At 70.3% G+C, this 45,715-nt stretch carries 39 protein-coding genes and 1 tRNA gene; 7 read left to right on the forward strand and 33 right to left on the reverse strand.

What is annotated here, in order from left to right; all coding sequences use genetic code 11:
* Nucleotides 1-203 precede the first annotated feature (203 nt).
* From ABD366_RS14705 to ABD366_RS14730, 6 genes are all read right to left on the reverse strand, one after another.
* Nucleotides 204-1,025, reverse strand: a complete 822-nt coding sequence (locus tag ABD366_RS14705; RefSeq protein WP_324771536.1) for a shikimate dehydrogenase — start codon at nucleotides 1,023-1,025, stop codon at nucleotides 204-206.
* A complete protein-coding gene (mltG, locus tag ABD366_RS14710; protein ID WP_324771535.1) occupies nucleotides 1,025-2,794 on the reverse strand; it encodes an endolytic transglycosylase MltG in 1,770 nt (589 codons plus the stop codon). The genes ABD366_RS14705 and mltG overlap by 1 nt, the downstream gene beginning before the upstream one ends.
* A gap of 133 nt (nucleotides 2,795-2,927) precedes the next feature.
* A complete protein-coding gene (gene ruvX, locus ABD366_RS14715; RefSeq protein WP_324771534.1) occupies nucleotides 2,928-3,392 on the reverse strand; it encodes a Holliday junction resolvase RuvX in 465 nt (154 codons plus the stop codon).
* Entirely contained in the window at nucleotides 3,392-6,064 is a 2,673-nt protein-coding gene (gene alaS, locus ABD366_RS14720; RefSeq protein WP_324771533.1) for an alanine--tRNA ligase, read from the reverse strand. The genes ruvX and alaS overlap by 1 nt, the downstream gene beginning before the upstream one ends.
* Nucleotides 6,064-6,435, reverse strand: coding sequence for a DUF6167 family protein (locus ABD366_RS14725; RefSeq protein ID WP_324771532.1), 372 nt, complete (start codon nucleotides 6,433-6,435; stop codon nucleotides 6,064-6,066). Before ABD366_RS14725 ends, alaS begins: the two co-directional genes overlap by 1 nt.
* Before the next feature lie 7 nt (nucleotides 6,436-6,442).
* Nucleotides 6,443-6,889: a DUF948 domain-containing protein gene (locus ABD366_RS14730; RefSeq protein WP_324771531.1), complete on the reverse strand. Its 447-nt coding sequence runs from the start codon at nucleotides 6,887-6,889 to the stop codon at nucleotides 6,443-6,445.
* A gap of 199 nt (nucleotides 6,890-7,088) precedes the next feature.
* Here ABD366_RS14730 and ABD366_RS14735 point away from each other — a divergent pair, with 199 nt between their 5' ends.
* Nucleotides 7,089-9,299 carry an ATP-binding protein gene (locus tag ABD366_RS14735; RefSeq protein ID WP_324771530.1) on the forward strand — a complete coding sequence of 737 codons (2,211 nt, stop codon included), beginning with the start codon at nucleotides 7,089-7,091 and terminating at the stop codon, nucleotides 9,297-9,299.
* A gap of 30 nt (nucleotides 9,300-9,329) precedes the next feature.
* Here ABD366_RS14735 and rpsD read toward each other — a convergent pair whose 3' ends face one another.
* From rpsD to ABD366_RS14760, 5 genes are all read right to left on the reverse strand, one after another.
* The gene (rpsD, locus tag ABD366_RS14740; protein ID WP_324771529.1) at nucleotides 9,330-9,944 is read right to left on the reverse strand and encodes a 30S ribosomal protein S4; all 615 of its coding nucleotides are present in this window, start codon (nucleotides 9,942-9,944) and stop codon (nucleotides 9,330-9,332) included.
* A 392-nt stretch (nucleotides 9,945-10,336) separates the two neighbouring features.
* Nucleotides 10,337-11,695 (reverse strand): replication-associated recombination protein A, encoded by a 1,359-nt coding sequence (locus tag ABD366_RS14745; protein ID WP_324771528.1) that lies wholly within the window; start codon nucleotides 11,693-11,695, stop codon nucleotides 10,337-10,339.
* A 69-nt stretch (nucleotides 11,696-11,764) separates the two neighbouring features.
* A complete protein-coding gene (locus ABD366_RS14750) occupies nucleotides 11,765-12,415 on the reverse strand; it encodes a vitamin K epoxide reductase family protein (protein ID WP_324771527.1) in 651 nt (216 codons plus the stop codon).
* 156 nt (nucleotides 12,416-12,571) lie between these two features.
* Nucleotides 12,572-13,834, reverse strand: a complete 1,263-nt coding sequence (gene hisS / locus ABD366_RS14755; RefSeq protein WP_324771526.1) for a histidine--tRNA ligase — start codon at nucleotides 13,832-13,834, stop codon at nucleotides 12,572-12,574.
* A 12-nt stretch (nucleotides 13,835-13,846) separates the two neighbouring features.
* Complete coding sequence (locus tag ABD366_RS14760; protein ID WP_324771525.1) at nucleotides 13,847-14,557, reverse strand: MBL fold metallo-hydrolase; 711 nt, start codon at nucleotides 14,555-14,557, stop codon at nucleotides 13,847-13,849.
* A 165-nt stretch (nucleotides 14,558-14,722) separates the two neighbouring features.
* Here ABD366_RS14760 and ABD366_RS14765 point away from each other — a divergent pair, with 165 nt between their 5' ends.
* Together ABD366_RS14765 and ABD366_RS14770 are read left to right on the forward strand one after the other, a co-directional pair.
* Nucleotides 14,723-15,577, forward strand: a complete 855-nt coding sequence (locus tag ABD366_RS14765) for a peptidylprolyl isomerase (RefSeq protein WP_324771524.1) — start codon at nucleotides 14,723-14,725, stop codon at nucleotides 15,575-15,577.
* A 136-nt stretch (nucleotides 15,578-15,713) separates the two neighbouring features.
* Nucleotides 15,714-16,946, forward strand: a complete 1,233-nt coding sequence (locus ABD366_RS14770; protein ID WP_324771523.1) for a DUF349 domain-containing protein — start codon at nucleotides 15,714-15,716, stop codon at nucleotides 16,944-16,946.
* Nucleotides 16,947-17,013: 67 nt separating this feature from the next.
* Here ABD366_RS14770 and ABD366_RS14775 read toward each other — a convergent pair whose 3' ends face one another.
* The 15 genes from ABD366_RS14775 to pgsA all read right to left on the reverse strand — a co-directional run bounded on the left by ABD366_RS14775 (nucleotide 17,014) and on the right by pgsA (nucleotide 32,714).
* Nucleotides 17,014-19,536, reverse strand: a complete 2,523-nt coding sequence (locus ABD366_RS14775) for a RelA/SpoT family protein (protein ID WP_324771522.1) — start codon at nucleotides 19,534-19,536, stop codon at nucleotides 17,014-17,016.
* Between the two features lie 169 nt (nucleotides 19,537-19,705).
* On the reverse strand, nucleotides 19,706-20,245 hold the full coding sequence (locus tag ABD366_RS14780) for an adenine phosphoribosyltransferase (RefSeq protein WP_324771521.1): 540 nt from the start codon (nucleotides 20,243-20,245) through the stop codon (nucleotides 19,706-19,708).
* 154 nt (nucleotides 20,246-20,399) lie between these two features.
* A complete protein-coding gene (secF, locus tag ABD366_RS14785; RefSeq protein ID WP_324771520.1) occupies nucleotides 20,400-21,515 on the reverse strand; it encodes a protein translocase subunit SecF in 1,116 nt (371 codons plus the stop codon).
* Nucleotide 21,516: 1 nt separating this feature from the next.
* Nucleotides 21,517-23,292 (reverse strand): protein translocase subunit SecD, encoded by a 1,776-nt coding sequence (gene secD, locus ABD366_RS14790; RefSeq protein ID WP_324771519.1) that lies wholly within the window; start codon nucleotides 23,290-23,292, stop codon nucleotides 21,517-21,519.
* 151 nt (nucleotides 23,293-23,443) lie between these two features.
* Entirely contained in the window at nucleotides 23,444-23,965 is a 522-nt protein-coding gene (gene yajC, locus ABD366_RS14795) for a preprotein translocase subunit YajC (RefSeq protein WP_324771518.1), read from the reverse strand.
* 166 nt (nucleotides 23,966-24,131) lie between these two features.
* Nucleotides 24,132-25,205 (reverse strand): Holliday junction branch migration DNA helicase RuvB, encoded by a 1,074-nt coding sequence (gene ruvB / locus ABD366_RS14800; protein WP_324771517.1) that lies wholly within the window; start codon nucleotides 25,203-25,205, stop codon nucleotides 24,132-24,134.
* A gap of 49 nt (nucleotides 25,206-25,254) precedes the next feature.
* Complete coding sequence (gene ruvA / locus ABD366_RS14805) at nucleotides 25,255-25,866, reverse strand: Holliday junction branch migration protein RuvA (RefSeq protein WP_324771516.1); 612 nt, start codon at nucleotides 25,864-25,866, stop codon at nucleotides 25,255-25,257.
* Nucleotides 25,863-26,411, reverse strand: a complete 549-nt coding sequence (ruvC, locus tag ABD366_RS14810; RefSeq protein WP_324771515.1) for a crossover junction endodeoxyribonuclease RuvC — start codon at nucleotides 26,409-26,411, stop codon at nucleotides 25,863-25,865. The genes ruvA and ruvC overlap by 4 nt, the downstream gene beginning before the upstream one ends.
* Before the next feature lie 124 nt (nucleotides 26,412-26,535).
* On the reverse strand, nucleotides 26,536-27,288 hold the full coding sequence (locus ABD366_RS14815; RefSeq protein ID WP_324771514.1) for a YebC/PmpR family DNA-binding transcriptional regulator: 753 nt from the start codon (nucleotides 27,286-27,288) through the stop codon (nucleotides 26,536-26,538).
* A 47-nt stretch (nucleotides 27,289-27,335) separates the two neighbouring features.
* Nucleotides 27,336-27,944, reverse strand: coding sequence for a pyridoxal 5'-phosphate synthase glutaminase subunit PdxT (gene pdxT / locus ABD366_RS14820; RefSeq protein WP_324771513.1), 609 nt, complete (start codon nucleotides 27,942-27,944; stop codon nucleotides 27,336-27,338).
* Nucleotides 27,945-27,949: 5 nt separating this feature from the next.
* Nucleotides 27,950-28,798 carry a pyridoxal 5'-phosphate synthase lyase subunit PdxS gene (pdxS, locus tag ABD366_RS14825; protein ID WP_324771537.1) on the reverse strand — a complete coding sequence of 283 codons (849 nt, stop codon included), beginning with the start codon at nucleotides 28,796-28,798 and terminating at the stop codon, nucleotides 27,950-27,952.
* Nucleotides 28,799-29,037: 239 nt separating this feature from the next.
* The gene (locus ABD366_RS14830; RefSeq protein ID WP_324771512.1) at nucleotides 29,038-29,583 is read right to left on the reverse strand and encodes a LemA family protein; all 546 of its coding nucleotides are present in this window, start codon (nucleotides 29,581-29,583) and stop codon (nucleotides 29,038-29,040) included.
* A gap of 376 nt (nucleotides 29,584-29,959) precedes the next feature.
* Nucleotides 29,960-31,144 (reverse strand): glycosyltransferase family 4 protein, encoded by a 1,185-nt coding sequence (locus ABD366_RS14835; protein WP_324771511.1) that lies wholly within the window; start codon nucleotides 31,142-31,144, stop codon nucleotides 29,960-29,962.
* Nucleotides 31,141-32,055, reverse strand: coding sequence for a phosphatidylinositol mannoside acyltransferase (locus tag ABD366_RS14840; protein WP_324771510.1), 915 nt, complete (start codon nucleotides 32,053-32,055; stop codon nucleotides 31,141-31,143). Before ABD366_RS14840 ends, ABD366_RS14835 begins: the two co-directional genes overlap by 4 nt.
* A complete protein-coding gene (gene pgsA / locus ABD366_RS14845) occupies nucleotides 32,052-32,714 on the reverse strand; it encodes a phosphatidylinositol phosphate synthase (protein ID WP_324771509.1) in 663 nt (220 codons plus the stop codon). Before pgsA ends, ABD366_RS14840 begins: the two co-directional genes overlap by 4 nt.
* A gap of 258 nt (nucleotides 32,715-32,972) precedes the next feature.
* On the opposite strand from pgsA, the gene ABD366_RS14850 reads away from it, so the two are divergent.
* Both ABD366_RS14850 and ABD366_RS14855 read left to right on the forward strand, forming a co-directional pair.
* Nucleotides 32,973-35,189 carry an elongation factor G-like protein EF-G2 gene (locus ABD366_RS14850; RefSeq protein ID WP_324771508.1) on the forward strand — a complete coding sequence of 739 codons (2,217 nt, stop codon included), beginning with the start codon at nucleotides 32,973-32,975 and terminating at the stop codon, nucleotides 35,187-35,189.
* A gap of 172 nt (nucleotides 35,190-35,361) precedes the next feature.
* Nucleotides 35,362-37,110 carry a hypothetical protein gene (locus ABD366_RS14855; RefSeq protein WP_324771507.1) on the forward strand — a complete coding sequence of 583 codons (1,749 nt, stop codon included), beginning with the start codon at nucleotides 35,362-35,364 and terminating at the stop codon, nucleotides 37,108-37,110.
* An 80-nt stretch (nucleotides 37,111-37,190) separates the two neighbouring features.
* Here ABD366_RS14855 and ABD366_RS14860 read toward each other — a convergent pair whose 3' ends face one another.
* On the reverse strand, nucleotides 37,191-37,754 hold the full coding sequence (locus ABD366_RS14860) for an HIT family protein (protein WP_324771506.1): 564 nt from the start codon (nucleotides 37,752-37,754) through the stop codon (nucleotides 37,191-37,193).
* Between the two features lie 67 nt (nucleotides 37,755-37,821).
* On the opposite strand from ABD366_RS14860, the gene ABD366_RS14865 reads away from it, so the two are divergent.
* Nucleotides 37,822-38,505, forward strand: coding sequence for a potassium channel family protein (locus ABD366_RS14865; protein WP_324771505.1), 684 nt, complete (start codon nucleotides 37,822-37,824; stop codon nucleotides 38,503-38,505).
* A 32-nt stretch (nucleotides 38,506-38,537) separates the two neighbouring features.
* Here the strand turns inward: ABD366_RS14865 and thrS are convergent, their stop codons facing one another.
* The 3 genes from thrS to ABD366_RS14880 form a co-directional block, all read right to left on the reverse strand.
* Nucleotides 38,538-40,514: a threonine--tRNA ligase gene (gene thrS, locus ABD366_RS14870; RefSeq protein WP_324771504.1), complete on the reverse strand. Its 1,977-nt coding sequence runs from the start codon at nucleotides 40,512-40,514 to the stop codon at nucleotides 38,538-38,540.
* A gap of 122 nt (nucleotides 40,515-40,636) precedes the next feature.
* Complete coding sequence (locus ABD366_RS14875; RefSeq protein ID WP_324771503.1) at nucleotides 40,637-41,854, reverse strand: hypothetical protein; 1,218 nt, start codon at nucleotides 41,852-41,854, stop codon at nucleotides 40,637-40,639.
* A 50-nt stretch (nucleotides 41,855-41,904) separates the two neighbouring features.
* The gene (locus ABD366_RS14880) at nucleotides 41,905-42,471 is read right to left on the reverse strand and encodes a DUF4365 domain-containing protein (RefSeq protein ID WP_324771502.1); all 567 of its coding nucleotides are present in this window, start codon (nucleotides 42,469-42,471) and stop codon (nucleotides 41,905-41,907) included.
* A gap of 213 nt (nucleotides 42,472-42,684) precedes the next feature.
* Between ABD366_RS14880 and ABD366_RS14885 the strand changes: the two genes are divergently transcribed.
* Entirely contained in the window at nucleotides 42,685-43,410 is a 726-nt protein-coding gene (locus ABD366_RS14885) for a 3'-5' exonuclease (protein WP_324771501.1), read from the forward strand.
* Nucleotides 43,411-43,485: 75 nt separating this feature from the next.
* Here ABD366_RS14885 and ABD366_RS14890 read toward each other — a convergent pair.
* The 3 genes from ABD366_RS14890 to ABD366_RS14900 all read right to left on the reverse strand — a co-directional run.
* Nucleotides 43,486-43,557 (reverse strand) — tRNA-Val (locus ABD366_RS14890).
* 39 nt (nucleotides 43,558-43,596) lie between these two features.
* Nucleotides 43,597-44,052, reverse strand: a complete 456-nt coding sequence (locus ABD366_RS14895; protein ID WP_324771500.1) for an SRPBCC family protein — start codon at nucleotides 44,050-44,052, stop codon at nucleotides 43,597-43,599.
* Nucleotides 44,053-44,104: 52 nt separating this feature from the next.
* The coding region (locus tag ABD366_RS14900) for an exo-rhamnogalacturonan lyase family protein (RefSeq protein WP_486388816.1) at nucleotides 44,105-45,715 on the reverse strand (1,611 nt) is incomplete at its 5' end.

The following is a 45,715-nucleotide window of genomic DNA, read 5'->3' on the forward strand; positions in this document are numbered from 1 at the left end:
TCGCGACAAGTGCGGGTCCGTGCGACTCCCCCGCGGTCAGCCAGCGCAACCTGCTCAACGGTGCTCCTCATGCTCGCGCTCTGCGTTGTGGCTCAACGGGCGGGCAACGGGTGCGCAGCCCGGCCCACCGTGTGCCCCCGATCCTCCCATGCCCCGACGCCGCGCTGTCGCCCTGTCCGCCCTCCGGACGAGGCGGCCGGGGGTCAGCCGAGCGCGCGCAGTGCCGCTTCGCGCATCGCGGCGAGCACCGGCCGCTCCTCGCCCGTGAACTGCTCGAACTGGGAGACGGCCTGATGCACGAGCAGGTCGAGACCGCTCAGCACCGGGCCTCCCCGCCGCTGCCAGGCCGCCGCGAGCGCCGTCGGCCAGGGGTCGTACACGACGTCGAACAAGGTCCCCACGCGCTCGGGCACCTCGCCGGTCAGATGGTCCGTGCCGCCCTTGGGTGTCGTGGAGATCACCAGCGGAGCGTCGAAGGCCCGCGCCGCGTCCGCCCAGTCGGCCGTGCGCACCGCGACGCCGAGCCGCTCGCCCCAGCCGCGCATCTCCTCGGCCCGCCGCTCGCTGCGTACGTAGGCGACGACCTCGCCGGAGCAGATGCGGGAGAGCGCGGCCAGCGCCGACGAGGCGGTGGCGCCCGCGCCGAGGATCGCGGCGGACCCGACCTTCTCGACGCCGCGCTCGTGCAGCGCGGCCACGAGCCCCGGGATGTCGGTGTTGTCACCGGTCCGGCGCCCGTCGGCGTGGAACACCACGGTGTTCACGGCCTCCACGGACGCCGCGGTGTCGGTGATCCCGTCCAGGAGCGGGATCACCGCACGCTTGAGGGGCATGGTCAGCGACAGGCCCCGCCACTCGGGGCCGAGCCCGTCGAGGAACCCTTCCAGGCCCGCCTCGTCGACGTCGAACCGGTCGTACGTCCAGTCGTGAAGACCCAGCGCCTCGTATGCCGCGGTGTGCAGTTGCGGGGAGAGGGAGTGGGCGATGGGCGACCCGAGTACGGCCGCCCTGTACTGCGCTGCCATCAGTTGTTCCTCGACGCGTTCCACTCGTCGACCAGCTTCTGGTGTTCCGCGTTGGTCTTGGTGAACTTACTGGTCTTGCCGTCCATCGAGATGAAGTAGTACCAACCGTCCTCGGTCGGATGGAGGGCGCCCTGGAGCGCCTCCTCGCCGGGGTTCCCGATCGGCCCCGGCGGCAGGCCCTTGTAGAAGTACGTGTTGTAGCGGTTGTCGTACTTGCGCAGCTCCGAGAGCCCGAGGTCGATCTTGCTCTGGTTCTTCACGTAGTTGTACGTGGAGTCGAACTCGAGCATGCCGTTGGTCTCCGCGTTGCCCGGCTTGAGGCGGTTGTAGACGACCTCGGCCATCTTGCGGAAGTCGTCGTGGCTGGTGCCCTCGGCCTGCGCGAGGCTGGCGACGGTGAGCAGCTCCCACGGCCCGTCGAGTCCGAGACTGTCGGCCTGCTTCTCGAGGCCGAGCGCCGCGTACTTGTCGTTGGCCCGGGAGACCATGTCCTTCAGGACCTCCTCGGGCTTCATGCCCTTGGCGGCCGCGTAGCTCGACGGGTAGAGGAAACCTTCGAGCGGGTCCTTCACGTTGGCGTGGTTCGTCGCCCAGTCGGGCAGCCCGAAACTCTTGTAGTCCTTCTTCGCGACCGCGGCCGTCGTGCCCTTGTCGACCTGGAGCTTGCTGTCGATGAGCTTGTAGATCTGGGCGTTGCGCGTGCCCTCGGGAATGGTCAGGTTGCCCTGGCTCTTCGGGCTCAGCATGAGATCGACGGCGCTCGCCGCCGACATCTCCTTCTGCAGGATGTACGCGCCGGCCTGGAGCGATTTGCCCTTGGGGTTCGCCGACTGCGCGGCGACGAACGCGTCCACGCTCTGGACGACGCCCGCCTCTTTGAGCGCCTGCCCGATGGCATAACCGCCCGCACCCTTGGGGATGACGACACTGACCGTCTCCCCGTTGCCCGAGCCCGAGTAGTCGGGCGCCGCGCCGAACCGGTCCTGGTAGAACTGGTAGCCGAAGTAGCCGACGCCACCGACACCGGCGGCGAAGACCACGCTCAGGACGAGGCAGGCGCAGCCGCTGCGGCGTTTCTTCGGCTGCTTGCCGCCGCCGCGTCCGCGCCGGGCGCCCCGGCTCTCCTGCTCATCGTCGTCGTCCTCGTCGTCACCGCCGCTGAAGAACGCGTGCTCGCCCTGGTCGGGGCCCGCGTCCCATTCGGTCTGCTCCGGCTCGGGCGCGCGGCGGCGGCCCGGCGGCTCGGGCGGCGGGTAGGCGCCGGGGGTGTTGTAGTAGTCCGGCTGTTCGCCGTTGAAGGCCGCGGGCTGCCCGGTGTTGTAGGGGTCCATCGGGTCGGCGCCGTACGGGACCTGGCCGCCGTGCGAGCCGTTGGTGTCCCAGCCGCCCTGGTCCTGCTGTCCGCCGTACGACTGTTGCCCGTAGCCCGGGTCCTGACCGTAGTTCGGGTCGTGACCGTGATTCTGGCCCTGACCGTAGTTCGGGTCTTGGCCGTAGTTCTGGTCCTGGCTGTAGCCCGGGTCCTGACCGTAGCCCGGGTTCTGGCCGTATGCCGGGTCCTGGCCGTACCCGGACTGGTGCCCCGTCCCCCAGTCACCTTCGTAGGCCTGCTGGGGGTGGTGCGGGTGCTGCTGCTGCGGGTCGTACTGCCCCTGGCCGCCGTAGGCAGGCTGGCCGTGCCCGGCCTGCTGCCCCCACCCCTGGTCCCCGTACAACGGGTCCTCGGGATGCCACGGTTCGGAGCCTTGGCCCCGGCCATACTCAGTCATCGATCCCCTACAAGCCGCGAGGCGGGGCGGGAGCCCGTGTCCGGTAGGTCAGGAGGGCAACCGTTCCGCCTCTTTCTGCTGTGCGGCAGCTGTTCGAACGCTGCCGGTCGCGCGGAACGTTACCGTATCGCGATCAGACAACCACTTCGACGCCCTCGCCCGGCGCACTTCCTGACGCCCGTTCGGACTCCAGTGCCTGCTGGAGGATGATGACCGCGGCGGCCTGGTCGATGACAGAACGGCCCTTTTTGGACTTTACGCCCGAGGCGCGCAGGCCCTGACTGGCCGTCACTGTGGTCATCCTCTCGTCCAGCAGTCGCACCGGGATCGGCGCGATACCCCGCGCCAGTTCCGTCGCGAAGCCGCGGACCTTGACCGCCGCCGGGCCCTCGCCCCCCTTGAGGGAACGAGGGAGCCCGACGACGACCTCGATCGGCTCGTACTCCTCGACGATCTGCCGCAACCGCCGGTGGGCGGCCGGGACGTCGCGTCCCGGCACCGTCTCGACGGGTGTCGCGAGGATCCCGTCGGGGTCGCAGGACGCGACGCCGATCCGGGCGTCCCCCACGTCGATCGCCAGCCGGCGGCCACGGCGCATCAGTTGGCCGTCTCCGCGACGAGGCGCTCGACGGCGTCGATGGCGTCGCCGATCGCCGCCGCGTTCTGGCCACCGCCCTGGGCGACGTCCGGCTTGCCGCCGCCACCGCCGCCGAGGGTCTTGGCGGCGGTGCGGACCAGGTCACCGGCCTTGAGACCGCGGTCGCGGGCCGCGTCGTTCGTGGCGATGACCGTCAGCGGCTTGCCGTTGACCGTGGTGAAGAGGGCCACGACCGCGGCGCGGCCGCCCTGGATGCGGCCCCGAACATCGAGGACCAGCTTGCGCAGGTCGTCGGCGGACGTGCCGTCCGGGACCTGGCCGGTGACGAGGGCGACACCGCGGACGTCCTTGGCGGAGTCGGCGAGCCCGCCGGCGGCCTGGAGGACCTTCTCCGCGCGGAACTTCTCGATCTCCTTCTCGGCGTCCTTCAGCTTGCCGAGCATCGCGGAGATCTTCTCGGGCAGCTCGTCGGCGCGGCCCTTGACCAGCTCCTGGAGCTGGGCGACGACCGTGTGCTCCTTGGCGAGGAAGTTGTACGCGTCGACGCCGACCAGGGCCTCGATACGGCGCACGCCCGAGCCGATCGACGATTCGCCGAGCAGCTTGACCAGGCCGAGCTGGGCGGTGTTGTGCACGTGCGTGCCGCCGCACAGCTCCTTGGAGAAGTCGCCGATGGTGACGACGCGGACGCGCTCGCCGTACTTCTCGCCGAACTCGGCGATGGCGCCCTGCTTCTTGGCGTCGTCGATCGACATGACCTCGGCCTGCACGTCGAGCTCGCGGGTGAGGACCTCGTTGATCTTCTGTTCGACGTCCGTCATCACGGCCGTGGGCACGGCGGACGGCGAACCGAAGTCGAAGCGGAAGCGGCCCGGCTGGTTCTCCGAACCGGCCTGGGCGGCCGTCGGGCCGAGCGCGTCGCGCAGCGCCTGGTGCGTGAGGTGCGTCGCGGAGTGGGCGCGGGCGATGGCCCGGCGCCGGGTCACGTCGATGACGGCCTGCGCCGGGGCGCCGACGGTGACCTCGCCGACCTGGACGACGCCCTTGTGGACATACACACCGGGGACCGGCTTCTGGCAGTCGCGGACCTCGATGACCGCGCCGCTGTCCAGCTTGATCCGGCCGGTGTCGCCGATCTGGCCACCGCCCTCGGCGTAGAAGGGGGTGCGGTCGAGGACGACCTCGACCTCGTCGCCCTCGGTGGCGGCGGGCGACGAGACGCCGTTCACCAGCAGGCCGACGATGGTGGACTCGCCGACGGTCGAGGAGTAGCCGATGAAGTCGGTGGCGCCGGCGGCGTCCGCGATCTCGCGGTAGGCGCCCATGTCGGCGTGACCGGTCTTCTTGGCCTGCGCGTCGGCCTTGGCGCGCTCCCGCTGCTCCTTCATCAGGCGCCGGAAGCCGTCCTCGTCCACGGAGAGGCCCTGCTCGGCGGCCATCTCCAGGGTGAGGTCGATCGGGAAGCCCCAGGTGTCGTGGAGCAGGAACGCCTGGTCGCCGCCGAGGACCGTCCTGCCGGCGGCCTTCGTCTCGGTGACCGCGGTGTCGAGGATGTTCGTGCCGCCCTTGAGGGCCTTGAGGAACGCGGCCTCCTCGGCGAGGGCGACGGTCTCGATGCGCTTGCGGTCGGTGACCAGCTCCGGGTACTGCAGACCCATCGTGTCGATGACGACGCCGATCAGGTCGTTCACGACCGGACCGGTGGCGCCGAGGATGCGCATGTTGCGGATCGCGCGGCGCATGATGCGGCGAAGGACGTACCCGCGGCCCTCGTTGCCCGGAGTCACACCGTCGCCGATGAGCATGGCGGAGGTGCGGATGTGGTCGGCGACGACGCGCAGCGAGACGTCCGTGTCGTGCTTGGCGCCGTAGCGGACACCGGTCAGCTCGGTGGCCTTGTCCATGACCACGCGCAGGGTGTCCGTCTCGTACATGTTCTGTACGCCCTGGAGGATCATGGCGAGACGCTCGAGGCCGAGACCCGTGTCGATGTTCTTCGACGGCAGGTCGCCGAGGATCTCGAAGTCCTCCTTGCCGATGCCCTGGCCGCGCTCGTACTGCATGAAGACCAGGTTCCAGATCTCCACGTAGCGCTCGTCGTTGACGATCGGGCCGCCCTCTTCGCCGAACTCGGGGCCGCGGTCGTAGTTGATCTCGGAGCAGGGGCCGCAGGGTCCGGGGACGCCCATGGACCAGAAGTTGTCCTTCTTGCCCAGGCGCTGGATGCGCTCCTTCGGCACGCCGACGACCTCGTGCCAGATGCGCTCGGCCTCGTCGTCGTCGAGGTAGACGGTGATCCAGAGCTTCTCCGGCTCCAGGCCGTAACCACCCTTGTCCTGGGGCGTGGTGAGCAGCTCCCAGGCGTACTTGATGGCGCCTTCCTTGAAGTAGTCGCCGAAGGAGAAGTTGCCGCACATCTGGAAGAACGTGCCGTGCCGGGTCGTCTTGCCGACCTCTTCGATGTCCGGCGTACGCACGCACTTCTGCACGCTGGTGGCGCGCGGGGCGGGCGGCTTGACCTCACCCAGGAAGTACGGCTTGAAGGGGACCATGCCTGCCGGGACGAGCAGCAGAGTCGGGTCGTCCGCGATGAGCGACGCCGAGGGCACGACCTTGTGGCCACGCTCCTCGAAGAAGCTCAGCCAGCGGCGACGGATTTCTGCCGACTCCATCAGTGGTCCTCATTCCGATTGTTCTGCGGATCCCTCGAGCCAGCCCTGTCGGCTGTGTACTGCGTGCTCTCGAGGTATTTGGGGGGTGTCTTGGCGTGGTTGTCGATGACCGCGAAACGGCGCGCGGGCAGTTCGGGATCGACCGGGCCGGTCAGGCCCAGCGCGTCACCGAGCTCGGCCTCGCGGTCGGCCATGTTGTCGCGGACGTCGAGAGCGAAGTCCTTGAGCCGGTGGCCCGCCTCGACCGCCTTGTTGGCGGCCTGGACGGCGAGGCTCTCGGGCGTCAGCTGCTTGAGCTTGCGGTTGACCTTGGTGGTGGCCCACACGCCGGCGGCGGCGCCCGCGGTGAACCAGAACGTACGGCGGAACATCGCTGGGTCAGTCCCTCTTATTCCGGTTGGCCCGCTTGGCCCGGCGTGCTTCAGGGGCCGGGCGCCCCACGATCACGGTGCGGCGGGTCTGCTTGGCGGGCGCGTCCTTGGTGCGGCCGCCGATGGCCCGGCGTACGCCGTAACCGAACGCGGCCACCTTGACCAGCGGGCCCCCGAAGGTGGAGGCCACGGTGGAGGAGAGGGCCGACGCGTTCGACGTGACTTCCTGGACGTCGGAGGCGATGGCGTCGACCCGGTCGATCTGCGTCTGGGCGGAGCGCACCGCGGCCGAGGCGTCGGCCAGCAGCGGAACGGTCTGTTCGGTCACGTCCGCGACCAGCTTCGTGGTCGCCCTGAGCGTCTGGGCCAGCCTCGCGAGCGCCACCGCGAGGAAGGAGACCAGGATCGCCCAGAAGACAGCCACCAGGATCCCGGCCACCTCTCCACCGGACACTTGGCACCGCTCCCTAGCTTCTTGCCGTCTGTTGTCGCTCTGCCGACCTGCCGGCCGGCCGCTGCCGATCATCGAAAAGTCGTCCCCCGAGCCTATCGCGCCCCGCCCCGCTCTCTGTACCGCATTCCGGGGCCGGACGGGGCCGTTTCGACCGGAGCGATTGTACGGACTGCGTACGGATGGGTACGCTCCGTACTTCATGCGACGCTCTCCGCACCCCGCCGGCCCTCCGGCCGGGCCTCCACGCCCCGGTAACCTTCCGCACGAAATGAACCGTTTCATCGGCCGCGCGGCCGAACTCGGCGCTTTGCGAAGGACGCTGGAAACCGCGCGCCTCGTGACGGTCACCGGCGCCGGCGGAGTCGGCAAGTCCCGGTTCGCCGCGCATGTCGCGGCCCGGTCGCCCGAGGGGCTGCGCCGGGACGGGGTGTGGCGGGTGGAGCTGGCCCCGATCCGCCGTCCCGAGCTCGTCGAGTACACGGTCGTCGAGGCGCTCGGCCTGACCGACCACACGACGCGGCCGCCCCGCCAGATCCTGGTCGACCATCTCGCCGAGCGGCAACTGGTGCTCGTCCTCGACGGGTTCGAGCACCTCGTGGACGCGTGCGCCTCGCTCGTACGGGACCTGCTGCGGGCCGCTCCGGGGCTGCGGGTGGTCGCCGTGGGCCGCAGGCCGCTGGCGCTCGAGGGCGAGCATCTGTTCCCGCTGGCCCCGCTGACGGACGAGGACGCGGTGGAGCTGTTCGCGGACCGGGCGACGGCGCTGCTGCCCGGCTTCACTCTGGACGGCGGCCACGCGGTGGACGTCCTGGAGGTGTGCCGGCGCCTGGACTGTCTGCCGCTGGCGGTCGAGCTGGCGGCGGGGCGGCTGCCGGCCCTGTCGCCGACGCAGCTGATGGAGCGCCTCGACGACCGGTTCCGGCTCCTCACGGGTGGCTGCCGGGACGCGCTGCCGCGCCACCAGACGCTGCGGACGGCGATCGGCTGGAGCCACGAGCTGTGCACGGCGCAGGAGCGGCTGCTGTGGGCGCGGCTCTCCGTGTTCGCCGGGCAGTTCGACCTGGAGGCGGCCGAGTACATCTGCGGCGGCGAGGGTCTGCCGTCCGAAGCTGTCCTGGACGTACTGCACGACCTGCTCACACAGTCCGTGGTGATCCGGGAGGAGTCGGTGGCGGGGGTGCGCTACCGGATGCTGGACACGGTGCGCGCGTACGGCGCCGAGTGGCTGGAGCAGATCGGGGACGGCCGCCGGATGCGGCGCCGGCACCGCGACTGGTACATGGGACTCGCGACCTGGTGCGAGCTGGACTGGTTCTCGCCGCGGCAGGGCGAGGTGGCGGCGCGCATCGACGCGGAACTGCCCAACCTGCGGGCGGCGCTCGAGTTCTGCCTCACCGAGCCGGGCGAGACGCACCTGGGCCAGTATCTGGCGGGCACGCTGTGGTTCTACTGGGCGGGCTGCGGGCGGCTCACGGAGGGCCGGCACTGGCTGGACCGCAGTATCGACCTGGACGATCCCGTCGACGGGGACGAGGCCTTCGAGTACGGCGCCTCCCGTCTCAAGGCCCTGTGGGTGCTCGGTTACGTGGCGATCCTCCAGGGCGACACCGTGCCCGCCCTGGCGGCGTTGCAGGAGTGCCACGACGAGGCGGAGCGCGGCGGCGACGCGACGGCGCTCGCGTACGCGGTGCACCGCACCGGCTGCCTGGCGCTGGTGACGGACGACATGCCGCGCGCCGAGCAGCTGCTGCGGGCGGCGCTGACCAGCTACCGCGAGATCGGCGAGCTCAACAGCAACGTGCTGATGGGCCAGGTCGAGCTGGCGATGGCGGTGGCGTTCCAGGGGGACCTGCCGGAGGCCGTGGCGCTGTGCGAGGACGTACGGCAGGTGTGCGAGGACCACGGAGAGCGCTGGACCATGGCCTACGCGCTCTATGTCCTGGCCTACGCGGAGTGGCACAAGGGCGATCTGGTCCGGGCCCGGGAGCTCCTGGAACGGTGCCTGGCCATCGACCACGAGTTCCATGACCTGCTCGGCACGGTGCTGGCGATGGAGCTGCTCGCGCTGGTCACGCTGGCGGAGGGCGACGCAGCGGAGGCCGCAGTGCTACAGGGCGCGGCGGGCGGCATCTGGCCGTCGGTCGGGCTGCCGCTGTTCGGCTCGGGCCACTACAACGAGCCGCACCAGCTCTGCGAGAAGCGGGCCCGTGCGGCTCTGGGCGATGCCCGGTTCGACGAACTTGCGCGCGCGGGCGAGCGCCTCGGTCATGACGAGGCGGTGGCGCGGGCGCTGGGCCAGGGCAAGCCCGGGCGGGTCACCGCCATGGTGCGCACCCCGCGGGCGAGCGCCCCGGACATGCGAGAACCCGCCGCCTCCCCCACCGCGAACGGCGGGGAGACGACGGGCTGAAACGCAGGGTGAGCTACGTCCGCTGGTCGGTCAGCGGGCGTAGTACTCGACGACGAGCTGCTCGTCGCAGATCACGGGGATCTCCTTGCGGTTCGGGTCACGGTCCAGGCGGAAGGCCAGGGCCTTCAGGTTCACCTGGAGGTAACGCGGGGTCTCGCCGTCGGCGGCGAAGCCACCCTCACGCGCGACCTGGAACAGCGGCTTCTCGCGGCTGCGCTCGCGGACCATCACGACGTCGTCGGGACGGACACGGAACGACGGCTTGTCGACCTTGCCACCGTTGACCTCGATGTGGCCGTGGACGACCATCTGACGGGCCTGGTAGATCGTGCGGGCGATGCCCGAACGCAGCAGGAGCGCGTCGAGACGGCGCTCGAGCTCGATGACCAGGGCCTCGCCGGTCTTGCCTTCGGCCTTCTTGGCGCGGTCGTAGGCGCGGGCCATCTGCTTCTCGCTGATGTCGTACTGCGCGCGCAGACGCTGCTTCTCGAGCAGACGGACCTTGTAGTCCGAGTTCTGCTTGCGGCCACGGCCGTGCTCGCCCGGCGGGTAGGGGCGGGCCTCGAAGTACTTGACGGCCTTCGGGGTCAGCGCGATGCCGAGGGCACGCGACTTCTTGACCTTGGGGCGGGACTGGTTCGTCATGAACCAAACACCTCATGTTTTCGATGCGAATACGGCTTCACCAGGGTTTGGGGAGGTCGCATCCGCAGCTCGGGAAACCCTCCTCGTCACAAGGACGGGCAGGGCAGCCGCTCCCGGGGCTGGGCACATACGTGCAGCACGCGAGTGGCCCACCGACCTGTTCCCGGAATCCGGGGGGTGGTGGGCTGCCCGCGACACCTTCGACGGTGCGCGACGCTCCTGGATCCCCATGCCTTGCGGTGTGGGGGATCCGGCTGGATGTCCCGCTCTGGTGGTGCCGGTCTCCCTTTCGGGACACCGGGCGCGGGACGCAGCACTTCGAAGGAGTCTACCGGACGCGGCCGGTACGGATCACCGGCGGCCGCTCAGCCGCCCACTGCGTCGCGAACCGCTCAGCCGCCCGCTTCGCCGCGCAGCCGCTCTCTGACCCGCTCCACCACGTCCGCGTACCGCGCCTCCGCCCCGTACCGCGTGGGCTCGTAGTAACGGCGCCCGGCGATGGCGTCCGGCGCGTACTGCTGCGCCGCGATGCCACCGGGCACATCGTGCGGATACACATAGCCCTGCGCGTGGCCGAGCTTGGCGGCGCCCTTGTAGTGGCCGTCCCGCAGGTGCGGCGGGACCGGGCCCGCGAGTCCCTTGCGTACGTCTTCCATGGCGGCGCCGATCGCCGTCGTCGCCGCGTTCGACTTCGGGGCGAGCGCGAGGGCGATCGTGGCGTGGCTCAGCGTGAGAGCGGCCTCGGGGAAGCCGATCATCGCGACGGCCTGGGCGGCGGCGACCGCGGTGGGCAGCGCGGTCGGATCGGCGAGCCCGATGTCCTCGCTGGCGGAGATCATCAGGCGGCGGGCGATGAAGCGGGGGTCCTCACCGGCCTCGATCATGCGGGCCAGATAGTGCAGCGCCGCGTCCACGTCCGAGCCGCGGATGGATTTGATCAGGGCGCTCGCCACGTCGTAGTGCTGGTCGCCGTCGCGGTCGTACGTCACCGCCGCGCGGTTGACGCTCTCCTCGACGCTTTCGAGGGTGACGGACTCCTCACCCTTGTCGAGGGCCGCGCCGGCCGCGGCCTCCAGGGCCGTCAGCGCGCGGCGCGCGTCCCCGCCCGCGACCCGCAGCAGGTGCTCCTCGGCGTCCGCGTCGAGCGTCAGGGCGCCGGACAGGCCCCGCTCGTCGCTCAGCGCCCGGGTCAGCAGGCCGCGCAGGTCGTCGTCGGTGAGCGGTTCGAGGGTCAGCAGGAGGGAGCGGGAGAGGAGCGGGGAGATCACCGAGAAGTACGGGTTCTCCGTGGTCGCCGCGATCAGCGTCACCCAGCGGTTCTCCACGGCGGGCAGCAGTGAGTCCTGCTGGGCCTTGCTGAAGCGGTGGATCTCGTCGAGGAAGAGGACGGTCTCCTTGCCGTGCCCGCCCATCGCGCGCCGGGCGCCCTCGATGACGGCCCGGACCTCCTTGACGCCCGCGGTGATCGCGGACAGCTCCACGAACCGCTTGTTCGTGGCCTTGGAGACGACGTACGCCAGGGTGGTCTTGCCGGTGCCCGGCGGGCCCCAGAGGATCACCGACGACACCCCGGCCGGTCCCGATCCGCCCTCGCCGACCAGGCGGCGCAGCGGCGAGCCCTGCTTCAGCAGGTGCTGTTGCCCGACGACCTCGTCGAGGGTGCGCGGGCGCATCCGGACGGCCAGGGGGCTCGCGGACGGGTCCTTCTCCTGGCGGTCTTCGGCTGCGGCGGTGAACAGGTCGGGCTCCACGGAGAAAACCCTATGTCACGCCACTGACAACGCCGCGGGTGGCAACTTCGAAGACGGGCTCCGAGGGGCTCACGCCCAGAGCTTGTCGCCCCAGCGCGTGAGGATCAACACCGCGATGATGCCGATGTGCACGACGGGCAGCGCCCAGGTGAAGTCCGCGAAGAACGACTTGAGCCAGCGCGGTGCCGGCAGGAAGTCGTTGCGGATGTTGGACGACGTGACGTACCAGAACATCAGGATCGTGGCGACCCAGGCCAGCGAGCACCACAGGCACAGCGCGTTGATCCGGTACAGCGACTCGAACTGCAGCCAGGTCACGAAGCCGACGCCGAAGAGGCAGCCGGCGTTGAAGACCAGCCAGTACCAGCGCGGGAAGCTCGCCCGGGCGAGGAGGCTCATGCCGACGCAGATCACGATGCCGTACGCGACGAGGCCGAGCATCGGGTTCGGGAAGCCGAAGACCGACGCCTGGTCGCTCTTCATGATGCTGCCGCAGGAGACGACCGGGTTGATGGAGCAGCCCGGCGTGAAGTTCGGGTCCTCCAGGAGCTTGAACTTGTCGAGCGTGATGACCCACGCGGCGAGCACGCCCGCCGCCCCGGTGATCACCAGGAGCAGCGCGAAGGCGCGGCTGCCGCCGACAGAGCGCGGGGCGGCCCCGGCGCCGCTGTCGTGGGAGACGCTGTCGCTTGCTGTCGCGGTCCTGGTCGTCTTGCTCATCACGCCGTTCCGTAGGTGAGGGGTGGGGCCTGCGGGCAGGGTCATTGTGCCGTACGGGCACCGCTGTGCACCGTTCGAACGGCATAAGGAACGGTACGGGCGCGGGCAGGAGAGGGGTCCGGGGCGCACCCCGGACCCCTCTTGTCGCTCGCGAGATCAGCCGAGCTTGCCCTTGAGGACGGCCACGATCTCGTCGACCGAGACCGCGCTCTGCTCGCCGGACTCCATGTCCTTGAGCTGCACGACGCCCTCGGCGAGATCCCGCTCACCGGCGACGATCGTGTACCGGGCGCCCGAGCGGTTGGCGTTCTTCATGGCGCCCTTGAGGCCCTTGCCGCCGAACGAGAAGTCCGCCGACACCCCGGCCTTGCGCAGCTCCGTCACCTTGGTGAACAGCACGCGCCGCGCCTCGTCGCCGAGCGGCACCGCGAACACGCTGGTGGTGGCGGGCAGTTCGAGCTCAATGCCCTCCGCCTCCAGGGCGAGGACGGTGCGGTCGACGCCGAGGGCCCAGCCGACGGACGGCAGCGAGGGGCCGCCGATCATCTCGGACAGGCCGTCGTAGCGGCCGCCGCCGCCCACCGCGGACTGCGAGCCGAGCCCGTCGTGGACGAACTCGAAGGTCGTACGGGTGTAGTAGTCCAGGCCGCGCACGAGCTTCTCGTCGTCCTCGAAGGCGACGCCCTCGGCGAGCAGCAGCTCGCGTACCTGCTCGTGGTACGCCTTGCACGCGTCGCACAGGTAGTCGCGCAGCGACGGCGCGCCCACGAGCTGCTTCTGTACGTCGGCGCGCTTGTCGTCGAGGACGCGCAGCGGGTTGATGTCGGCCCGGCGCAGCGTCTCCTCGTCGAGGTCGAGGCCGCGCAGGAAGTCCTGGAGGGCGGCCCGGTAGACGGGACGGCACTCCTTGTCGCCCAGCGAGTTGAGCAGGATGCGGAAGTCGCGCAGGCCGAGCGAGCGGTACGCCTGGTCCGCCAGGATGATCAACTCGGCGTCCAGGGCCGGGTCCTCGGCCCCGATCGCCTCGGCGCCGACCTGGGAGAAGTGGCGGTAGCGGCCCTTCTGGGGGCGCTCGTAGCGGTAGTACGAGCCCGAGTACCAGAGCTTGACCGGGAGGTTGCCCGCCTTGTGCAGGTTGGCCTCCAGGGCCGCGCGCAGCACGGACGCGGTGCCCTCGGGGCGCAGCGCAAGCTGGTCGCCGCCCTTGGTCTCGAAGGCGTACATCTCCTTGGTGACGATGTCGGTGGACTCACCGACACCGCGCGCGAACAGCTCGACGTTCTCGAAGCCGGGCGTCTCGATGTAGCCGTAGCCGGAGTTGCGCAGCGGCCCGGAGATCGCCTCGCGCACCGCGAGGAACTTGGCGGAGTCCGGCGGAAGCAGGTCGTACGTGCCCTTGGGGGCCTGAAAGGTACTCACGGGAAGTCTTCGTCACATTCCTCGTCGGGGAGCCTCGGTCGAGGGTCCCTGGCCGGCGGCCACCTGCCGCAGATACGGGTTGGTGGCGCGCTCCTGGCCGATGGTGGTCTGGGAGCCGTGCCCGGAGAGGACCACGGTCGAGTCGTCGAGCGGCAGGCACACACGGGCCAGCGATTCGAGCATGTCGTCCATGGAGCCACCGGGCATGTCGGTGCGTCCGATGGAGCCGGCGAAGAGCAGGTCGCCCGAGAAGAACACCTGCGGGATCTCCGCGGTCTCGGGCATCCGGAACGCCACCGACCCCTTGGTATGGCCGGGCGCGTGCGCGACGGTGAAGTCGAGCCCGGCGAGCTTCAGGGCCGCGCCGTCGGACAGCTCCCGTACGTCGTCGGGCTCCCCCACGGTCAGCTCGCCCATCAGCGGCATGCCGATGGAGCGGCCGATGCCCTTCTCAGGGTCGCTCATCATGTAGCGGTCGGCGGGGTGGATCCACGCGGGCACGTCGTGCGCACCGCAGACCGGGACGACCGAGGCGACGTGGTCGATGTGCCCGTGGGTGAGGACGACCGCGACCGGCTTGAGCCGGTGCTTCCTGAGCGCTTCCTCGACTCCCTCGGCGGCCTGGTGGCCCGGGTCGATGATCACGCACTCCTCACCCGCGGCGGGGGCAACCAGATAACAGTTGGTGCCCCAGGCCCCGGCGGGGAACCCGGCAATCAGCACGATCGTCCTTCGTATGTCGTCGGTATGGCGTCGCAGCAACGGAATGCGGCAGATCAGAGCCTACCGGCGCTGCCGTTTCCACAGCGAACCCATATACGGTACGGGGCACCAACCCATGGCCCGGCCCGCACAACAAGGTCTCGAGACGTACGAGGAGAACACCCGGTGGTCACGAAGGATCAGCGGCAGCGTCAGCTCGCCCGGGAGAAGTTCCTGCGCCAGCAGCAGCGGCGCGAGTCCGCGCGACGCAAGGCGCGCACCCGCAACACCGTGATCGCCACGGTGCTCGCGGTGGTCGTGCTCGGCACGGGTGGCGCGTACGCCGCCGGGGCCTTCAAGAGCGACGCCAAGGAGACGAGCGCGGGCTCCGAGCCGAGCGCGAGCCCGTCCCCGTCGAAGGCTCCGGACCCGTGCGAGAAGCCCGCCGAGGGGAAGGCGAAGACGGCTACCTGGAAGAAGGAGCCGGCGATGACCATCGACAAGTCCGCGGACTACTCGATGAAGCTCGCCACGACCTGCGGTGACATCGCCATCGACCTGAAGGCTTCGGCGGCTCCGCACACGGTGAACTCGTTCAACTACCTGCTGGGCAAGGGCTTCCTCGACCACACCAAGTGCCACCGCCTCACCGCCGAGGGGATCTACGTACTTCAGTGCGGCGACCCGACGGGCACCGGCCAGGGCGGCCCGGGGTACACGATCCCGGACGAGAACCTGAAGGACGCCTCCCTGAAGAAGGCGGAGAAGCAGCAGGGCACGCAGCTGTACACGTTCCCGGCGGGCACCATCGCGATGGCGAACACCGGTCAGAAGCACACCGGCGGCAGCCAGTTCTTCCTCGTCTACAAGGACAGCAAGCTCCCCGCGACGTACACCCCGTTCGGGACCATTTCCGACTCCGGGATGAAGGTCCTCGACAAGATCGCGAAGGCGGGTGCGCAGCCGGCGGACCAGACCACCGGCAACACCGCGCCGAACGCGACCGTGGTGATCAACAAGGGGACTGTGACCAAGTCCTGACCTGCCAGCTGCCAAACTTCGGTCGCGCGGGATGCGGACAGCCGCCCCGCCGGTCGCCTATGTTGGCCGTGACGAAACTGTGGACGATGCCCGGGGGCCCACGAGTCCCCCGCAGGCATCATGTGGAGGAGGCGCTGTGAGCAGCGACCCGTGGGGCCGCGTCGACGAGACGGGGACCGTGTACGTGCGTTCGGCCGACGGCAGTGAGCGAGTGGTCGGCTCGTGGCAGGCAGGCTCTCCTGATGAGGCTCTGGCCTACTTCAAGCGCAAGTACGACGGACTCGTAGTCGAGATCGGGCTCCTCGAGCGCCGGGTGCAGACGACCGACCTGTCGGCCAAGGACGCCTCGACCGCGATCGAGCACCTGCGCGAGCAGGTGACGGACGCGCACGCGATCGGTGACCTGGCCGCGCTGGGCAAGCGGCTCGACAAGCTGGTGGAGTCGGTCGAGTCGCGCCGCGAGGAGCGCAAGGTCCAGAAGGCCAAGCAGTCCGACGAGGCGCGGCACGCCAAGGAGGCGCTGGTCGTCGAGGCGGAGGAGCTGGCCCAGTCCGAGCAGTGGCGGGCGGCCGGCGAGCGGCTGCGGGCCCTGGTGGACATCTGGAAGGGACTGCCGCGGCTCGACCGCAAGTCGGACGACGAGCTGTGGCACCGCTTCTCGCACGCCCGGTCGGCGTTCTCCAAGCGCCGCAAGGCGCACTTCGCGTCGCTCGACGCGCAGCGCGAGGAGGCCCGCAAGGCCAAGGAGCAGTTGGTCGCCGAGGCCGAGGCGCTGTCGAACTCGCAGGACTGGGGTGCCACGGCGGCCCGGTACCGCGAGCTGATGACGGACTGGAAGGCGGCGGGCCGGGCCCAGCGCGAGCACGAGGACGACCTGTGGAACCGCTTCCGCGGCGCCCAGGACGTGTTCTTCGCGGCGCGCAGTTCGGTCTTCGCCGAGCGCGACGCCGAGCAGGGCGAGAACCTCAAGCTCAAGGAGGAGCTGGCCGCCGAGGCGGAGAAGCTCCTGCCGGTCGGCGACCTGAAGTCGGCCCGTGCCGCCTTCCGTTCGATCAACGAGCGCTGGGAGGCCATCGGCCACGTACCGCGTGACGCCCGCCCTAAGGTCGAGGGTCGGATGCACGCGGTGGAGCGGGCCATCCAGGAGTCCGAGGAGACCGAGTGGCGCCGGACGAACCCGGAGGCACGCGCGCGTGCCGCGGGTCTGACCGGTCAGTTGCAGGCGGCTGTCGACAAGCTGACGGGTCAGATCGAGCAGGCCCGTGCGCAGGGCAACACGGCGAAGGCCGACAAGTTGCAGCGCGAGCTGGATGGGCGCCAGGCGCTGCTGGATCAGGCGCTGAAGGGGCTTCAGGAGTTCGGCGGCTGAGAGTAGCCGTGAAGGAGCGGGCCCGGGCTTTCGAAAGCCCGGGCCCGCTTTTTGTTCCTCGCGCCCTTTAAGGGCGCCGTGCCGATGTGACTCGGTACACGTCGTAGACGCCCTCCACGCCCCGTACCGCCTTCAGGACGTGGCCCAGGTGCTTCGGGTCGCCCATCTCGAACGTGAAGCGGGACGTGGCCACCCGGTCGCGCGAGGTCTGCACCGCCGCGGACAGGATGTTCACGTGCTGGTCGGAGAGGACCCGGGTCACGTCGGACAGCAGCCGCGAGCGGTCGAGCGCCTCAACTTGTATGGCGACCAGGAAGACCGATGACTGCGTCGGCGCCCACTCGACCTCGAGGATGCGCTCGGGCTCCCGGGACAGGGAGTCCACGTTGACGCAGTCGCTGCGGTGCACCGAGACGCCGCTGCCGCGGGTGACGAAGCCGATGATGGGGTCGCCGGGCACGGGTGTGCAGCAGCGGGCCAGCTTGACCCAGACGTCGTCGACGCCCTTGACCACGACGCCCGGATCGGCGTTCGACCGGCGCTTGGAGCGCCCGCGCGAGGGCGGCGCGCTCTCGGCGATGTCCTCGTTGGCCGCTTCCTCGCCGCCCAGCGCCTGGACGAGCTTCTGCACGACGGACTGCGCCGTGACATGACCCTCGCCGATGGCGGCGTAGAGCGAGGAGATGTCGGGGTAGCGCATCTCGTGGGCGAGCGTGACGAGGGAGTCGCCCGTGAGGATCCGCTGGATCGGCAGGTTCTGCTTGCGCATGGCCCGCGCGATGGCGTCCTTGCCCTGCTCGATCGCCTCGTCGCGGCGCTCCTTGGAGAACCACGCGCGGATCTTGTTGCGGGCGCGGGGCGACTTGACGAAGCCCAGCCAGTCCCGCGAGGGCCCGGCGCCGGCCGCCTTGGAGGTGAAGACCTCCACCAAGTCACCGTTGTCCAGGGTCGATTCGAGCGGCACGAGCCGTCCGTTGACCCGCGCTCCTATGGTCCGGTGGCCGACCTCGGTGTGGACCGCGTAGGAGAAGTCGACGGGGGTGGCGCCCGCGGGGAGCGCTATGACGTCGCCCTTGGGGGTGAAGACGAACACCTCGTTGCGCGACAGGTCGAAGCGCAGGGACTCCAGGAACTCGCCCGGGTCCTCCGTCTCCTTCTGCCAGTCGAGCAACTGGCGCAGCCACGCCATGTCGTTGAGGTGGTCGTCCTTGCCGGTGGTCCGCGGCTGGTCGGAGCGCACCTTGGAGGCGCCGGCGACGGCCTCCTGCTTGTACTTCCAGTGCGCGGCGATGCCGTACTCGGCGCGGCGGTGCATGTCGAACGTACGGATCTGGAGCTCGACCGGCTTGCCGTTGGGACCGATCACCGTCGTGTGCAGCGACTGGTACATGTTGAACTTGGGCATCGCGATGTAGTCCTTGAACCGCCCCGGAACCGGGTTCCAGCGGGCGTGGACGGTGCCCAGTGCCGCGTAGCAGTCGCGGACCGTGTCGACGAGGACGCGGATGCCCACCAGGTCGTAGATCTCCGCGAAGTCGCGGCCACGGACGATCATCTTCTGGTAGACGCTGTAGTAGTGCTTCGGGCGGCCGGTCACGGTGGCCTTGATGCGGGCCGCGCGCAGGTCGCTCTGCACCTCGTCGGTCACTATGGCCAGGTACTCGTCGCGCTTGGGCGCGCGCTCGGCCACGAGCCGCACGATCTCGTCGTACATCTTGGGGTAGAGGATCGCGAAGGCGAGGTCCTCCAGCTCCCACTTGATGGTGTTCATGCCCAGGCGGTGGGCGAGCGGCGCGTAGATCTCCAGGGTCTCGCGCGCCTTCTTCTCCTGCTTTTCGCGCTTGAGGTAGCGCATGGTGCGCATGTTGTGCAGGCGGTCGGCGAGCTTGATGACCAGGACGCGCGGGTCCTTGGCCATGGCGACGACCATCTTGCGCACGGTCTCGGCCTGCGCGGCCTCACCGAACTTGACCTTGTCCAGCTTGGTCACGCCGTCGACGAGGAGGGCGACCTGGTCGCCGAAGTCCCGCTTGAGGGTGTCCAGGCCGTACTCGGTGTCCTCGACGGTGTCGTGCAGGAGCCCGGCCATCAGGGTCGCCGGGTCCATGCCGAGCTCGGCGAGGATCGTCGTCACGGCGAGCGGGTGCGTGATGTACGGGTCGCCGCTCTTGCGCTTCTGCCCGCGGTGCCAGCGCTCGGCGACCTGGTAGGCGCGCTCGATCTGGCGCAGCGTCGACGTCTCGATCTTCGGGTCGTTGCTGCGCACTATCCGCAGCAGCGGCTCCAGAACCGGGTTGTACGGGTTCGAGCGCTGCACGCCCAGGCGGGCGAGGCGGGCACGGACGCGGTTCGAGGAGCCGGAGCGGGCCGCCGGCTGGTTCGCCGCGGCACGGATCGCGGGCGGTGGCGTGGCGCGCGACTGCTCGGCGGCGGACTTGCGGCGCGGCTGTTCGGCCGCTTTGCCGTCCGGGGCGCCGGCAGGCTTCGAAGGGGCCTGCCCGTTCGTCGCGGGCGTGCCGGAGGGAGCCGCGGCCTGGTCGGCCTGCTGGTCGGGCTTGGCGGCGGTGAGTGGCTTGGCCTCGTCTGGCAACGGCGCTCCTCGTGCACACGGGTCCCCGGTTCAGGTCCCGGAGAGTCCATGGTATCGATCCGGCGCCCGGCGAACGTATTCGGCCGGTGGGACTCCCGGTACGGAAGGAACACCAGAGGCGGGCGCCGGATTCCTCCGGGCCCGCCTCCACGGCTCTGAGCTGGTGTTTCTACACGACGAGCAGGGCGTCGAGCGGGGCGCCCTCAAGGGCCGGTTCCAGCCGGTCGCGGCCCGGCAGGAACCCCAGTTCCATCAGGACCGCGACGCCGGCGACCTCGGCGCCCGCCCGGCGGATCAGGTGCAGGGCGGCCTCGGCGGTGCCGCCGGTGGCCAGTACGTCGTCGATGACCATGACACGGTCGCTCGCCGACAGGTCCTCGGCGTGCACCTCGATCTCCGCCGACCCGTACTCGAGGTCGTAGGACTGCGAGAGCGTGGCGCCGGGGAGCTTGCCCGCCTTGCGTACGGGGATGAAGCCGAGGCCCGCGCGGACGGCGACGGGGGCGCCCAGGATGAAGCCGCGCGCCTCCAGGCCGACGACCTTGGTGGCGCCGTGGCGCACGCACAGCTCGGCGAGTGCGTCGGTGAGGGCCGTGAAGGCCGCCGGGTCCGCGAGCAGCGGGGTGATGTCCTTGAACATCACGCCGGGCTCGGGATAGTCGGGGACGTCACGGATACGACTGAGGAGCAGTTCCTTGATATCGGTCATTTCTGCACCTCAGGGCGTGTATGTGAGCGTTTCTCAACAAAATTGCGGTGGGTTTGCGCGGACGAAACCTTAGCAGCCGTCCCGGTGGGGAACGACGCGGGCGCCAGGGCCTCGACGGCTCCTGGCGCCCGTGTGACGCGATGCGGTGTCCGGGTCAGCGGCGCTTGCCCGAGGGACGGCCGCGGCCGCGGTTGCGGGCCGGCTGATTGCGCGGTCCCGCGCCCGCCGGGGCGGCGTCCTCCGGCTCGTCCTCCTGCTGAGCGTCCGCCTGGTGGCCCACGACGGCGGCTTCGGGCTGCGCCGCGGCGGAGGCCCGCTTGGCGAGCACGCGCTTCTTGAGGGCCTTCATCTTCGGCTCGCGCTCCTTGAAGTCGGCGACGAGCGGAGTGGCGATGAAGATCGACGAGTACGCACCGGCGGCGAGGCCCACGAAGAGCGACAGCGAGATGTCGTTCAGCATGCCGGCGCCGAGGAAGCCACCGCCGATGAACAGCAGACCCGCCACCGGCAGCAGCGCCACGACCGTGGTGTTGATCGAGCGCACCAGGGTGCTGTTGATCGACCGGTTGGCGATGTCGCTGTAGGTCCAGCGCGTCTGCTTCTCGATGCCCTTCGTCTGCTCCTTGAGCGAGTCGAAGACGACGACCGTGTCGTAGAGCGAGTAACCGAGGATCGTGAGCAGACCGATCACCGTGCCCGGCGTGACCTCGAAGCCCACCAGGGCGTAGATCCCGACGGTGATGGTGATGTCGTGGATCAGGGCGACGAGTGCGGCGAGCGCCATGCGCCACTCGAAGGCGATCGCCAGATAGATCACGACCAGGACCATGAAGATGGCCAGGCCCTGCCATGCCTTGTTGGCGATCGTGTCACCCCAGCTGGGGCCCACCAGGTCGGCGTTGATCTTGTTGGCGTCGATGCCCAGGTCCTTGGACAGCTCGTCCGCGATCTGGTCCGACTTGCCGGTGTCGATGCCCGCGATCTGGATGCGCAGGCCGCCCGTGCCGAGCTCCTGCACGATCGCGTCGTGGCCCGACGCGTTCTCCGCGTACTCCTCCGCCTTGGCGGCCGAGACGCTGGTCTTGGGCGTCGTGAAGACGGCACCGCCCTCGAAGTCGATGCCCATGTTCAGGCCGCGCACCCCGAGACCGAGGATGGCCGTGATGGTGATCAGTATCGAGACGCCGTACCAGATCTTGCGCTTGCCGATGAAGTCGTAGCCGACCTCACCGTTGTAGAGCCTGGCGCCGAGATTGCCGAGCTTCGACATCTCACGCCTCCTTCGGGTCGACAGGGCCGGCGGCGGAAGCGGTGGCACGACGGGTGGAGCGCCGGCGCACCGGAGGCTGGACGCCCAGGCGCTTCGCGTCGAGGCCCGACCACTTGTGTCCGCTCGAGAAGAACTTCTTGCGAGCCAGGATCGTCATGAGCGGCTTCGTGAAGAGGAAGACGACGACCACGTCGAGCAGGGTGGTGAGGCCGAGCGTGAACGCGAAGCCCTGCACCTTGCCGACGGTCACGATGTAGAGCACCGCGGCCGCGAGGAACGACACGAAGTCGGAGACGAGGATGGTGCGCCGGGCGCGCGGCCAGGCGCGCTCGACGGCGGGCCGCACCGAGCGGCCCTCGCGGATCTCGTCCCGGATCCGTTCGAAGAACACGATGAACGAGTCGGCGGTGATACCGATGGCAACGATCGCACCACACACCGCGGGCAGGTTCAGGGCGAAGCCGATGGCCGGGCCCAGCAGCGTCATGAGCGTGTACGTGAGGATGCCGGAGGCGATCAGCGAGGCGAGGGCGACGAGCGACAGACCCCGGTAGTAGACCACCAGGTAGATGACGACCAGGGCGAGGCCGATGGCGCCCGCGATCAGACCGGCGTGCAGCTGCTCACCGCCGAGCGCGGCCGTCACCGTGGTGACGCTCTGCTCGTGGAAGGTGAGCGGCAGGGCACCGTACGACAGCACGTTGGCCAGGTCCTGGGCGGACTCCTGGGTGAAGCTGCCGGAGATCTCGGCGTTGGCGCTCAGCGTCGAGCTGACGCTGGGGGCCGAGACCACGTCGCCGTCGAGCACGATGGCGAACTGGTTCATCGGCGACTGCTGGTCCTTGAGCTTGCTGGTCGTCGCCGCGAACTTCTTCGAGCCGCCGCCCGTGAAGTCCATGTTGACGACCCACGCGCCGGACTGCTGGTTGATGACGGCCTGGGCCTTCTTGACGTCCTTGCCGTTCACCTCGGAGGCGCCGAGGATGTACTTCTCCCACTGGCCCTGCGAGTTCTTGCCGCAGGCCACGATGGTGTCGGCGGGCTTGGCGCCCTCGTTGACCTTCGTCCGGGCCGCGTTGTCGGTGCAGTCCAGTTCCGTGAACTTCTTCTGCAGCGCCGCGGTCGCCGGGTCGGCGGAGGAGGAGGCGCTCGGCGTCGGGGAGGCCTTGTCGTCGGCCTTCGCGCTCGAGGTGGCGCTCGGCGTCTCGTCGGCCTTCAGGCCCTCGGTGACGGCGCGGCCCTGCGACGTGGCCGTGGCGGACGGCGTGGACGACGCCTTGTCGGTCGCCTTGTCCGTGGCCTTGTCGGTCGCCTTGTCCGGGGACGAGGCGCTCGGGGACGGGCTCGTCGTGGAGTCGCCGGTCGGGGCGCCGGCGGCCACCGTCAGCACGGGACGGAAGTAGAGCTGAGCGGTCGTACCGACCTGCTCACGCGCCTGCTTCTGGTCCGTACCCCGCGGGATGTTGACGATGATGTTGTTGTTGCCCTGCGTCTGGACCTCGGCCTCGGAGACACCCATGCCGTTGACGCGGCGGTTGATGATGTCCGCCGCGGTGTCCATGTTGGTCTTGTTGATCGCATTGGGCTGGCCCGGCTCGTTCTTGGCCTCCAGCGTGATGCTGGTGCCGCCCGCGAGGTCGATGCCGAGACGCGGCGTGAACGTACCGGAGAGGAACATCCCCCCGACGAGCGCCACCATGATGATCACGATCAGGCTCAGAGCACGCCCTGGCTTGCTCTGGGAGCCCGCCCCTCGGCTCTTTGTAGGTGTGGCCACCTTCTCGTACTCCCTCTCCATCCGCCCCGCATCGGGGATCGGTGCCCCGGACTGCGCAGACGGCCATGAAAAATGGTCGAGAATCCACGCGGGTCACGCACGAGACGGAACCGCGGCGACGCAAGCGGTCGCACCGCGGTTCCGGTCGTGACTACTTCGCGTCGGACTCGCCGTCGGTCTTCTTCGGCTCGGCGTCGGCCGCCTTGTCGGCCTTGTCGGCCTCGGCGACGGGCTCGACAGCAGGCTCGACGGCGGGCTCGACGGGCTCGTCCTTCTTACCGAGGTCGATGCGCGAGTCGTCAGCGGCGGCGGTCTCGTCGGTCCCGGTGAGGGAGGACGCGTCGTCCGGCACGACGGTGGTGTCGGTCAGCTCGTCGTCCTCGGAGGCTTCCGCGCCGTGGACGATGCGGTTGTACTCGTCGTCGGTGAGCACGGCGCCGATCGCGTTCTTCGCGAACATGAGGTGGACGCCGGGACCGGCGTCCAGGAGGACCGTGTCCTCGTTGACCTCCTTGACCGTGGCGTACATGCCCCCGATCGTGCGGACGCCGGAACCGGGCTGCATGTCATTGCGCATCGATGCGGCCGCCTGCTGCTTCTTCTTGGCAGAGCGGGTCATCAGGAACATGGCCCCGATGAGCACGATGAACGGGAGGAGGGTCACGAGACTCACGGGTGGGAACTTCCTTCAGGCGACCGCGTCGGAAAGCGGCCTTGTTGGGTTCGGGGGTGCACCGTCGCCGAAAAGGCGACCGTCGGCGGAGTCTAAGCGAGTCCGCACTGTGGGAACAACGCTCAGCATGGCACCGGGGTTCCAGGCCCGGCGAGTACCCGCGCCGTCACGCCCCGAAGAGGTCCGGTTGTCCGGTTGCGCCCGTTCTTCCCTGGGGCGGAGTGAGTCCCAGGTGCGCCCAGGCGGCGGGAGTGGCGACGCGGCCCCTGGGGGTTCGCGCCAGCAGTCCCTCCCGTACGAGGAAGGGCTCGGCCACCTCCTCGACCGTCTCGCGCTCCTCCCCCACCGCGACGGCGAGCGTCGACAGACCCACGGGTCCGCCGCCGAACAGTTTGAGGAGCGCCTCCAGGACGCCGCGGTCGAGGCGGTCCAGGCCCCGGCCGTCCACCTCGTACACGGCGAGCGCGGCGCCGGCGATGTCCTGAGTGATGTGGCCGTCGGCCTTGACCTGGGCGTAGTCCCGGACGCGGCGCAGCAGGCGGTTGGCGATGCGCGGGGTGCCGCGGGAGCGGCCGGCGATCTCGGCGGCGCCGGCCGTGTCGATCTCGACGTCGAGCAGGCTCGCGGAGCGGTGGATCACCCGCTCCAGCTCGGTCGGCTCGTAGAACTCCATGTGCGCGGTGAAGCCGAAGCGGTCGCGCAGCGGGGGCGGCAGCAGGCCCGCGCGCGTGGTGGCGCCGACCAGGGTGAACGGGGGCAGCTCGAGCGGGATGGCGGTGGCGCCGGGGCCCTTGCCCACGATGACGTCGACGCGGAAGTCCTCCATCGCCATGTAGAGCATCTCCTCGGCGGGCCGCGACATGCGGTGGATCTCGTCGAGGAAGAGGACCTCGCCCTCCTGGAGCGAGGAGAGGATCGCGGCGAGGTCGCCCGCGTGCTGGATGGCGGGGCCCGAGGTGATGCGGATCGGGGCGCCCATCTCCGCGGCGATGATCATGGAGAGGGTGGTCTTGCCGAGGCCGGGGGCGCCGGAGAGCAGGACGTGGTCGGCGGTGGCGGCGCGCGCGCGGGCGGCCCGCAGCACCAGGTCGAGCTGCTCCCTGACCTTCTCCTGGCCGATGAACTCGCCCAGGTCCTTGGGGCGCAGGGCCGCCTCGACGGCCTGGTCCTCGCCGTCGGCGACGGAGTCCACAAGGCGTTCGGGATCCGGCGCCGCGTCGGTCGGGTCGTCCCAGTTCATTACGTGTGCCTCGCGTTGCGGGTTCGAAGTCGGGCGGTATGGCTGTCGGCTAGCGGGTGCGGTTCAGGGTCTGCAAGGCCGCCTTGAGGAGCTGTCCCACCTGTGGCGTGCCCTCGGCCGCCTCGGCCTGCGGGGCGACCGCCGTGACCGCCTCGTCGGCCTCACGGGTCGCGTAGCCGAGGCCGATGAGCGCGGCGTGCAGCTGGTCGCGCCAGCCGCTGGTGACGGCGGTGCCGATGGCGGGGCCGCCGGTCCCGAGCGGCTCGCCGAGGCGGTCCTTCAGCTCCAGGAGCAGCTTCTGGGCGCCCTTCTTGCCGATGCCGGGGACGGCGGTGAGGGACTTCTCGTCGCCGGTGGAGACGGCGCGGCGCAGGGCGTCGGGGCTGTGCACGGCGAGCATGGCCTGCGCGAGACGCGGGCCGACGCCACTGGCGGTCTGCAACAGCTCGAACGTCTGCTTCTCGTCGTCGTCCGCGAAGCCGTACAGGGTGAGCGAGTCCTCCCGGACGACGAGGGAGGTGGCGAGCTTGGCCGGCTGCCCGAGGCGGAGCGTGGACAGCGTGTTCGGCGTGCACTGGACGGCCATGCCGACCCCGCCGACCTCGACCACCGCGGCGTCGGGGGCGAGGGCGGCGACGGAGCCGCTGACGAAGGCGATCATGCGGTACGGCCTTTCAGTGCTTTGGATGCGTGTGCCGCGTGCAGTGCTACGGCTTGCTGGAGTCTGTTCTGCGCGGGGGCGCGCCAGATGTGGCAGATGGCGAGGGCGAGCGCGTCGGCGGCGTCGGCCGGTTTGGGCGGCGCGTCGAGCCGCAGGAGCCGGGTCACCATGGCGCCGACCTGGGCCTTGTCGGCGCGGCCGCTGCCGGTGACGGCGGCCTTGACCTCGCTGGGCGTGTGCAGGGCGACGGGGAGGCCTCGGCGGGCGGCGCACAGCATGGCGACGGCGCTGGCCTGGGCGGTCCCCATGACCGTGCGCACATTGTGCTGGCTGAACACCCGCTCCACGGCGAGCAGTTCGGGCTCGTACTCGTCGAGCCACCGCTCGATGCCCTGCTCGATGGCGACGAGGCGCAGGCCCAACTCGGCGTCCGGGGGCGTGCGTACGACGCCGACTCCGTGCATCGTCAGGGGCCGGCCCGCGATCCCCTCGACCACGCCGACACCGCACCGGGTCAGCCCCGGGTCCACGCCCAGCACTCGCACGCCTCGCCCCCACTTCGCTCGCCTGTTCCTGCAGGCTATCGGGTGCCACTGACAAAGCGGCGGGCCGACGGGGTGTGTGTCCCGTCGGCCCCCCGCTGATGCCGTGTCAGGCGTCACGGACGCCTCAGGCGTCGACCTTCTCCATGACCTCGTCGGAGACGTCGAAGTTGGCGAAGACGTTCTGCACGTCGTCGCTGTCCTCGAGGGCGTCGATCAGCTTGAAGATCTTGCGGGCGCCGTCCTCGTCCAGCTCGACCTGCATGGTCGGGACGAAGTTGGCGTCGGCCGAGTCGTAGTCGATGCCGGCGTCCTGGAGGGCGGTGCGGACCGCGACCAGGTCGGTGGCCTCCGAGAGCACCTCGAAGGACTCGCCCAGGTCGTTGACCTCCTCGGCGCCCGCGTCGAGCACGGCGCCCAGGACGTCGTCCTCGGACAGCTCACCCTTGGGGACGACAACGACACCCTTGCGGTGGAAGAGGTACGCCACCGAACCCGGGTCCGCCATGTTGCCGCCGTTGCGGGTCATGGCGACACGGACGTCGGAGGCGGCGCGGTTGCGGTTGTCGGTGAGGCACTCGATGAGCACCGCGACCCCGTTCGGGCCGTAGCCCTCGTACATGATCGTCTCGTAGTCGGCGCCACCGGCTTCGAGACCGGCGCCGCGCTTGACCGCGGAGTCGATGTTCTTGTTCGGGACCGAGCTCTTCTTGGCCTTCTGGATGGCGTCGAAGAGGGTCGGGTTACCCGAGATGTCGGCGCCGCCCGTGCGGGCCGCGACCTCGATGTTCTTGATCATCTTCGCGAAGAGCTTGCCGCGCTTGGCGTCGATCACGGCCTTCTTGTGCTTCGTCGTAGCCCATTTAGAGTGGCCGGACATCTGCCTGTCTCCTTCGCGTAACCAACCTCAGTACGAACGCAGCGATCCTACAAGGAACCCGCAGCGTCCTTCGCCCGCACCATGTCGACGAACAGACCGTGGATCCGGTGGTCTCCCGTGAGCTCGGGGTGGAAGGACGTCGCGAGCGCGTTGCCCTGGCGAACGGCGACGATGTGCCCTTCGTGCTCGGCGAGCACCTCCACCGCCGCGCCCACGGACTCCACCCAGGGGGCGCGGATGAAGACGCCCTCCACAGGATCGCCCTCCACGCCGCGTACGTCGACCGCCGCTTCGAAGGACTCGTTCTGTCGCCCGAAGGCGTTACGGCGCACGATCATGTCGATGCCGCCGAGGGTCTCCTGGCCCGAGCGCGGGTCGAGGATCTTGTCGGCCAGCATGATCATTCCGGCGCAGGTGCCGTAGACGGGCAGACCGGCGCGCACGCGCGCGCGTAGGGGCTCCATCAGACCGAACAGCTCGGCCAGTTTGGAGATGGTGGTCGACTCGCCGCCGGGGATGACCAGGCCGTCGACCTCGGCCAGTTCTTCGGGGCGCCGCACCGGCCTGGCCACGGCGTCGGCCGTGGCCAGGGCGATGAGGTGCTCCCGTACGTCGCCCTGGAGAGCGAGGACGCCGATGACGGGGGTGGCGCTCATGAGGGCTACCAGCCCCGGTTCGCGTAGCGCTCGGCCTCGGGCAGGGTGTCGCAGTTGATGCCGACCATGGCCTCGCCGAGGTTGCGGGACGCGTCCGCGATGATCTTGGGGTCGTCGTAGAAGGTGGTGGCCTTCACGATGGCGGCGGCGCGCGCGGCCGGGTCGCCCGACTTGAAGATGCCGGAGCCGACGAAGACGCCCTCGGCGCCGAGCTGGCGCATGAGCGCGGCGTCGGCCGGGGTCGCGACGCCACCGGCGGAGAAGAGGACCACCGGCAGCTTGCCCAGCTCGGAGACCTCCTTGACCAGCTCGTACGGGGCGCGCAGGTCCTTGGCGGCGGCGTACAGCTCGTTGTTGTCGAAGCCGCGCAGGCGGGCGATCTCGTTCTTGATCTGGCGCAGGTGGCGGACGGCCTCGACGACGTTGCCGGTGCCGGCCTCGCCCTTGGAGCGGATCATGGCCGCGCCCTCGGCGATGCGGCGCAGGGCTTCGCCCAGGTTGGTGGCACCACAGACGAAGGGGGTGGTGAAGGCGAACTTGTCGCTGTGGTTGACCTCGTCGGCCGGGGTCAGGACCTCGGACTCGTCGATGTAGTCGACGCCGAGGGACTGGAGCACCTGGGCCTCGACGAAGTGGCCGATGCGGGACTTGGCCATGACCGGGATGGAGACGGCGCCGATGATCTCTTCGATCATGTTCGGGTCGGACATCCGGGCCACGCCGCCGTCCTTGCGGATGTCGGCCGGGACCCGCTCCAGGGCCATGACGGCGACGGCGCCCGCGTCCTCGGCGATCTTCGCCTGCTCGGCGTTGACCACGTCCATGATGACGCCGCCCTTGAGCTGCTCGGCCATGCCGCGCTTGACGCGGGCGGTGCCGGTGGCCGGGGCTTCGGAAATTGCGGCGGGCTGCGGGGCGCTGCTGGACACGGGTGACCTCACTCGGTGACGAAGGCTGGATGCAGCTCCGAGGAAACCTCCGGGGACCAGGCCACTACAAGAGCCAATAGGTAGCCGGTGGCTCCTTTTGGCGTCGGCCCGCGTCCGCTGACGCGTCTGCCGGGAAGTCTGCCGACGTATCTGCCGGCGTGGCCCTAGGGGGTGGCGCGGTCGGCGACTGCCGCCGGGGGCTCGTCGTCCATCTCGAAGGCCAGCGGGAAAGGGGCGTGGCCGGCCAGCCGGAACCAGCGCACCTTGCGGTTGCCGCGCAGCGCGCGGGCCGCGCGGACGGCGTCGTTGTGGAAGCGACGGGCCATGGGGACGCGGCGCACCGCCTGGGCCAGTTCCTCGGCGGCCTCCTCGCCGCCGGGGGCCGCCCGGACGATCTCGACCTGGGCGGCCTCTCCGAAGACCGCTCTGAGGGCCTGGCTGAGCTCGCTCTCGGCGACCTCGCGGTGTTCCTCCTCGGCCTGGCGGGCGGCGTGCGCGGCCTCGTAGAGCACGATCGACGCGGCCGGGTCGAGGACGCCGGAGGTGGCCAGTTCCTGGGCGACGGAGGCGCGGCGCAGGAGTTGGGCGTCCAGGGCGGCGCGGGCCGCGTCGATCCGGGCGTGCAGCCGGTCGAGGCGCCCCGCGGTCCAGCTCAGGTAGAGGCCGATCGCGAAGAGGGCTACGGCGATCCAGATCAGGGTGGCGGTCACGGGCGGCAACGTTACCGGTGGCGAAGCAGGGCCCCACGCCCGCACCGGTGGCGCAGCGCGGCCCTGCGCCCGCTCGCCCCTGGACCGGCCGGCGCGAGGCTCGGCCCCTGTGGACCGGCCCGCCCACGCCCGCCACGGTCCGGACCGCTCTGGATCCCGCGCGGCCCCCGGCGACCCCGGGTCTGACTCGGCCCCTGGCCCCGGCGACCCCGGGTCCGGCTCAGGCCCTGGCCCGGCAACCCACGGGTCCGACTCGGCCCCGGCCCGGACCCCGTTCAGGCCCCCGGGCCCGGCCGCCCCGGACCCCGCTCAACCCTCAGCCCCGGCGGTCCCGAACCCCGCTCAACCCCCGGGCCGGGCCGCCCCGGGACCCCGTTCAGTCCCTGGCCAGGCCAAATCGTGCTCGTAGCCCCGTGCGTTCGTCCGCCGCGACCACCGTCGCGCCGTGCGTCACCGTCTCGTAGACCGAGAGGATGTCGGCGCCGACGGTCGACCAGTCGAAGCGGCGGACGTGTTTGCTGCCGCGTTCGCGCAGCTCGGTCCGGCGCTCGGGGTCGGCGAGGAGGCGCAGCGCCGCACCGGCCAGCGCGTCCGCGTCCTCGTTCGTGAAGAGCTCGCCGGCCGCCCCCTGGTCGAGGACCTGGGCGAAGGCGTCCAGGTCGGCGGCGAGCACCGGGGCGCCCGCCGACATCGCCTCGACGAGGATGATCCCGAAGCTCTCGCCGCCGGTGTTCGGGGCGACGTACACATCGACGCTGCGCAGCAGCCGCGCCTTGTCCACGTCGCTGACCATGCCGAGGAACTCGACGCGCTCGCGCATCTCCTTGGGCAGGGAGGCGACGGCCTCCTCCTCGTCGCCCCGCCCGGCCACGAGCAGCCGGGTCTCAGGCCGCTCCGCGAGGATCTTCGGCAGCGCCTTCATCAGGACCGGCAGTCCCTTGCGGGGCTCGTCGATGCGCCCGATGAAGCCGATCGTGCCGCCCCGCGCCTCGGCCGTGGGCCCGCTCCGCCACTCCGCCTTGGGCTCGGCCCGCGCGAAGAAGTCGACATCGACCCCGTTCGGGATGACCACCGCGTCGCCGCCCAGGTGTTCGACGAGGGTGCGGCGCGCGTACTCGCTGACCGCGATGCGCGCGCTGATCTTCTCCAGGGCGGGCTGCAGGATCGGATACGCGGCGATCATGGCGCGCGAGCGCGGGTTGGAGGTGTGGAAGGTCGCGACGATCGGCCCCTGCGCCGCCCAGCACGTGAGCAGGCCGAGCGAGGGCGACGCCGGTTCGTGGATGTGGATCACGTCGAACGCGCCGTCGTGCAGCCAGCGACGTACCCGCGCCGCGCTCAGAAAGCCGAAGTTCAGCCGCGCGACCGAGCCGTTGTAGGGCACCGGGACCGCGCGGCCCGCCGATACGACGTACGGCGGCAGCGGGGTCTCGTCGTCCGCCGGGGCGAGGACGGACACCTCGTGCCCCAGGGCGATGAGGTGCTCCGCCAGATCACGGATGTGGAACTGGACGCCGCCCGGCACGTCCCAGGAGTACGGGCAGACGATTCCGATCCTCACGCGGACCGCTCCTCAAAATGCTCCAGGTCAGCGAGCCACAGACGTTGCAGCATGTGCCAGTCCTCCGGATGGTCCGCGATCCCTGTGGCGAAGGCATCGGCCAGCGCCTGTGTCATGACGGACGTCTTCTCCGCCCGCGTACCTGTCTCCGGTACGTCGACGGGCGGATGGACGCGGCCCCGCATGACCGACGAGGAGTCGTACCAGAGAGTGACGGGCAGGAGCAACGCGCCCGTGTGCTGGGCGAGCATCGCGGGACCGGCCGGCATCCGCGTCGTCTCGCCGAAGAACTTGACCTCGACGCCCGAGGACGACAGATCGCGGTCGGCGACCAGACAGACGAGACCGCCCGCGCGCAGCCGGCGGGCCAGGGTCCCGAAGGCGGAGCCGCCGGTGTGCGGCAGCACCTCCATACCGAGGCCCTCGCGGTACGCGACGAAACGGTCGTACAGGGTCTCGGGCTTGAGGCGCTCGGCGACCGTCGTGAACGGGGTCTCCAGCTTGGTGGTGACCCAGGCGCCCGCGAGGTCGTAGTTGCCCATGTGGGGCAGGGCGAGAACGACGCCCTTGCCCGCGGCCAGACCTTCGGTGAGGTGGTGCAGGTCCTGGCCCGCGAAGCTGTCCTTGATGCGCTGCCTGCTCCAGGCGGGGAGCCGGAAGGACTCCATCCAGTAGCGCAGGTAGGAGCGCATGCCCGCCTTGGAGAGTTCGGCGAGCTTCTGCGGGGTCGCGTCGGGGACCACACGCGCGAGGTTCGCCTCCAGGCGGAGCACGCCCTTGCCGCGCCGCTTCCACACGGTGTCGGCGATGGTCCTGCCCAAGCGCTGCGCGACCGGTTCGGGGAGCTTCTTGACCGTGGCCCAGCCGAGCCCGTACAGCGAGTCCGTCACCCGCTCCTGGGCGCCGCTCACGAGGCGGTCTCCTCCTGGGCGGCGGCAGCGGCGTCGGCCTCCGCGGATTCACGACGGACGGTCACCACGCGCTGGATCAGCGTGACGAGGCTGCCCACGGCGACGATCCACAGGGCGACCGGCAGCAGGTACTGAATGCCGGGCACGCCGAACTTGTGCAGGCCCGCGAAGCCGGCCGCGACCAGCGAGATGACGAGGCGTTCGGCGCGCTCCACCAGGCCGTTGACGGCGACGGGCAGACCGATCGCCTCACCGCGCGCCTTCGTATAGGAGACGACCTGGCCACTGGCGAGACAGAAGATCGAGACGGCGCACAGGACGTTGTCGTTGCCCGAACCCGCGTACCACAGGGCCAGGCCGCCGAAGATGGCGCTGTCGGCGACCCGGTCGAGCGTGGAGTCGAGGAACGCGCCCCAGCGGCTGGAGCGGCCGAGCTGGCGCGCCATGTTGCCGTCCACGAGGTCCGAGAAGACGAACAGCGTGATGACGACCGTGCCCCAGAAGAGCTCTCCGCGCGGGTAGAAGACCAGCGCTCCCGCCACGACTCCGGCAGTGCCGAGGAACGTGACCGTGTCGGGGCTGACCCCGCGACGGATGAGAAACGCGGCGAACGGTGTGAGGACACGCGTGAAGAATGCACGCGCGTACTTGTTCAGCATGGCCTTCCCGAGGGTCGGTGCCGCGTGACCCCTCTGGCCACCGGCTGGCCCATCGTAGCCAGGCGCGCACGGGAACGACCGCCGGGCCACCACGCGCGCGTGGACTCGCGTACGACGTATGGACGCACCGTGACCGGAGTGGAAAGCTCGATGCCACCGCGGGCGTCGCCGAAGCCGCCTCCGCACGCGGATTCGCGTGTCCGCATTGTTCACGTCCCACAGGAACCACCTCACCGTGCAACAACCGGGAGGCAAGGCATGGGCGACAAGGCGAACGGACACCCCGGAGCCGCCGGCAGGGCAGCGACGGCCGACCATCCCGCGTCCGTACGGAATGTGGTGCTGGTCGGCCACAGCGGATCGGGCAAGACGACTCTGGTGGAGGCCCTCGCGCTGACCGCGGGGGCGGTGAACCGGGCGGGCCGGGTCGAGGACGGCACCAGCCTCTCCGACTACGACGAGATCGAGCACCGCCAGCAGCGCTCGGTCCAGCTCTCGCTCGTCCCGGTGGAATGGGGCGGCTACAAGATCAATCTGCTGGACACCCCCGGCTACGCGGATTTCGTCGGGGAGTTGAGGGCCGGTCTGCGAGCGGCGGACGCGGCCCTTTTCGTCGTCTCGGCGGCGGAGAGCCCGGAGACCATGGCCGGTGCGACCCGCATGGTGTGGGAGGAGTGCGCCGCCGTCGGCATGCCGCGGGCGATCGTCATCACGCACCTGGAGGCGGCGCGGTCAGACTTCGAGGAGATGACACGGATCTGCGCGCGGGTCTTCGGGGGCGACGACCCCGACGCCGTGCTCCCGCTGTACCTGCCGCTGCGCGGCGTGCAGGGCCTGGACGGGCACGCGCCCGTGACGGGTCTGGTCGGTCTCATCTCGCAGCGCCTGTACGACTACGCGTCGGGCGAACGCAAGGAGTCCGAGCCCGGTGCGGACCAGCTGGCCGCGATCGAGGAGGCCCGTAACCGGCTCATCGAGGGGATCATCGCGGAGAGCGAGGACGAGACCCTCATGGACCGCTATCTGGCCGACGCCGACATCGACATCAAGACGCTGGTCGAGGATCTGGAGCGGGCCGTCGCGCGCGGTGTCTTCCATCCCGTCCTCGCCGCTGCCCACGCGGCGGAGGGCGCGCGGCAGGGCCTCGGCACGGTCGAGCTCCTGGAACTGATCACGGGCGGTTTCCCCTCACCGCTGGAGCGCGAGGCGCCCGAGGTGAGCACGCCCGGCGGCAACGCACGGACGGTCGGGGTCTGCGATCCGGACGGCCCGTTGGTGGCGGAGGTGGTGAAGACCGCGTCCGACCCGTACGTGGGCCGGGTCTCGCTGGTACGGGTCTTCTCGGGCACCCTGCGGCCGGACGAGACGGTGCACGTGTCCGGGCACGGGCTCTCGGACCGTGTGCACGAGGACCGCGCCCTGCACGAGTCGGACGAGCGGATCGGCGCGCTGTCGGCCCCGTTCGGCAAGCAGCAGCGCACGCTCACCCACTGCATCGCCGGCGATCTGGCGTGCGTGGCGAAGCTGAACCGGGCGGAGACCGGCGACACCCTGTCGGCGCGGGACGACCCGCTCCTGATGGCGTCGTGGGACCTGCCGGACCCGCTGTTGCCGCTCGCCATCCAGGCGCACAGCAAGGCGGACGAGGACAAGCTGTCGCAGGGGCTTGCGCGGCTCGTCGCGGAGGACCCGACGATGCGGCTCGAACAGAACCAGGACACGCATCAAGTGGTGCTGTGGTGCCTGGGCGAGGCGCACGCGGACGTGGCCCTGGAGCGGCTGCGCAGCCGGTACGGGGTGCAGGTCGACGTCATCGGGCACAAGGTCTCCCTACGGGAGACGTTCGCGGGGAAGTCCGCGGGGCGCGGCCGGCACGTGAAGCAGTCCGGTGGCCACGGGCAGTTCGCGATCTGCGAGATCGAGGTGGAGCCGCTGCCCGGCGGGTCCGGCATCGAGTTCGTGGACAGGGTCGTCGGCGGCGCGGTGCCGCGGCAGTTCATCCCGTCCGTCGAGAAGGGCGTACGCGCGCAGGCGGCGCGGGGGGTCGCTGCCGGGTATCCGCTCATCGACGTGCGGGTGACGCTGCTCGACGGCAAGGCGCACTCGGTGGACTCCTCCGACGCGGCGTTCCAGACGGCGGGCGCGCTCGCGCTGCGCGAGGCGGCGGCCGACGCGAAGATCCACCTCCTGGAGCCGGTGGCCGAGGTGCAGGTGCTGGTCGGGGACGACTATGTGGGCGCCGTGATGAGCGATCTGTCGGGGCGCCGCGGACGCGTCGTCGGGACCGAGCAGGCGCCGGGCGGGCGCACCCTCGTACGGGCGGAGGTGCCGGAGATCGAGATCGGGCGGTACGCGGTGGACCTGCGGTCGCTGTCGCACGGCACGGCCCGGTTCGACCGCGGCTACGCGCGGCACGAGCCGATGCCGCCGCAGCTGAGCGACAGGATCCGGGAACAGGCGCAGAAGACGCCCTAGTTGGACCCCGCCGTCTCCCGGAGCCACCGACATCCGCCTTGTCCGGGTGGATGTCGGTGGCGGCCGTTACGCTGGTGCACGATCGGATGGATCAGGACGATCAGACGATCAACAGGTGTGCGGGGCGCGGAAGTCGGGAAAAGCCGCAGCAGCGATGGCGTGCGGTGCGGTGATGGGGGCGGCAGTGGCTGACGATGCATTCGATTTCAGGCCCGGGGCGCAGGTCCCGTTGCAGGGCTCGGCGGGGCAGACCGCCGCGACCTTCGCCATCGCGTCGGCCGCGTACCGCGACGACAGAGCCTCGAAGATAGAGGACGCCAACAACGAGTGGCACAAGACCGAGGCGAAAGCGGGCAGGTGGTCGCTGTTCGCACCCAATCTCGGTGAGGCGTTCTCCCGGGCGGTGCAGGTGCGGATGCTGGGCGGCGGGCGCAAGCCGCTCATCCAGTCGTTCGGCACGGAGCCGCAGGTCGTCGTCGAGCACTGTCTGGCGGCCAACCGGATCCGGCGCGAGCGCGACTTCCTGCTGACCATCATCACGGTCGTGTTCGGCTTCCTCTTCCTGCCCGGATTCCTCGTGTGGCTGGCCGCGTTCCAGATCCGCCGGACGAACAACGCCCGGGTCGAGACGGCCGAGAAGATGGTCAAGGAGGCCGAGGGCAAGTCCACCAAGGAGATGGCCGAGGCGAAGAAGAGAGAGCGGGCGGCGCGCGGCCGGGCCGCCGTGGCGACGGCGATCATGGCCGTCGTCGGCATCGTCATCGTCATCCTGCTCATCAAGCTCCCCTTCGACGGGTTCTGGGCGTGGTATCTGCGGGCCTCGTTCGTGGCCCCGGTCATCGGCGCCCTGTGGGCGAAGCGGATCTGCGAGCGCACCGCGAAGGACCTGCGCGACCGGTGGGACGCGCTGCTCTCCGGCGGCGGCATCGGCGCGAAGATCCCGGAGGCCGTACCGGGCAGCCCCGGCGAGACCGCGGCCGAGCAGCTGCGCCAGAGCCTGGCCAGGCTCAGCGCGGAGCAGCAGTCGAACTCGGTCTTCTACGCGGGCCCCAAGGGCATCCTGGGCATGGGCACCCGCTGGGGCAGCTGGCAGCTCGCCGAGGATCTGGTGTCGGCCGAGCCGGGCAAGGAGATCCACCCGTTCCGCAGCTGGGACGTCATCCGGGCGATCCAGGACCAGCTCCGGCTGCTGCAGCGGGGCCCGCTGCACACGGGCGGGTTCACCCCGCCCTCGGTGAAGGACTGGATCGTCACCCCGATCGGGGAGAACGCGAAGGCCGTGGCCCGTCCCTCGGGCGAGGACGTCGACGCGTTCCAGATCAGGCAGCACGAGATACAGCGGATCTGTAACGAGCAGCAGTTCGGCAGCGGCGACCGGCACTATCTGGGCGTGCAGTTCACGCTCTGGGACGGCCAGTTGGTGATCACCATGATGATCACGGTGACCGTGCTGCACGAGACGCTGCGCATCGAGGTGACGGGGCACGCTCTCGGCCCGGTCAACTCCCTGTTCACGTCGAAGCCCGACCCGAAGACCAAAGAAGTCGCCAAGTCGATACGGTTCTGGGAGACCACCACCAAGACGCTGCCGCTCATCGACGCGGACGAGGCCGTCCGGGTCGCGGTCCGTGCCCCCTTCACCTGGTACCCGCCGATACTGGACCACCTGGGCGGCAAGATCGTCCTGCCCGAGCCGTTCGGCCTGCGGCACGCCTGGGCGGACCAGCCCTGGCGCCACCGGTTCATGGCCGACGACGCGCTGCGCACGGCGACCCCGGTGCTGCGCGTGGTGCACGCCGCGGCGATCGCGGTCCTGGCCGACCACGGCGTCGACACGGAGAAGTTCGGCAACCGCTCGGGCGTGCTCAGCGGCCTGGTCCAGGACCCGGCACCGCGCAAGGCCGACGTGTACGACGCGTAGGTCCGGCCGGGTCACGCGAGTCCGGCCGGGTCACGCGAACGCCGCCGGGGGCACGCGAACCCGGCGGCGGGTCAGGCGGGTCAGGCGTCCGGCCAGGCCTTCGCCAGGGCCGTGCGCGTGTCACCGAGCAGCTGCGGCAGCACCTTCGTGTGGCCGACGACCGGCATGAAGTTCGTGTCGCCGCCCCACCGCGGGACGATGTGCTGGTGCAGGTGGGCGGCGATACCGGCGCCGGCGGCGGCGCCCTGGTTCATGCCGATGTTGAAGCCGTGCGCCCCGGACGCGGAGCGCAGCGCGGTCATGGCGAGCTTGGTGAACGCGGCCAGCTCGGCGGTCTCCGCCTCGTCGAGATCCGTGTAGTCGGCGACGTGCCGGTAGGGCAGCACCATCATGTGCCCGCCGTTGTACGGGTACAGGTTGAGGATCGCGAAGACGTGCTCGCCGCGCGCCACGATCAGGGCGTCCTCGTCCGATGCGCCGGGAGCGGTACAGAAGGGACAGCCGTCTTCGGCACCGGGGCCCGTCGGCTTGCCCTCACCTTGGATGTACGCGATGCGGTGCGGGGTCCACAGCCGCCCGAACCCGTCCGGTTCACCCACAGGACCGCTTCGCTGCTCCGGCTCACTCGTCATGAAGTGCAGCATATGGCGTCACCTCGCCGTGGCGTGTCGGCGGGTGTCGCCCCCGCCCGGCAGGGGCGATGCTGTCCGGATGACCGACAGCCCCCTCGCCCGCTGGGAGCAGCGCAACGGCACCGCCCTCACCGTGGCGTCCCTGCTCTTCCTCACGTCGTACGCGGTCAGGGTCCTCGGCCACGGCCTGCCCGAACCGGTCCGGGCCCTGTGCCTGGCCGTGCTGCTCGCGGCATGGGCCGTGTTCGTCGTGGACTACGTGGTGCGTCTGCGGCTGAGCGGGCAGCGCCTCCCGCGCTTCCTGCGCACCCACCCGCTGGACACCCTGGTCATGCTGCTGCCGCTCCTGCGCCCTGTGCGGATCGTGCAGACCTACGAGACCGTGCAGCACCACCGCGACCGGCCGCGGCTCGCCCTGCACGCGCGGGTGATCGCGTACGCGGGTGTCTCGGTGACGCTGCTCGGCTTCGCGGGGTCGCTCGCCCTGTACCAGCAGGAGCACGCGGCGCCGGGCGCGGACATCGTCACGTACGGCGACTCGGTGTGGTTCACCTGCACGACCCTGTCCACGGTGGGCTACGGCGACCTGGCCCCGGTGACCCCGCTCGGCCGGCTCGTGACGGTGGGCGTGATGGCCTGCGGCCTTGCCCTGCTCGGGGCGGTCACGGGCTCGTTCTCGTCGTGGCTCATCCAGGTCTTCGCCCGGGAAGGCGAGAGGCCCCCGGGGGACTCCCCGGAGGCCTCTCGCCGTGACGACGACTGACGGCGCGCGCAGACTACCTACGGCGGCGCACGTCAGACCTGTGCGCGCTCCTCGACGACCTTCGCGATCTTCGCGATGGCCTCCTCGACCGGGATGCCGTTCTCCTGCGAGCCGTCGCGGTAGCGGAAGGACACCGATCCGGCGTTCATGTCCTCGTCGCCCGCGATGACCATGAACGGCACCTTGGCCTTCTGCTGGTTGCGGATCTTCTTCTGCATCCGGTCCGAGGACGAGTCGACCTCGACGCGCAGCCCCTTCTTCTTCGCCTCGGCGGCGAACTTCTGGAGGTACTCCACGTGCGCGTCCCCGATCGGGATGCCGACCGCCTGGACGGGCGCGAGCCACGCCGGGAAGGCGCCCGCGTAGTGCTCCAGGAGCACCGCGAAGAACCGCTCGATGGAGCCGAACAGCGCACGGTGGATCATGACGGGGCGCTGCTTGGCGCCGTCCGGCCCGGTGTACTCCAGGTCGAAGCGCTCCGGCAGGTTGAAGTCGAGCTGCACGGTCGACATCTGCCAGGTGCGGCCGATGGCGTCCTTGGCCTGGACGGAGATCTTCGGGCCGTAGAACGCGGCGCCGCCCGGGTCCGGGACCAGCGGGAGGCCCTGCTTCTCGGCCACCTGCCGCAGCGTCTCGGTGGCCTCCTCCCACGCCTCGTCGGAGCCGACGAACTTCTCCGGGTCCTTGGTGGACAGCTCCAGGTAGAAGTCGGTCAGGCCATAGTCGCGCAGCAGGTTCAGGACGAAGGTGAGCGTCTTGTCGAGTTCGTCCGCCATCTGCTCGCGGGTGCAGTAGATGTGCGCGTCGTCCTGGGTGAAGCCGCGCGCGCGGGTCAGGCCGTGCACGACGCCCGACTTCTCGTACCGGTACACCGTGCCGAACTCGAAGAGGCGCAGCGGCAGTTCGCGGTAGGAACGCCCGCGCGCATCGAAGATCAGGTTGTGCATCGGGCAGTTCATGGGCTTGAGGTAGTAGTCCACGCCCTCGTCGAGCTGCATGGGCGGGTACATGCCGTCGGCGTACCAGTCCAGGTGGCCCGAGGTCTCGAAGAGCTTCCCCTTCGTGGCGTGCGGGGTGTAGACGAACTCGTACCCCTCCTCCTCGTGGCGGCGCCGCGAGTAGTCCTCCATGACCCGGCGGATGATGCCGCCCTTGGGGTGGAAGACGGCGAGGCCGGAGCCGATCTGCTCCGGGATGGAGAACAGGTCCAGCTCGTTGCCGAGCTTGCGGTGGTCGCGCTTCTCGGCCTCGGCGAGGAACTCCAGGTGCGCCTTGAGCTCGTCCTTGGTGGGCCAGGCGGTGCCGTAGATGCGCTGGAGCATCGGGTTCTTCTCGCTGCCGCGCCAGTAAGCGGCGGCGTTGCGCATCAGCTTGAACGCCGGGATGTTCCGGGTGCTCGGCAGGTGCGGGCCGCGGCAGAGGTCCTTCCAGCACAGCTCGCCGGTCTTGGCGTCGAGGTTGTCGTAGATGGTCAGCTCGCCGCCGCCCACCTCGACGTCCGCGCCGTCGTCGCTGGACGCGGCGCCCTTGATGCCGATGAGTTCCAGCTTGTACGGCTCGTCGGCGAGCTCCGCGCGGGCGTCCTCGTCGGTGACGACACGGCGCGAGAAGCGCTGACCCCGCTTCTGGATCTCCTGCATCTTCTTCTCGATGCGCTTGACGTCCTCGGGGGTGAACGGCTCCTTGACGTCGAAGTCGTAGTAGAAGCCGTCCTTGATGGGCGGGCCGATGCCGAGCTTGGCCTCGGGGAACAGCTCCTGGACGGCCTGCGCCATGACGTGCGCGGTGGAGTGCCGCAGGATGTTGAGACCGTCCTCGGAGGAGATCTCGACGGGTTCGACGGTCTCGCCGTCGGCCACCACGTAGGCGAGGTCCTTCAGCTCACCGCCCACACGGGCCGCGACGATGCTGCGCTCACCGGCGAAGAGCTCGGCGGCCGTAGTGCCCGTCGTCACCACGCGCTCGTCCCGCTCGGAATCGCGTTGGATGACTACACGGACGTCTGACACCGGTCTCTCCTGCCTGAAGGGGGTACGCCACGCCATTACCTGTGACGCGCGCATTAAGGATCGTACCGAGTCACCGGACCCACTCGCGAAGCGGTTGTTCCCGCCCCGGGACGCGGGGCCGGCTACTCCTCCCCCGCGCAGGCCTCCTCGAAGAAGTCCAGATTCTCCTGGAGGGACTTCATCAGCCGGTCCCGCTCGGCCTCCTCCACCTGTACGGGTACGACGTCCCCGGCGTCGGTGAGGCGCCGGAAGCCGCCTCTGCTCTGCAGCCGCCCGTGCACGCGGATCGGCAGGCCGACGAGGTGGGCGTGGCCCGCGGTCCGGTAGGCCTCTTCGTCGAGCGTGACGCGAACGTAGGGGACCTCGGCGCCCGCGATGACCTGGAGCCGTACCGTCCCCTCGCCGCACGGCCCCGACCTGCGCATACGGACGACTGTGCCGGTGACGCGGACGGGGACGGCGGGTTCGGCGTGCCGGTAGCGGGCACCGGCCGCGCGCAGCACGTCCAGGTCTCCGGGTGAGAACTCGACGGGCGCGTCCCCGTCCGTGCACTCCTCGGGCACCCCGGCGGCGGGCGCCCAGGCGACGCCGACCCGCGCGCCCTCGGTGCCGCGCACCAGCGCGACGAGCGCCTCGGTCAGCTCCTGGCTGACGCCCGCCTCGACCGCGCCGTCGAAGGCGTCCATGCCGCCGGTGGCGCGCCGGTAGTCGATGGCCTCGCGTACCGCGTAGAGCGCCTGGTGGAGGCGGACGGCGAGGGGGCGGCCGGTGGCGACGGGCACGAACGCGGTGAGCCGGTGGCCGCCGGGCGCCGTCTGCACCAGCACGTTCTCCAGGGCCGCGGCGGCGGGCCGCCGGTGCCGGGCCCCGTAGTACCCGGCGCGACCGCGCGCGGCGAGGGCCCCGGCGAGCAGCATTCCGCGCGCGGCGGAGCGCAGTTGTTCCTCCGCGGTCCAGGTGGAGGCGCCGGCCGCGCTCTCGGGCCCGTCCCGCCACCAGCGGATCTCGTCGCTGGGCACGGCGAGCGCGACGAGGATCTCGCGGGCGGACGGGGTGCCGCTGCGCTCCAGCGCGGTCAGCGCCTCGCCGAGCAACTCCTCGCTGTCCGGGAAGTCCGGGCTCTCCGGTACGAGCAGGCTCGTCCGGGTTCCGGGGCCGGGCCGTGTCCAGCGTGCGTACCGTCCCGCGGCGCCGCCGCGGCGCCGCCAGCCGTGCCTCTCGAGCAGGGCGCTGAGGACGGCCGGGTCGACCTGTCCCGGCTCGGGGCCCGCGAGGTCGACGGGGTGGGCGCGGACCGCGCCGAGGGAACGTACGGGCTCGTCGCTCGAGCGGTGGTCCATCTCGTAACTCCCTTCCGGGCCCGCCGGGTCGGTCGGCGGCCGGCGTCCCGTCAGGGCCGCCCGCCCGTCCCGACGCGGGTCATGATTTCGCACAGCGCGCGGTCGTCGAAGATCCGCGTGGTCGGGACGCGCACGGTGGTCCTGCGCCGGCCCGTGACCGGCTGGCCGGCGAGGTTGGTCCAGTAGCAGCAGTGCCGCAGGTCGAGCCGGTCGTGTCCGGCGCGCAGCCAGTCGTCCTGGGAGCGCGGCACGAGCATCACGACGAGGATCTTGTGCACCGACACCGGGGTCCTGGCGAGTTTCTCCAGGTGTGCGTTGTCGAGCGTGAAGGAGAAGGACGGCCCCGGCGGGTTCGGCGGGATCTGGTACGTCGCTTTGAGCTGCACCTTGATGGTGACCTCGTCGTCGACCGTGTGCCCGGGGGCGCTGTGGCTGACGTGCCAGTCGATGCCGTTGTCGGGGAAGGGCTGCGAGAGCGAGCATCCGGCGGCCGCGGCCACGGCGTGCAGGTAGCCCACCTGGAGTGTCTCCATGCAGGCGGTCGTGGCGAGTGAGCCGCGCGGCGGTGCGTTCCGCTCGGGCAGCAGCCCGCCCTGTTCGGGCTGCGCGAGCGCCATGGTGCAACTGGCCTTTCCGGACGGTGAATCCTCGCGGGAAGCAAGAGTTTGATCGAGGACAGGTCAATGGCACCCCGCTGAACTGCCATGACTCCTGACTGTGTTGTCACCGCTCCGCGTATGACGCAAACGGCCCGGGTATCACCCGAAGGGGCAGCGGGCGCAAATCGACGGGACGTCATCTGCCGGATGTGAACAGGGAGTTGCATTGACATGACGTGCTGGTACGAAGGCCCACTTGCCGCCTTCGACACGGAGACGACCGGTGTGGACGTGGAGAGCGACCGCATCGTGTCGGCGGCGATCGTGGTGCAGGACGCGCCGGGTACGCGGCCGCGGGTGACGCGCTGGCTGGTGAATCCGGGGGTGCCGGTGCCCCTCGGGGCGACGGAGGTGCACGGTCTGACCGACATCCACCTGCAGCGCAACGGTCGTTGGCCGTCGCCCGTGATGGAGGAGATAGGTTACGCGCTGGCGGACCAGGCCGCGGCCGGCCGACCGCTGGTGATCATGAACGCGCCGTTCGATCTGACCATGCTGGACCGCGAGTTGAAGCGGCACCGTGCTTCGTCGCTGGACCGCTATCTGGAGGGTGCGCCGCTGTGCGTCCTGGACCCGCGGGTCCTCGACAAGCATCTGGACCGCTATCGCAAGGGCCGCCGCACGCTGACGGATCTGTGCGCGCACTACGAGGTGGAGCTGGCGGAGGCGCACGACGCCGCCGCGGACGCGCAGGCGGCGCTCGACGTGGTCCGCGCGGTCGGGCGGCGTTTCGCGAGCCGCCTGGAACGGCTCTCCGCGACCGAGCTGCACACCCTTCAGGCGTTCTGGCATGCGGCGCAGGCGCGCGGCCTCCAGGCGTGGTTCGCCCGCAGCGGCAATCCAGAGGTGGTCGATCCGTCGTGGCCCCTGCGACCGGAACTTCCGGCGGCGGCCTGATCGTTCCCCCGCTGGGGGCCCGACATGCAGAAACGAAAAACCGGCCCGTCTTCCGACGGACCGGCTTTCCCGGGGTGGGCGATACTGGGTTCGAACCAGTGACCTCTTCGGTGTGAACGAAGCGCTCTCCCACTGAGCTAATCGCCCGGGAACGGGTTGAACACTACAGGGCGCGGCGGCCTGTGTTCAAACCGGTTGCAGGTGGGCGCGCAGACCCCGCTGTCCGCCGCGCATCATCCAGGCGTGGTTGGCGACGAACACGGGCCTGCCCAGGAGGGCGAAGCGGCGCATCAGGGCTTTGCGTACCTCGACCTCCTGGTCGTAGACCGCGCGTGTGCCGCTGCCCCGGGCGGTCAGCGTCCAGCGTGCCCAGCCGGCGAGGTCACCGCTCATGGCGATCTCCAGGATCCCGGCGGCCGGGTCGCGCCGTTCCTCGCGGGCCGTGACCGTGAGCTGGTAGGGCAGGAAGGACCGGAAGACGGCGACGCCGCTGGTCTCGTCCAGCGACGTCACCGAGCGCACCTGCGGCCACCACCGCGGGTAGTCGTCGGCCCGCTCCAGGACCGTGTACACGGCGGCCGGTGGTGCGGGCAGCTCCCAGACGCTGCGGAAGCGGTAACGGCTCAGGGCTTGGAAGTCCATGGACCGAGTCTGCCCGCGGAATGTGCCCTTCGGAGGGCGTCACCCCGATGTGTCAGGGCATTTTGTCCCCGACCAGGGCGAGGTTCTCGATGGCGGCGAGGCCGTACAGGGCGGTGTCGTTGGTGTAGACCCAGTTCGCCTCGGTGCCCGCGACCAGGATGACCGGGCCGCCGACCTTCTCCGTCTTCCAGGGTGAGGACTCGGTGTAGCCGTCGCTCTTGTAGAACTTCTCCCAGGCGCGGGCCGCCAGCTTGGCGTCCCCGGTCCGCACGGCCGCGTACGCGTCGAGCCGTGAGTGCCCCTGGAAGAGCAGCAGGGAGCCGAAGTTGGTCCCGTAGCGTGCGGCCTGTTCCGTCTTGGTGGCGTTGAAGTAGCGGCAGTAGTCGTAGTACGCCTCTTCGAACTTCGGCATGTCGACGAGGTCGATGAGTTCCGCGCACAGTTCGTTGAGGCCGAAGACCGCCGAGAGGTGGGAGACGCCGACGACCGGTTCGTCGGCGATCGCGAACTTTCCGGTGTCGAGGTCGTAGAGTCCGCTGCCCTGGACGAACCCGTTGGGCTGGGCGGCGATGGTCTCCATCGTCGACAGGACCCGCGCCTTGGCCTTCTCCCATTTGGGTCCGCGCCGCTCCCACTCGGTCAGCCAGGCCGAGACGAGGCCGCTCCAGTCGGTGCCGAAGCCGATGGACAGGGCGTGCGGGTCGGGCTCGTAGTCGGGGTCGGGGCGGACCTTGCGCTGCGGGTCCAGGACGAGGAACGTCTCGTCGGAGTCGACGTTGGCGTGCATGAGGTCGCCGACGCGTTCGTCGCCGGTGAGGAAGTAGTAGTAGCGGCGGTACGTGGTGTTGGCGATGCGCTGCTGTTTCGCGGAGTCGGCGTAGTGCTGGACGCCGTGGCGGGTGCCGAGTCCGGCCCACTTTCCGAGGTGGTAGACGTCGACCTCGCCGGTGTGGCGGGTCATGGCCTCGGCGAAGCGGAAGATGTCGGCGCGGCCGCTGCGCAGGTAGGCGAACCAGAGCCACAGGTCGGGCGAGAGTTCGGAGTTGTCCCAGGCGTAGCCGCCGACGTCGTAGCGCCACTGGTGGCGCACGGGGTCGTAGGAGTGCATCACGTCGCCGTAGTCCCAGAAGCCGTACCAGCGCCGCATCTCCACCTGGTCCTTGTAATAGGTGAAGAGGAAGTCGAGGTGGTCCTCGATCTTGGCCTTGGCGGGGGTGGAGCGGTCGGGTTCGGAGTAGAGCCCGGGACCGAAGACGCCGGCCTCGATGAGCTGCTTGGGCGGTGCGGTGAGCTGCGGCAGGACGCGCACGGCCTCGACCTGCTGGGCGAGGACCTCGGGCGTCGGCGTCGCCGCGTCGGCCCAGAACAGCAGCTCGCTGGTGCGGGCGATGCCGTACGGGGTGCCGAATTCGGGCTCGTAGTCCTCGTAGGTGATGTTGAGGCCTTCGAGCTGCTCCGCGAACGTGTCCTGGCCCATGCCGTCGTGGTAGAAGCGCAGGTCCATCGGCTGGGCCTCGGGCGACCAGAGCCAGAGGGTGACCTCGGCCTCGTCGGTGTGCGCGTCGCGGATGTCGAGGCCCGCCGGGTGCTTCTCCCAGAAGTCGCGCAGGCCGAAGGAGAAGCCGCCGCTGGGGCCGCCGACGTAGCCGAATCCGCTGGCCCG

Origin of the sequence: Streptomyces kunmingensis (assembly GCF_039533535.1) — a bacterium.
In the GTDB taxonomy this organism is placed as follows: Bacteria; Actinomycetota; Actinomycetes; order Streptomycetales; family Streptomycetaceae; genus Streptomyces; species Streptomyces kunmingensis.

Bases quoted from the DNA above. Each gene is read 5' to 3' on its own strand.
- ABD366_RS14865 (WP_324771505.1), top strand. From the start codon at position 37,822: ATGACCGACAGCCCCCTCGCCCGCTGGGAGCAGCGCAACGGCACCGCC.
- pgsA (WP_324771509.1), bottom strand. From the start codon at position 32,714: ATGCTGAACAAGTACGCGCGTGCATTCTTCACGCGTGTCCTCACACCG.
- mltG (WP_324771535.1), bottom strand. From the start codon at position 2,794: ATGACTGAGTATGGCCGGGGCCAAGGCTCCGAACCGTGGCATCCCGAG.
- ABD366_RS14780 (WP_324771521.1), bottom strand. From the start codon at position 20,245: ATGACCGATATCAAGGAACTGCTCCTCAGTCGTATCCGTGACGTCCCC.
- ABD366_RS14885 (WP_324771501.1), top strand. From the start codon at position 42,685: ATGACGTGCTGGTACGAAGGCCCACTTGCCGCCTTCGACACGGAGACG.
- ABD366_RS14855 (WP_324771507.1), top strand. From the start codon at position 35,362: ATGGGGGCGGCAGTGGCTGACGATGCATTCGATTTCAGGCCCGGGGCG.
- pdxS (WP_324771537.1), bottom strand. From the start codon at position 28,798: ATGGCCGAGCAGCTCAAGGGCGGCGTCATCATGGACGTGGTCAACGCC.
- ABD366_RS14880 (WP_324771502.1), bottom strand. From the start codon at position 42,471: ATGGCGCTCGCGCAGCCCGAACAGGGCGGGCTGCTGCCCGAGCGGAAC.
- ABD366_RS14705 (WP_324771536.1), bottom strand. From the start codon at position 1,025: ATGGCAGCGCAGTACAGGGCGGCCGTACTCGGGTCGCCCATCGCCCAC.
- ABD366_RS14860 (WP_324771506.1), bottom strand. From the start codon at position 37,754: ATGCTGCACTTCATGACGAGTGAGCCGGAGCAGCGAAGCGGTCCTGTG.
- rpsD (WP_324771529.1), bottom strand. From the start codon at position 9,944: ATGACGAACCAGTCCCGCCCCAAGGTCAAGAAGTCGCGTGCCCTCGGC.
- ABD366_RS14850 (WP_324771508.1), top strand. From the start codon at position 32,973: ATGGGCGACAAGGCGAACGGACACCCCGGAGCCGCCGGCAGGGCAGCG.
- ruvX (WP_324771534.1), bottom strand. From the start codon at position 3,392: ATGCGCCGTGGCCGCCGGCTGGCGATCGACGTGGGGGACGCCCGGATC.
- ABD366_RS14895 (WP_324771500.1), bottom strand. From the start codon at position 44,052: ATGGACTTCCAAGCCCTGAGCCGTTACCGCTTCCGCAGCGTCTGGGAG.
- ABD366_RS14735 (WP_324771530.1), top strand. From the start codon at position 7,089: ATGCGACGCTCTCCGCACCCCGCCGGCCCTCCGGCCGGGCCTCCACGC.
- ABD366_RS14875 (WP_324771503.1), bottom strand. From the start codon at position 41,854: ATGGACCACCGCTCGAGCGACGAGCCCGTACGTTCCCTCGGCGCGGTC.
- pdxT (WP_324771513.1), bottom strand. From the start codon at position 27,944: ATGAGCGCCACCCCCGTCATCGGCGTCCTCGCTCTCCAGGGCGACGTA.
- ruvA (WP_324771516.1), bottom strand. From the start codon at position 25,866: ATGATCGCCTTCGTCAGCGGCTCCGTCGCCGCCCTCGCCCCCGACGCC.
- ruvB (WP_324771517.1), bottom strand. From the start codon at position 25,205: ATGAACTGGGACGACCCGACCGACGCGGCGCCGGATCCCGAACGCCTT.
- ABD366_RS14750 (WP_324771527.1), bottom strand. From the start codon at position 12,415: ATGAGCAAGACGACCAGGACCGCGACAGCAAGCGACAGCGTCTCCCAC.
- ABD366_RS14725 (WP_324771532.1), bottom strand. From the start codon at position 6,435: ATGTTCCGCCGTACGTTCTGGTTCACCGCGGGCGCCGCCGCCGGCGTG.
- alaS (WP_324771533.1), bottom strand. From the start codon at position 6,064: ATGGAGTCGGCAGAAATCCGTCGCCGCTGGCTGAGCTTCTTCGAGGAG.
- secF (WP_324771520.1), bottom strand. From the start codon at position 21,515: ATGTCGAAGCTCGGCAATCTCGGCGCCAGGCTCTACAACGGTGAGGTC.
- ABD366_RS14815 (WP_324771514.1), bottom strand. From the start codon at position 27,288: ATGTCCGGCCACTCTAAATGGGCTACGACGAAGCACAAGAAGGCCGTG.